The organism is Kitasatospora sp. NPDC057595 (assembly GCF_042800875.1).
Lineage (GTDB): Bacteria > Actinomycetota > Actinomycetes > Streptomycetales > Streptomycetaceae > Kitasatospora.
Genome location: NZ_JBHVGL010000007.1, coordinates 97,295 through 141,041 on the forward strand (window position 1 = coordinate 97,295; position 43,747 = coordinate 141,041).

At 73.7% G+C, this 43,747-nt stretch carries 35 protein-coding genes; 16 read left to right on the forward strand and 19 right to left on the reverse strand.

Annotated elements, in window-relative coordinates:
* The 7 genes from ACFU9E_RS13490 to ACFU9E_RS13520 all read right to left on the reverse strand — a co-directional run.
* Positions 1 to 206 (reverse strand): hypothetical protein (locus tag ACFU9E_RS13490; RefSeq protein ID WP_380715007.1); only part of this gene is annotated, 206 nt, incomplete at its 3' end.
* Positions 207 to 392: 186 nt separating this feature from the next.
* A complete protein-coding gene (locus ACFU9E_RS13495) occupies positions 393 to 1,514 on the reverse strand; it encodes a PucR family transcriptional regulator (RefSeq protein ID WP_380690309.1) in 1,122 nt (373 codons plus the stop codon).
* A gap of 136 nt (positions 1,515 to 1,650) precedes the next feature.
* Positions 1,651 to 2,706, reverse strand: a complete 1,056-nt coding sequence (locus tag ACFU9E_RS13500) for an ABC transporter ATP-binding protein (RefSeq protein ID WP_380685008.1) — start codon at positions 2,704 to 2,706, stop codon at positions 1,651 to 1,653.
* Entirely contained in the window at positions 2,703 to 3,722 is a 1,020-nt protein-coding gene (locus ACFU9E_RS13505) for an ABC transporter ATP-binding protein (protein ID WP_380685007.1), read from the reverse strand. The genes ACFU9E_RS13500 and ACFU9E_RS13505 overlap by 4 nt, the downstream gene beginning before the upstream one ends.
* Entirely contained in the window at positions 3,719 to 4,600 is an 882-nt protein-coding gene (locus ACFU9E_RS13510) for an ABC transporter permease (protein ID WP_380685006.1), read from the reverse strand. Before ACFU9E_RS13510 ends, ACFU9E_RS13505 begins: the two co-directional genes overlap by 4 nt.
* Positions 4,587 to 5,558 carry an ABC transporter permease gene (locus ACFU9E_RS13515; RefSeq protein ID WP_380685005.1) on the reverse strand — a complete coding sequence of 324 codons (972 nt, stop codon included), beginning with the start codon at positions 5,556 to 5,558 and terminating at the stop codon, positions 4,587 to 4,589. The genes ACFU9E_RS13510 and ACFU9E_RS13515 overlap by 14 nt, the downstream gene beginning before the upstream one ends.
* Complete coding sequence (locus ACFU9E_RS13520; protein WP_380685004.1) at positions 5,555 to 7,129, reverse strand: ABC transporter substrate-binding protein; 1,575 nt, start codon at positions 7,127 to 7,129, stop codon at positions 5,555 to 5,557. The genes ACFU9E_RS13515 and ACFU9E_RS13520 overlap by 4 nt, the downstream gene beginning before the upstream one ends.
* Positions 7,130 to 7,363: 234 nt before the next feature.
* Here ACFU9E_RS13520 and ACFU9E_RS13525 point away from each other — a divergent pair, with 234 nt between their 5' ends.
* Entirely contained in the window at positions 7,364 to 8,008 is a 645-nt protein-coding gene (locus tag ACFU9E_RS13525) for a TetR family transcriptional regulator (RefSeq protein WP_380685003.1), read from the forward strand.
* 4 nt (positions 8,009 to 8,012) lie between these two features.
* Here ACFU9E_RS13525 and ACFU9E_RS13530 read toward each other — a convergent pair whose 3' ends face one another.
* Positions 8,013 to 8,810, reverse strand: coding sequence for a GntR family transcriptional regulator (locus ACFU9E_RS13530; RefSeq protein WP_380685002.1), 798 nt, complete (start codon positions 8,808 to 8,810; stop codon positions 8,013 to 8,015).
* A 185-nt stretch (positions 8,811 to 8,995) separates the two neighbouring features.
* Between ACFU9E_RS13530 and ACFU9E_RS13535 the strand changes: the two genes are divergently transcribed.
* From ACFU9E_RS13535 to ACFU9E_RS13555, 5 genes are all read left to right on the forward strand, one after another.
* Complete coding sequence (locus ACFU9E_RS13535; protein WP_380685001.1) at positions 8,996 to 9,754, forward strand: tyrosine-protein phosphatase; 759 nt, start codon at positions 8,996 to 8,998, stop codon at positions 9,752 to 9,754.
* Positions 9,751 to 11,535 carry a glycoside hydrolase family 3 protein gene (locus ACFU9E_RS13540; protein WP_380685000.1) on the forward strand — a complete coding sequence of 595 codons (1,785 nt, stop codon included), beginning with the start codon at positions 9,751 to 9,753 and terminating at the stop codon, positions 11,533 to 11,535. The genes ACFU9E_RS13535 and ACFU9E_RS13540 overlap by 4 nt, the downstream gene beginning before the upstream one ends.
* Positions 11,532 to 12,725 carry a glycoside hydrolase family 1 protein gene (locus tag ACFU9E_RS13545; protein WP_380684999.1) on the forward strand — a complete coding sequence of 398 codons (1,194 nt, stop codon included), beginning with the start codon at positions 11,532 to 11,534 and terminating at the stop codon, positions 12,723 to 12,725. Before ACFU9E_RS13540 ends, ACFU9E_RS13545 begins: the two co-directional genes overlap by 4 nt.
* 130 nt (positions 12,726 to 12,855) lie before the next feature.
* Complete coding sequence (locus ACFU9E_RS13550; RefSeq protein ID WP_380684937.1) at positions 12,856 to 13,416, forward strand: DUF4291 domain-containing protein; 561 nt, start codon at positions 12,856 to 12,858, stop codon at positions 13,414 to 13,416.
* Positions 13,417 to 13,683: 267 nt separating this feature from the next.
* On the forward strand, positions 13,684 to 15,735 hold the full coding sequence (locus ACFU9E_RS13555) for a glycoside hydrolase domain-containing protein (protein WP_380684938.1): 2,052 nt from the start codon (positions 13,684 to 13,686) through the stop codon (positions 15,733 to 15,735).
* A gap of 79 nt (positions 15,736 to 15,814) precedes the next feature.
* Here ACFU9E_RS13555 and ACFU9E_RS13560 read toward each other — a convergent pair whose 3' ends face one another.
* The 9 genes from ACFU9E_RS13560 to ACFU9E_RS13600 all read right to left on the reverse strand — a co-directional run bounded on the left by ACFU9E_RS13560 (position 15,815) and on the right by ACFU9E_RS13600 (position 25,665).
* Positions 15,815 to 16,393 (reverse strand): hypothetical protein, encoded by a 579-nt coding sequence (locus tag ACFU9E_RS13560; RefSeq protein ID WP_380684939.1) that lies wholly within the window; start codon positions 16,391 to 16,393, stop codon positions 15,815 to 15,817.
* A gap of 165 nt (positions 16,394 to 16,558) precedes the next feature.
* Entirely contained in the window at positions 16,559 to 17,578 is a 1,020-nt protein-coding gene (locus ACFU9E_RS13565; protein WP_380684940.1) for an N-acetylglucosamine kinase, read from the reverse strand.
* A 150-nt stretch (positions 17,579 to 17,728) separates the two neighbouring features.
* The gene (locus ACFU9E_RS13570) at positions 17,729 to 19,024 is read right to left on the reverse strand and encodes a 6-phospho-beta-glucosidase (RefSeq protein WP_380684941.1); all 1,296 of its coding nucleotides are present in this window, start codon (positions 19,022 to 19,024) and stop codon (positions 17,729 to 17,731) included.
* On the reverse strand, positions 19,024 to 19,947 hold the full coding sequence (locus tag ACFU9E_RS13575) for a carbohydrate ABC transporter permease (RefSeq protein WP_380684942.1): 924 nt from the start codon (positions 19,945 to 19,947) through the stop codon (positions 19,024 to 19,026). The genes ACFU9E_RS13570 and ACFU9E_RS13575 overlap by 1 nt, the downstream gene beginning before the upstream one ends.
* A 16-nt stretch (positions 19,948 to 19,963) precedes the next feature.
* Complete coding sequence (locus ACFU9E_RS13580) at positions 19,964 to 20,962, reverse strand: carbohydrate ABC transporter permease (protein WP_380684943.1); 999 nt, start codon at positions 20,960 to 20,962, stop codon at positions 19,964 to 19,966.
* 39 nt (positions 20,963 to 21,001) lie between these two features.
* Positions 21,002 to 22,363 (reverse strand): ABC transporter substrate-binding protein, encoded by a 1,362-nt coding sequence (locus ACFU9E_RS13585; protein ID WP_380684944.1) that lies wholly within the window; start codon positions 22,361 to 22,363, stop codon positions 21,002 to 21,004.
* A gap of 153 nt (positions 22,364 to 22,516) precedes the next feature.
* Positions 22,517 to 23,707: an ROK family protein gene (locus ACFU9E_RS13590; protein WP_380684945.1), complete on the reverse strand. Its 1,191-nt coding sequence runs from the start codon at positions 23,705 to 23,707 to the stop codon at positions 22,517 to 22,519.
* 852 nt (positions 23,708 to 24,559) lie between these two features.
* Positions 24,560 to 24,796, reverse strand: a complete 237-nt coding sequence (locus ACFU9E_RS13595; protein WP_380685578.1) for a DUF397 domain-containing protein — start codon at positions 24,794 to 24,796, stop codon at positions 24,560 to 24,562.
* Positions 24,793 to 25,665 carry a helix-turn-helix domain-containing protein gene (locus tag ACFU9E_RS13600; RefSeq protein WP_380685580.1) on the reverse strand — a complete coding sequence of 291 codons (873 nt, stop codon included), beginning with the start codon at positions 25,663 to 25,665 and terminating at the stop codon, positions 24,793 to 24,795. The genes ACFU9E_RS13595 and ACFU9E_RS13600 overlap by 4 nt, the downstream gene beginning before the upstream one ends.
* A gap of 220 nt (positions 25,666 to 25,885) precedes the next feature.
* Here ACFU9E_RS13600 and ACFU9E_RS13605 point away from each other — a divergent pair, with 220 nt between their 5' ends.
* The 7 genes from ACFU9E_RS13605 to ACFU9E_RS13635 all read left to right on the forward strand — a co-directional run bounded on the left by ACFU9E_RS13605 (position 25,886) and on the right by ACFU9E_RS13635 (position 34,187).
* Entirely contained in the window at positions 25,886 to 26,320 is a 435-nt protein-coding gene (locus ACFU9E_RS13605) for an ATP-binding protein (protein WP_380685582.1), read from the forward strand.
* Positions 26,321 to 26,428: 108 nt separating this feature from the next.
* Complete coding sequence (gene fxlM / locus ACFU9E_RS13610) at positions 26,429 to 27,646, forward strand: methyltransferase, FxLD system (protein ID WP_380685584.1); 1,218 nt, start codon at positions 26,429 to 26,431, stop codon at positions 27,644 to 27,646.
* A gap of 48 nt (positions 27,647 to 27,694) precedes the next feature.
* Positions 27,695 to 27,868 carry an FxLD family lanthipeptide gene (locus tag ACFU9E_RS13615; RefSeq protein ID WP_380685586.1) on the forward strand — a complete coding sequence of 58 codons (174 nt, stop codon included), beginning with the start codon at positions 27,695 to 27,697 and terminating at the stop codon, positions 27,866 to 27,868.
* Between the two features lie 197 nt (positions 27,869 to 28,065).
* The gene (locus ACFU9E_RS13620) at positions 28,066 to 31,026 is read left to right on the forward strand and encodes a lantibiotic dehydratase (protein WP_380685588.1); all 2,961 of its coding nucleotides are present in this window, start codon (positions 28,066 to 28,068) and stop codon (positions 31,024 to 31,026) included.
* Positions 31,023 to 32,219 (forward strand): lanthionine synthetase C family protein, encoded by a 1,197-nt coding sequence (locus ACFU9E_RS13625; protein ID WP_380685590.1) that lies wholly within the window; start codon positions 31,023 to 31,025, stop codon positions 32,217 to 32,219. Before ACFU9E_RS13620 ends, ACFU9E_RS13625 begins: the two co-directional genes overlap by 4 nt.
* A 16-nt stretch (positions 32,220 to 32,235) precedes the next feature.
* The gene (locus tag ACFU9E_RS13630) at positions 32,236 to 33,075 is read left to right on the forward strand and encodes a thiopeptide-type bacteriocin biosynthesis protein (RefSeq protein ID WP_380685592.1); all 840 of its coding nucleotides are present in this window, start codon (positions 32,236 to 32,238) and stop codon (positions 33,073 to 33,075) included.
* Positions 33,072 to 34,187: a hypothetical protein gene (locus tag ACFU9E_RS13635; RefSeq protein WP_380685594.1), complete on the forward strand. Its 1,116-nt coding sequence runs from the start codon at positions 33,072 to 33,074 to the stop codon at positions 34,185 to 34,187. The genes ACFU9E_RS13630 and ACFU9E_RS13635 overlap by 4 nt, the downstream gene beginning before the upstream one ends.
* A 227-nt stretch (positions 34,188 to 34,414) precedes the next feature.
* On the opposite strand, the gene ACFU9E_RS13640 is transcribed toward ACFU9E_RS13635, so the two are convergent.
* A complete protein-coding gene (locus ACFU9E_RS13640; protein ID WP_380685896.1) occupies positions 34,415 to 35,626 on the reverse strand; it encodes a mechanosensitive ion channel family protein in 1,212 nt (403 codons plus the stop codon).
* A 437-nt stretch (positions 35,627 to 36,063) separates the two neighbouring features.
* On the opposite strand from ACFU9E_RS13640, the gene ACFU9E_RS13645 reads away from it, so the two are divergent.
* Positions 36,064 to 36,708, forward strand: a complete 645-nt coding sequence (locus tag ACFU9E_RS13645; protein WP_355368362.1) for an HNH endonuclease — start codon at positions 36,064 to 36,066, stop codon at positions 36,706 to 36,708.
* A 102-nt stretch (positions 36,709 to 36,810) separates the two neighbouring features.
* On the opposite strand, the gene ACFU9E_RS13650 is transcribed toward ACFU9E_RS13645, so the two are convergent.
* The gene (locus ACFU9E_RS13650; protein ID WP_380685893.1) at positions 36,811 to 40,893 is read right to left on the reverse strand and encodes a beta-N-acetylglucosaminidase domain-containing protein; all 4,083 of its coding nucleotides are present in this window, start codon (positions 40,891 to 40,893) and stop codon (positions 36,811 to 36,813) included.
* 313 nt (positions 40,894 to 41,206) lie between these two features.
* Between ACFU9E_RS13650 and malQ the strand changes: the two genes are divergently transcribed.
* A complete protein-coding gene (gene malQ, locus ACFU9E_RS13655; protein ID WP_380685898.1) occupies positions 41,207 to 43,360 on the forward strand; it encodes a 4-alpha-glucanotransferase in 2,154 nt (717 codons plus the stop codon).
* Positions 43,361 to 43,369: 9 nt separating this feature from the next.
* Complete coding sequence (locus tag ACFU9E_RS13660) at positions 43,370 to 43,600, forward strand: hypothetical protein (RefSeq protein ID WP_355368356.1); 231 nt, start codon at positions 43,370 to 43,372, stop codon at positions 43,598 to 43,600.
* Positions 43,601 to 43,747 lie beyond the last annotated feature (147 nt).

A 43,747-nucleotide genomic window follows, 5' to 3' on the forward strand; every position in this document is an offset into this window, starting at 1 on the left:
GGCTGTTCGTCGGCATGGCCCCCGCTCCCGGGGGCGACGGGGGTACGGGGCCCGCCCCCCCCGCTCGGGGGGCGGGGGGGGCGCCCGACGCCGTGCCCCCCGGGCACGGCGTCGGCCGCGAGGCCGCTGAGCAGGGCCAGCATCCAGTACTCGGCGGTCACCACCAGGGTCGGAAAGCCCGGCGCGGCCTTGAAGTCCCCCCGCATCCGCCCGTTCCCTCCGACTTTCCGATCGGCGCCGGACCCCCCGAGCGCCGTGGTGATCCTGTCAGGAGGAAAGCGTCCGCACACTGCCAGGACCTGGCAATCTTGTCGGTGTTTTGACACCGGAAAACATCCGGAAACCAGACGCAACGCGGGGCCCGCTGAAACGTTCAAGATGAACGGCCGCGGTCACAGCGACCGGTTCGGCCAGTCGAGCAGACGCGCGCCCATCACGGCGGTCTCCAGGGTGTAGCGGTGCAGCGCGTCGGCCGGGTCGTAGCCGGTGAGGTCGCGGATGCGCTCCAGCCGGTAGCCGAGCGCGCGCACGCTCAGGCCGAGCCGCCGGGCGGTCTCGGCGTTCACGTACCCGGCCTCCGCCTGGACGGTGATGGTCTCCAGCAGCGGGCGGGCGCCGCCGCGCGCGGAGGTGAGCGGGCCGAGCACGGTGCGCACCAGGTCGGCCATCGCGGAGCGGTCCCGCATCAGCACCGGGAAGACCAGCAGCTCCTCGGCGCGCAGCCGCTGCGCCGGCAACTCCAGCCGCTGCGCGTACTCCAGCGCGCCGAGCGCCTCCTCGTAGCTGCGGACGATGCCGCCGGTGCCGGCGTGCCGGCGGCCGGTCGCCACCCGCTGCGCGGGCGGGTACCCGGCACCGGGCCGCAGGGCCAGCTCGGTGAACGCGGTGAGGACGGCCTGCTCGCCGTCGGAGGCGATGCAGACCAGCCGCCCGTCGCGGGCGGCCAGCAGCAGGGTGCGGTCGTCGTAACGGCCGGTCAGTTCCCGCAGCACCCGGTGCGCGGCGGGCGCGCCCTCCAGGTAGGGCTCGTCGGCGACGGCGACCGCGACGGTGTAGCCGGCGGCCAGCCGCAGCCCGAACCGCTCGGCGCGCTCGGCGAGCGCCCCGAGGTCGGAGCGGCCGTGCAGCAGGTCGTTGACCAGCTCGCGCCGGTTGGTCTCCTCCTGGCGCACGGCCATCCGCTGCGCGCGCTCATGGCCCTCGGCGAGGGCGCCCAGCGCGGCCTGGGTGGCGGCGAGCACGGCGTCGCCGGTGCGCCGCAGCTCGGCGGCGGTGGCGGCGGTGAGGCCGGGGAGGGTCTGCCAGGCCGCGCGGGTGGCGCCCAGACAGGCGCCGACGAGGTCGCGCAGGCCGTGGCCGGCCTCGGCGCCGCGCTCGCCGAGTTCGCGCAGCCGCTCCAGTTCGGAGCGGCGCAGCAGGCGGCCGGTGCGGGAGACGTCGGTGAGCAGGTCCAGGCAGTGCGGAGCCAGCTCGCTGGGGATGTCGGGTGTGCCGGTTCCGTTGGCCACCGTCATGTCGTCGTGTCCCGCCCCGGTCCGTGGGTGTGGTCCGGCCGCCCGGCGTGCCCGCCGGTCGGCCGATCGGCTTCTGGGCTGGTCAGCCGGTGCGCCGAGCCGTCGGCGGACCCGTCGGCCGCCCAGCCCGGGCATGTTATCCGGTCGGCGTTCCGGCCGCCTTGCCAACCGCCTCGCCGACCTCCTCGCCGACTGCCAGGCCGACCGCCGGCACCAGCGGCCGGTGGCAGGCGACGGTCCGTCCGGGCGCGACCTCGCGCCGCGCCGGCACCTCGCTCGCGCACCGCTCGTCGGCGAACGGGCAGCGGGTGCGGAACCGGCAGCCGGACGGCGGGTCGAGCGGGGACGGCGGGTCGGCGGGCAGCAGCCCGGAGTCGCCGAGCGGGCGGCCGGGCTCGGGGACGGCGGCGAGCAGGGCCGCGGTGTACGGGTGGGCGGGGGCGGCGAGCACCTCCTCGGTGGGGCCCTGCTCGCAGAGCCGGCCGAGGTGGAGCACCGCGACGTCGTCACTGACGGCGCGGACCACGCCGAGGTCGTGCGAGATGAACAGGCTCGCCAGGCCGCGCTCCTCGGTGAGCCGGCGCAGCAGGTTGAGCACGGTGGCCTGGGCGGAGACGTCGAGGGCCGAGACGGCCTCGTCGGCGATCAGCACCCGCGGCTCGGCGGCGAGCGCGCGGGCGATGGCGACCCGCTGCGCCTGGCCGCCGGAGAGCTGGGCGGGCCGGCGGTCGCCGAACAGCGCGACCGGCAGGCCGACGGCCTCCAGCTGCCGCTCGACCACCGCGGTGCGGTCGACCGACGGGTCCGGGTGGGCGTCCAGCGGTTCGGCGACCAGGTCGCGCACGGTGCGGCGCGGGTTGAGCGAGGAGACCGGGTCCTGGAACACCATCTGCATCCGGGGACGCAGGGCCCGGAGCGCCCGCGGGGTGAGGGCGGCGAGGTCGGTGCCGTCCAGGGTGACGGTGCCGGCGGTGGGCGGGGGCAGTCGCAGCAGGGCCTTGGCGATGCTGCTCTTGCCGGAGCCGGACTCGCCGACCAGGGCGAGGGTGCGGCGTTCGCGCAGCTCCACGTCGACGCCGCTGACGGCGTGCAGCGGGCCGGAGCGGGTGCGGTGGACCACGGACAGCCCGGTGGCGCGCAGCACCACGGGCGTGTCCGCGTCGGCGGAACCTGAGACGGGGGTGGCGGTCATGCGGCGGTCTCCTCGGCCGTCGCCGGCAGCGCGGCCGACGGCGTGAGCGGGAAGTGGCAGGCGGCCGTGTGTCCGGCTCCGGCCCGGTGGAGCGGCGGCGCGTCCGTCGAGCAGACCGCCTGGGCGCGCTCGCAGCGCGGGGCGAACGGGCAGCCGGGGACGGGCTTGGAGAGGTCCGGCGGCGAGCCGGCCACGGCGGGCAGGGTGCGGCGCAGCGGTCCGGTGACCCGGGGCACCGAGCGCAGCAGCGCGGCGGTGTACGGGTGGGCGGGGTTCTCGGTGACGTCCTCGGTGGGGCCGGTCTCGACGACCCGTCCGCCGTACATGACGGCGATCCGCCGGGCGCGGCCGTAGAGCAGGCCGATGTCGTGGGTGATCAGCAGGGTGGCCAGGCCGCGGGTCTCGCGGTGCCGGTCGAGCAGGTCGAGCACGGTGCGCTGGACGGTGACGTCCAGGGCGGTGGTGGGCTCGTCGGCGAGCAGCAGGGCGGGGGAGCCGGCCAGCGCGGCGGCGATGCCGACGCGCTGGCGCAGGCCGCCGGAGAGCTCGTGCGGGTAGGCGCGGGCGCGCCGGGCCGGGTCGGGGACGTCGACGGCGGCGAGCAGTTCGGCGGCGGTGCGCAGCCGCTCGCGGCGCGGCATCCGGCGCCGGTTGGTGAGCGACTCGGTGACCTGGTCGGCGATCCGCACGACCGGGTTGAGCGAGGTCATCGGGTCCTGGTGGACCATCGCGACGCCGGTGCCGAGCAGTTCGGCGCGCCGGGCGGCGGTGGCGGTGAGCAGGTCCTCGCCGTTCAGCCGCACCGAGCCGGTGGCGGTGGTCCGGGTGGTGCGCGGGTGGACGCCGAGCACGGTACGGGCCAGCACGGACTTGCCGGAGCCGGACTCGCCGACCACGCCGAGGCACTCGCCGGCGTCGATGGTGAGGTCGATGCCGTGCAGCACGTGCAGCGTCCGGCCGTCGGGGGTGTGCAGGGTGGTGTCGAGCGAACGGACCTCCAGAACCGGGCTGGTCATCCTCGCCCTCCCTTCGAACGGAGCTTGTCGCCCAGGTAGTTGAGGGCGAGGACGGTCAGGCAGAGCACCGCCGCCGGGGCGAGCGAGATCCACGGGGCGCTGCCGAGCGTCGTCCGGCCCTCGGCGATGATGCCGCCCCAGGACGGCTCCGGCGGGCGGAGCCCGAAGCCGAGGAAGCTGAGCGAGCCCTCGGCGACGATGGCGACGGTGGTGGCGGTGAACGCGAAGGTGAGCGCGATCGGCGCGACGTGCGGGACCACCTCGCGCACCAGGATGCGCAGCGGAGCGGTGCCGATCATCCGGGCGGCCTGGACGAAGCCCCGCTCGCTGAGCGACATCACGACGGCGCGCACCACCCGGGTGAAGTGCGGCACGGTGAACAGGCCGATCAGCGTGCCGATCAGGGCCAGGCTGGGGCCGCGCAGCGAGACCGCGATCATCACCAGGATCAGGGTGGGCACGGACAGCAGCAGGTCGGTGGCGAAGCCGATCACCTTGTCGACCGGCCCGCGGAACCAGCCGGCCGCCACGCCGAGCGCCCCGCCGCAGAGCAGGCCGACGGCGATGGTCAGCGCGGCGACGGTGAAGGAGGCGCGGGCGCCGGCCACGGTGCGCTCCAGGACATCGCGTCCGGCGGCGTCGGTGCCCAGCCAGTGGCCGGGGCCGGGGGCGGCGGCGGGGTTGGCGAAGTCGCCGTGCAGCGGGTCGAAGCCGGGCAGCAGCGGGAGCAGCACGGCGGCGAGCGCGACGACGGCCAGCCAGCCGCCGGCGACCAGCACCCCGGCGGAGGGGAGGCGGCGCGCCGCCCGCTCGCGCGGGGCGGCGGCGGGTGTGGCGGGGGCGGGGGCGGGGGCGGGGACGGTCTCAGCGGCGCTCATCGGCGATCCTCGGGTCGACGGTGCGGTACAGCAGGTCCACGGCGAAGGTGGCCGCCACCACGGCGACGGCGCTGACCACCACCACCCCCTGCACCACCGGGAAGTCACGGCCGTTGATCGCGCCGGAGACCCAGGTGCCGACGCCGGGCACCGCGAACAGCGACTCGACCAGCACCGAGCCGCCGAGCGAGGTGCCGACGCCGATGCCGATCAGGGTGACCAGCGGCAGCGAGGAGGGCCGCAGCGCGCGGCGCAGCAGTAGCCGCGCGGTGCCCATGCCGCGGCTGCGGGCGGCGGAGACGTAGGTCTGGTCGAGGGTGTCGAGCAGCTGGCTGCGCAGGGTGCGGGTGAAGACCGCGGCCTCGGTGAGGCCGAGGGTGAGCGCGGGCAGCACCAGGTGGCGCAGGTTCTCCAGCGGGTCCTCGGTGAACGGGGTCCAGCCGGTGGCCGGCAGGAGCCGCAGCTGGACGGCGGTGATCCAGATCAGCAGCAGGCCGAGCACGAAGCCGGGCACGGCGAGCCAGACGAAGGCGCCGGCGGTGGCGATCCGGTCGACCGCGCCGCCCGGCCGCCAGGCCGACCAGAGCGCGACCGGCAGGGCCAGGCCGAGCGCCACCACCTGGGCGGCGACGAAGAGTTCGAGGGTGACCGGGATCCGGTCGGCGAGCTCGGTGGTGACGGCGACGCCGGTGGAGAGCGAGTGGCCGAGGTCGCCGTGCAGGGCGTCGCCGAGCCAGCGCCAGGTGGCGGCGAGCACGTTCTCGTCCAGGCCGAGCTTGGCCTCGTAGGCGGCGACCTGCTCCGGCGTGGCGGTGGGGCCGAGGGCGGCGAGGGCGGGGGAGCCGGGCATCAGGTGCGGCAGGGAGAGCGCCGCGACGGTGACCAGCAGGAGCACCGCGGCGGCCCGTGCGAGCCGTCCGGCGGTGCGTCCCGCCGTGCGCAGGGCGGTGGGCGTCACTTCTTCACCCACAGCGAGGCGGGGGAGACGTTGACGACGGTCCGCTTGGAGACGTCGGGCAGGCCTCCGATCCTGGTGGTGGCCAGCAGGCCGGTCTTGTTCTCGGTCAGGAACAGCATCGGGGCGTCGTTGACGACCTCCTGCGCGGCCTCCTGGTAGGAGCGGGCGCGCTGGGCCGGGTCGACGGTGGCGCGCCCGGCGGCGATCGCCTGGCCGGCCTTCGGGTTGTTCCAGCCGGTGAAGTTGTAGGGGGCGTCGGGAACGTAGAGGCTGGCCAGGGCGGTGTCGGTGTCGCCGAACATGCTCGTGACGAAGTCCATCACCTGGAACTTGCGCTGGAACATCGCGGTGCCCAGGCCCGCCGGGTCCAGCGGCTTGATGGTCATCTTCACGCCGGCCTCGGCGAACATCTGCTGGAGCACGGTGGCCCGCTGCTGGCCCTCGGGGCGGCTGTCGACGAGGTACTCGAAGGAGAGGTCGGAGTGGCCCGCCTCGGCGAGCAGGGCGCGCGCCTTGGCCGGGTCGTGCGCGGGGTACCCGGAGGCGTCGCCGGCGGCGCGGTAGGGGGAGGCGGAGCCGATCGGGCCGTCCGAGACCTTGCCCTGGTCGAGGTAGACGACCTTCTCGACGGCCGAGCGGTCCACCGCGTACTGCAGCGCCTTGCGCACCTTCGGGTCGTCGAAGGGCGCGACCTTGGTGTTGAACAGCACGGTGGTGGTGGAGCCGGGGCCGGCGGCCACCCGCAGGCCGTCGGTGGCGGCCTGCTTGAGCTGGGAGGGGGTCTCGGCCCAGACCACGTCGGCGTCGCCGGAGCGCAGCGACTGGTAGCGGCTGTCGGTGTCCGGCAGGACCTTGTAGACGAGCTTGTCGGCGTGGCCCTTCCCGCCCCAGTAGGAGGGGTTGCGGACGAGGGTGGCGGAGACGCCCGGCTGCACGCTCTCCACCGTGTACGGGCCGGAGCCGACGGCGGGGGTGTCGGCGCCGGCCGGTGCCTCGGAGACGTAGCCGAGGGAGCGGGTGAACAGGCTGGGGAAGGCGGCGTTGGGGGACTTCAGGGTGAAGCCGACGGAGGTCGGGGAGTTCACCGTCATGGCACCGATGGTGGCGGCGTCGGCGGCACAGCCGCACTTGGCCTCGGGCTTGGCGAGCCGGTTGACGTGGTCGACCACGGCCTGCGCGTCGAGCGGCTTGCCGTCGCTGAAGGTGACGCCCTCGCGCAGCTCCAGCGTCCAGGCGGTGGCGTCGGCGTTGGCGGCGGTGAAGGCCTTGGCCAGGTAGGGCTGCACGGCGCCGTTGTCGCCGTTGACCATCAGCGGGTCGTAGAGCGCGTTGGCCAGGATCATCATCGGCATCGAGGTGAGGCTGGTCTCGGCCGGATCGAGCTTGGTGAACGGTCGGTCGAGGCCGATTCTCAGAGTGCCGCCGTCGACGGCGGGGCCGTCGTCCTTGGCGGCGGAGGCACCCGCGCCGCCGCCGGAGACCGTGTCGTCGGACGCGGAGCAGGCGGAGGCGGTGAGGGCGAGGGCCGCCGTGCAGACCGTGGACGCCAGGACGAGCGTGTGCCGCTTCATGATTCCTCGGGGGGATTCGGGGGCTGAGGGAGGGGGGAGACCGGCGGACGCTGCCGGACCGGCGGCCGCCGGACCCCACTCTTTGGAGGTGGCACAACTGCCAATTGGCACTTGTGCAAACTTCGCATGACGAAATGACGACGACTTGGCGCTCGGCTTGAGCGGGCCGCGCCGGGCGTGATTCGGTACGACTACGGCCGCGTGCGGCACAGCAGTTGACGAGGAGCGAGCAGGATGCAGGGGCAGGGGACGGACACCGTGGCGGAGCCCGGGCTGCGCGACCGCAAGCGGGCGCGGACCAGGCAGGCCATCCGCACAGCGGGGCTCGACCTCTTCGAGGAGCAGGGTTTCGAGGGCACCACGGTGGACCAGATCTGCCGCCGGGCCGACGTCGCCCACCGCACCTTCTTCCGCTACTACGAGTGCAAGGAGGCGCTGCTCTTCGGCATGGACTTCGGCGCCGCCTTCCTGGACGCCTTCGCCACCGCCCCCGCCGGGCTGGAGCTCTGGGCCGCCTTCGAGTACGCCGCCGACACCACGGGCGGGCAGCTGGAGGAGCCGGCCGAGCACACCGTGCGGCGGCGGGCGCTGCGGCGCCGGTGCATCGGGATCCGCAGTGTGCACGGCTTCGCGCTGGTGATGATCGACGCCTTCGCGCAGCGGTTGACGGCGATCGCGGCCGAACGGCTGGACGTCGACCCGGTGGTCGACCTGCGGCCGCAGGCGTTCGCGGCGCTGATGGCGGGCATGACCCGGCGGCAGGTCCTCGACGGCTACGAGATGGGCTCGCTCCAGGAGTGGGCGGCGGCGTTCCGGCTGCTGCTCGCGAAGTTCGACGCGCCGGCCCCGGCACCGCGCCCGGCGGGAGCCGTCCGGTGACCGCCTACCGCACCGGCCCCGACCCGCCGCCCGGCTCGCGGTAGTGCAGCACGAACCGCGCGCTGCTGCCGTCGATCCGCCGCCGCAGGTACAGCGCGGGCGCGCCGTCCGGCGTGCAGCTGACGCCCTCGCGGACCAGCAGCGCGGTGCCCGGGGGCACCCCGAGCAGCTCCGCGTCGGCGAGGTCCGCGCCGACCGCGCCGAACGCCCGCCAGTCGTACTCCAGCTCCACCCCGGCCGCCCGCGCCAGGTCGAGCACCATGTTGCCGGGACGGCCCGGCCGCACCAGCCCGTCCGGCAGCGGTCCGGACGGCACCCAGTAGCTGCTCACCACCCGGGGCCGGCCGCCCAGCCGGATCACCGTGTCCACCCGGGACAGCTCCTCGGGGGCGCGTCCCAGCTGGCGGGCCGCCTCGTGGTCCTCGGCGGAGCCGGTCACCGGCGGCGCGGCCACCACGAACTCGCCGTCCTGCGCCGCCCCGGGCGCGTCCGTGCCTAGCGGCAGCCCGGTGTGCACACTGCCGAGGTCGAACCGCTGGCTGCGCGGGTCGACCGCGATCGACACCCGTACCGCGGGCGGGCGGACGAAGGTCCCCACGCCCCGGCGGATCTCCAGCACCGCGGCCCGTTCCAGCTCGGCCACCGCCTGTCGGACGGTCAGCCGGTTGACGCCGAACTCGGCGCTCAGCTCCGGCTCGCTGGGCAGCCGGGAGCCCGCCGGGTACGTCCCGGCGTCGATGCGCTCCTGGAGCTGCCGGGCGAGCCGGCGGTACAGCGGGGTTTCGGTCCGGTGCGTTGCCACGCGCCAGATCCTACGGAGCCGGGTGGCGGCTTCTGTCCCCGGTTGTCCGGAAGTTCACCTCCTCGTCGCTTGCCCGGTGCCCCACTTGCCGGGTAGACATCTAGACGTCTAGATGTCTCGCCGCCTTCTCCACACCATCCCGAGTCATCACCCCCACCCCGCCCGCACCACCGAAAGGCCCCGCCATGACCCTCGTCAACTTCCGTGACCCCGCCGCCCTCGCCGACCCCGAGGGCCGCTGGGTCCGCCACGGTGTGCTGCACCGCTCCGCCCAGCCGTTCCCGGCCGACGACGCCTCGATCGTCGAGCAGCTGAACGCCGCCGGCGTGCGCACGATCATCGACCTGCGCGGCGGCGCCGAGGCGGACGACGCCGACTGGGCGCAGTCCCGGGCCGCCGGCATCGAGGTGGTTGCCGCCCGGGTCCAGCCCACCGACGGGAAGCTGGAGGCGGCGATGATGAAGATGACCACCGACGCCGACCTCGGCCACTTCTACCTGCTGATGGTCGAGTCCGCCCCCGAGGCGGTCAAGCTCGCCGTCGAGGCCGCCACCCGCCCCGGCGGCCTGCTGGTGCACTGCGCCGCCGGCAAGGACCGCACCGGCTGGCTGACCGCCCTGCTGCTCGACCTGCTCGGCGTCCCCGCCGAGGAGATCGTCGCCGACTACCACCGCACCACCGCGGCGCTGCCGCAGATCTTCGAGGGCCTGGCCGAGCGCAACCGCAACGCCCTGAACGACTACCACGCGGGCTCGCTGACCATCCCGCGCCAGCTGCTGGAGGCCCCGGCCGACTCGATGGCCGCCTTCCTCGACCTCGTCCGGGCCCGCTACGGCGGCACGGAGGGCCTGCTCGCCCACTGCGGCGTGGACGCCGCGACCATCGAGGCCTTCCGCGCCAAGGCCGGCGCCGGCACCGTCGAGACCGCCGAGGTGACGGCATGAGGCCCCTGCTGCACCACACCGACGGCACGCCGTTCCGCGACCTCAACCACAACGGCACCATGGAGCCCTACGAGGACCCGCGGCTGTCCGTCGAGGAGCGCGTCGAGGACCTCCTCTCCCGGATGACCCTGGAGGAGAAGGCCGCGCAGATGTTCTGCGGCCGGATGCTCGCCGGCAACCAGGGCCCCTTCCCCTCCGGCGACCACCTGATCACCGAACGCGGCCTCACCGCCTTCGGCATGACGATGGTCCCCGACGCCCGCAGCATGGCCGAGTGGAACAACCACGTCCAGGACCTCGCCGCCGCGAGCCGTCTCGGCATCCCGGTCACCCTCGCCTCCGACCCCCGGCACGGCTTCACCACCAACCCGGCCACCGCCTTCGCCGGCGGCGGCTTCTCGGTCGGCCCCGAGCCGATCGGCCTCGGCGCCACCGACGACCCGGAGCTGGTCGGGGAGTACACCGCGCTGATCGGCCGCGAGCTGCGCGCCGTCGGCATCCGGGTCGCCATCCACCCGATGGCCGACCTCGCCACCGAGCCGCGCTGGGCCCGGATCAGCGGCACCTTCGGCGAGGACCCCGAGCGGGTCTCCCGGATCATCGCCGCCTACATCCGCGGCCTGCAGGGCGAGCGGATCGGGCCGGACAGCGTCGCCTGCATGACCAAGCACTTCCCCGGCGGCGGCCCGCAGCACAAGGGCGAGGACTCGCACTTCGCGGCCGGCCGCAGCCTGGCCTACCCGGGCGGCGCCTTCGAGCAGCACCTGCGCCCGTTCGAGGCCGCCTTCGAGGCCGGTACCGCGCAGATCATGCCCGCCTACGCGATCCCGGCCGGCTCCGGGCTCACCGAGGTCGGCGCCAACTTCAACCATGACGTCATCACCGGCCTGCTGCGCGGCAAGTACGGCTTCGACGGCGTGATCTGCACCGACTTCAACGCCATCACCGGCATGGAGATCCCGGGCGTCGTCAGCCTGCCGCCGCGGCACTGGGGCGTCGAGGAGCTGTCGGTGCCCGAGCAGGTCGCGATGACCCTGCACGCGGGGGCCGACCAGCTCGGCGGTGAGACCGACCCCGAGCTGATCCTCGGCGTGGTCCGCTCCGGCGCCGTCACCGAGGCCCGGCTCGACGAGTCCGTCCGCCGCATCCTGCGCGACAAGTTCCGGCTCGGCCTGTTCGACGACCCGTACGTGGACGTCGAGGCCGCCGTCGCGCTGGTCGGCGCCCCGGCGGGTCGCGCGCTCGGCCGCAAGGTCCAGGCCGCCTCGCTGGTCCGCCTCGCCGGACAGCCGCTGACCGGCGAGCGGATCTACGTCGAGGGCGTGGACGCCGAGGTGGCGGCCCGCTACGGGACGGTCGTCGAGCGCCCCGAGGACGCCGACGTCGCCGTCGTCCGCCTGGCCACGCCGTACGAGAAGCGCGAGGGGCTGCTGGAGCAGCACTTCCACACCGGGACCCTGGAGTTCGAGCCCGCCGAGGCCGCCAGGATCGTCGCGCTGGCCGGGACCGTCCCCACCGCCGTCGTCGCGCTGCTGGAGCGCCCCGCCGTGCTGACCCCGCTGGCGCCGCACGCGGCGCTGCTGGTCGGCGAGTTCGGCGCCGCCGACGAGGTCGTGCTGGACGCGGTGTTCGGCCGTGCCCCGATGACCGGCTCGCTGCCCTTCGACCTGCCGCGCTCGGACGCCGCCGTCGAGGCCTCCCGCGAGGACGTGCCCTTCGATACGAAGGACCCGCTCTTCCTCGCCGGCCACCCGACCGCCCCGCGCGAGGTGACCCGATGACCACCGACGCTCTGCCGGACGGCTTCCTGTTCGGCGCCTCCACCGCCGCCCACCAGATCGAGGGCAACAACACCACCAGCGACTGGTGGGCCCTCGAACAGCGCCCCGGCGGCTTCCTGCCCGAGCCCAGCGGCGACGCCGCGGACAGCTTCCACCGCTGGCCCGAGGACATGGACCTGCTCGCGGCGCTCGGCTTCAACGCCTACCGGTTCAGCATCGAGTGGGCCCGCATCGAGCCGGTGCGCGGCCGGTACTCGTGGGCCGCACTGGCCCACTACCGGGCGATGGTGGAGGGCGCGCTGGCCCGCGGCCTCACCCCGGTGGTGACGCTCCACCACTTCACCCTGCCGCAGTGGTTCGCTGGGGCGGGCGGCTGGCTCGCCCCGGACGCCGCCGAGCTGTTCGCGCGGTACGCCGCCACCGCCGCCGCCGAGGTGCTCGACGGCGTCCGGTACGTGGCCACCATCAACGAGCCGAACGTGCTCGCCCGGATGCACACCCTGATGGGGAAGCTCGCCGAGGGCCCGGCCGGGGTGGACCTCGACCGGGTCGACCCCGGCGAGGACATCACCGAGGCGCTGGTGCGGGCCCACCGCGCCGCGAGCGCGGCGCTGCGCGAGGCCGACTCCCGGCTGCTGGTCGGCTGGACGGTCGCCGGCCTCGGCCTCTACCCCGTGGAGCCCGGTGCCGAGGCCACCGTCGCGGCCGTCTCCCGGCGGCGGGAGGACGTGTTCGTGGAGGCCGCCCGCGGCGACGACTGGATCGGCGTGCAGGCCTACACCCGCACCCCGGTCGGCGTCGACGGTCCGGTCCCGGTCGCCGAGGGCGTCCGCACCACGATCAAGGGCTGGGAGTACTACCCGCGGGCGCTCGGCGAGGCGGTCCGGCGCACGGCCGCGCTGGTCGGTCCGGACGTGCCGCTGCTGGTGACCGAGAACGGCATCGCCACCGCCGACGACAGCGAGCGGATCGCCTACACCACGGAGGCGCTGGCCGGCCTCGCCGACGCCCTGCGCGACGGCGTCGACGTGCGCGGCTACCTGCACTGGAGCCTGCTGGACAACTACGAGTGGGGCTCCTACCGGCCGACCTTCGGCTTGGTGGCGGTCGACCCGCGGACCTTCGAGCGCAGCCCGAAGCCCTCCGCGCACTGGCTCGGCGCCCTCGCCCGGGAGGGCCGGCTGGGCTGAGCCGCAGCCGCCCGCGGGGAGCAGGACGTCGGCCGGTCCGACGTCCTGCTCCCCGTTTCCGTTTTCGCGTCCTGTCCCCACGTCAAAAACCGTTCGCGCCCGCGGTGGCGGGCTGGCAGAGTCCGCTCCCATGGAGCAGCTGTACGGGATCCGGGCCGACCACGACGCCTCCACCCTCGTCGTCTACCAGGCGTACGCCCCCGCCGTGGCCGACGCGGCGCTCGCCGCGGGGCGGTTCGTCCCGCCGTTCTCCTTCGGGCGGATGACCTGGATCAAGCCCTCGTTCCGCTGGCTGATGCACCGCAGCAACTGGGCCCGCAAGCCCGGGCAGGAGCGCGTGCTCGCCGTCCGGATCACCCGGGCCGGCTGGGAGGAGGCGCTCGGCCGGGCCGTGCCGACCACCGGCGACCCCGCGTTGCTCGCCCGCGCCGAGGTGCACGTCCAGTGGGACCCGGAGCGCTCCCTGCGCGGCGCGGCGCTCAACCACTACAGCATCCAGGTGGGCGTGGGCCGCACCCTGATCCGGACCTTCGCCGAGGAGTGGATCACCGGCATCACCGATCTCACCCCGCAGGTGCGGCGGATCGCCGAGCTGGTCCAGCAGGGCCGCACCGCCCAGGCCCAGCGCCTGCTGCCACCGGAGCGCCCGTACCCGCTGCCGCCGTCCCTCGCCCATCTGGCCCGGGTGTGACGAAGCCCGGGCCGGGCGAAGGGTGGGGCCGCCTCCCCGGCACGATCACTGGAATCGGGAGACGGCCCCGGTCCGGGGCCGGTCGGGGCCCACGCCGCGGATCGGGCATCGACCGCGTGGACCCGACCGGACCTCCATCAGACGACCTCAACCCCGGTTGAGGTCAAGTCCTCGTGGCGACGGCTGTTCGTCAGGGCGGGCCGCTAGCATGTGCGGTTCGTCCACAGTGTGACGTGAGACGCGCAATCCTGCCGAAGACAAAGGATGATGACGATCAGTATTCGACGCATACTCCTGACCGCGGGCAGCTGCCTCGCGCTCGGAGCGATCACCGTGGGGACCGCCGTCGCGGCGCCCGCCCCGGCACCGACCGCATCGTCCGGCACCAAGCCGGTCACGTACCTGGGACACCGGTTCACCGTCCCCGCCGATTGGCCGGTGGTCGACCTCGCCGCCGACCCGACGACCTGCGTCGGCTTCAACCGCCACGTGGTCTACCTCGGCACCCCGGGCGACGGCGCGAGCTGTCCGCCCGGTGCCGTGGGCCGCACCGAGGCGCTGCTCGTCGAGCCCGCCGCCGCCGGCACCGCCGCGGGCTTCACGGCCGACCCGGTGGACCACCAGCTCACCGCCACCGCCCCGGGCCTGCGGGTCACCGCCACCTACGACCTCGACGAGCGGCTGGTCCGGGGCATCATCGCCTCCGCCGGCCTGCCGACCGCCGGGTCGACGGCCGCCCGCAGCCCGAAGTCCGTGGCCGGCCAGGCGCCCGCCGCCACGCCGGGCGTGGCCGCCGCCCCGCAGGCCGCGGCCGCGCCCGTCGCCCTGCCGCCCGAGGTCACCAACTTCACCGGCCGCGGTTTCGACGCCTGCGCCGCGCCGAGCTCCGACCTCATGCAGGCCTGGAAGACGGGTTCCCCGTACGGCGCGATCGGCATCTACATCGGCGGCAGCGCCATGTACTGCCAGCAGCCGAACCTCACCCCCGAGTGGATGCAGAAGCAGACCGCCGACGGCTGGCGCTTCCTGCCGATCTTCGTCGGCCGGCAGGCCTCGCGGATCACCGGCCCGGCCGACGGTGTCACCGAGGCGGACAACGCCATCGCGAAGGCGGCCGCGCTCGGGCTCAGCCCGGGCAGCGTCCTCTACTACGACATGGAGGCGTACAGCACCCCGCAGTACACCACCACGGTCCTGGGCTTCCTCTCCGCGTGGACCAACCGGCTGCACGAGCGCGGCTACAAGTCGGGCGTCTACAGCAGCGGCGCCAGCGGCATCAACGACATCGTCAAGAACCTGGGCAGCGGCTACGCCATCCCGGACGTGCTGTTCTGCGCCAACTGGAACGGCAAGGAGACCACCAGCGACCCGTACATTCCGGACAGCGTGTGGGTCAACCACGAGCGCGTCCGCCAGTACCGCGGTGACGTCCAGGAGACCTACGCCGGGTACACGCTGAAGATCGACCAGGACCTCCTCGACGTGGCCGTCTCCCCGCCGCCGGGCCCGGGCGCCCGGGTGCGGGTGGACTTCAACGGTGACGGGAACGAGGACGTCGCGGGCAAGCTGTCCGACGGCTCCCTGCTGCTGTGGACCGGCAACGGCAACGGCACCCTCAACACCCAGAGCGGCTACGCCATGTGGCCGGGCACCGGCTTCGGCCAGGTCAGCGAGCTGGTCGCGGCCGACTTCAACGGCGACGGCCGCACGGACGTCGCGGGCAAGCTGTCCGACGGCTCCCTGCTGCTGTGGACCGGCAACGGCAACGGCACCCTCAACACCCAGAGCGGCTACTCCATGTGGCCGGGCACCGGCTTCAAGGACGTCCACGACCTGCTGGCCGGCGACTTCAACGGCGACGGCAGGATCGACCTGGTCGGCAAGGCCGCGGACGGCACCCTGATGCTCTGGACGGGCAACGGCAACGGCACGCTCAACACCAGCAGCGGCTACGCCATGTGGCCGGACACCGGCTTCAAGAACGTCCACGACCTGGTCGCGGCCGACTTCAACGGGGACGGCTGGACGGACGTCGCGGGCAAGCTGTCCGACGGCTCCCTGCTGCTGTGGACGGGCAACGGCTCCGGCCGGCTGAACACCTACAGCGGCTACGCGATGTGGCCGGACAACGGCTTCGGCCAGGTCCACGAGCTGGTGGCGGGCGACTTCAACAACGACGGCCGCGCCGACGTCGCGGGCAAGCTGTCCGACGGCTCCCTGCTGCTGTGGGCGGGCAACGGCAACGGCACCCTCAACACCCAGAGCGGCTACGCCATGTGGCCCGACAACGGGTTCTGGCAGGTCTCCGAGCTGCTGTAGTCCCGGGCTCCCGCAGCCCCGGGGCGGACACCACGGACCGGGCTCCCACCGCACGGCGGCGGGGGTCCGGTCCGGCGTTTCAGGGGGTCGGCAGCTCCCGGATCCGGGTGATCCGGCCGCGCGCGTCCAGCGTCAGGTCGTAGCCGTTCCCGTAGCAGGCGTAAGGGAGTTCGGGCTCGGCGCCGGTGAGGCAGGTGTCCAGATGGTCGAGCAGGACCGGCAGCTGGACCTCCTTGGCGGGCTCGTCGTGCGGGAGGTCGACGAGGGTGGCGGTGGCATGGGCCGCGAGGGCGTGGGTGACCACGGCGGCGCCGGGCGGGCAGGAGGGCCGGACGGTCAGCCGGCCGTCGGCGACCGCGAGGACCTGGACGACCCGGCGGCCGGCGTGGGTGGTACAGGGGGCGGGGGAGAGGGGGGCCGGGGGGAGGGGGGTGGGGGCGAAGAAGTCCGGGGTGGCCGCGAGGGTGTCCTCCCCGTCGTCGCCGGGGGCCGCGAGGTCCGCAGGGTCGTCCAGGTCCTCGGCATCCTCCGGGTCCCCGAGGTCGTCCGAGGCCACCGCGAGCGTCGGGTCCTCGTCGATCGGGGTGCAGGCGGCGAGCCCGGCGGTGACGGTGCAACAGAGCAGCACGGCGAGGAGGAGGCGACGGGGCGCGGTCATGGGGTGAGTCTCCCAGGAACGGGGCCGGACGAGACATCCACCTGGACGCGGAATCCGAGTGACCGGTTCCGGACACGACCGTCCCCGCCGGGCGTGCGGACCCGGCGGGGACGGAAGCGGGGGCGGGGCGGACGCGGGGGCGGGGCGGACGCGTAGGGCGGGGTGCTACGCCGCGACCGGGTGCGTCGGGTCGTAGGCCCGGCGGACCCGCTCCTGGGCCTCCGGCCCGGCCCCCAGGTGGTCGAGCCCGAGCAGCGCCGCGCCGAGGACCGGCGGGGCGACCACGATCCGCGGCTCGGCGAGCGGCGCCGCGGCCGTCAGCCGGGCCGTCAGGTTGTCGAGCAGCAGCGGCTGGCGGGAGGCGAGCACCCCGCCGCCGAGCACCAGCGGGGTGGGCGTGTCCAGCAGCTCCAGCCGCCGCAGGGCGACGACGGCGAGCCGGGTGATCTCGTCGGCCTGCCGGTCTATCAGCGACAGGGCCGTGGCGTCCCCGGTCCCGGCGACGGCGAACAGCACCCGGACCACCTCGTGCAGCCGGACGGACGGCAGGTGCCCGAGGTGGACGGCCTCGGCGACGGCGCCGGTGGTGGGCAGACCGAAGTGCTCGGCGATGGCGGCGGCCAGACCGGTCGGCCCGCCGCGCCCGTCCTCCGCCCGCACCGCGTGCCACATGGCGTCGCCGGCCAGGCCCCAGCCGCCGCCCCAGTCACCGGTGAGCTTGCCGAGGGCCGGGAAGCGCGCGGTGCGGCCGTCGGGCAGCAGCCCGACGCAGTTGATGCCCGCGCCGCAGACGACCGCGACGCCGCGCGGGCCGTCGGTGCCGGCCCGCAGCAGTCCGAAGGTGTCGTTGACGACGGTGTTGCCGGCGCCCCAGGGGTGGCTCTCCAGAGCGACGCGCAGCGCCTCCTCCTCGACCGGCAGGTCGGCGTTGGCGAGGCAGGCACTGACGTGGCCGGTCAGCGGGCCGGTCCAGGCGGTGACCCCGGCGGCCGCGGCGGCCTCCTCGACCAGCGGGGCGAGGCCGGCGACGGCGACGTCGGCGCCGACGGTCGCCGGGTGGAAACCGCCGCCCCGGGCGGAGCCGAGGACGGAGCCGTCGGTGCCGATGAGGGCGACGTCGGTCTTGGAGTTGCCGGCGTCGATGGCGAGGACGCCGGGCAGGTGCGGTTCGGGCTGGTGGGTCATTGGGGTTCCCGCGGCTCGTCGAACGTGGCCCGGCCGGGGGTCTTTCCCGGTCGGGGGTGGCGTGACTCCGCCCGCGATCCGGCCCGCACTCCCCCACGGAGCGCGGGCCGGGGACCGGGGATCGGGCGGCTCAGGCCCGGGGCGTGTCCGTCAGGCACGCGCCCATGCGAGGTGCTCGCGGTTGTGGGCGAGCAGCCGGTCCGTCAGCTGGTCGGCGAGTTCGATCTGGCCGACCAGCGGGTGGGCGAGCAGGGCGTCGAAGACCCGGTCGCGCCCGCCGCGCAGGGCGGCGTCCAGGGCGAGGTGCTCGTACGCGGTGACGGCGGCGACCAAGCCGGCGTACAGCGGCTCCAGCGGGCGCTGCGGCAGCGGGCGCACGCCCGCCGCGTCGACCTCGGCCGGTACCTCGATCACGGCGTCGTCCGGCAGGAAGGGCAGCACGCCGTCGTTGCGGGTGTTGACCACCTGCACCGAGGTGCCGCCGCCGGTGCCGAGCAGCGCCGCGATCAGCTGCACCGCCGCCTCGGAGTAGAACGCGCCGCCGCGCTTGGCGAGCAGCTCCGGCTTGGTGTCGAGCGCCGGGTCGGCGTACATCTCCAGCAGCCGCCGCTCGATCTCGGCGACCTCGGCGGCCCGCGAGCCCTTGGACCTCAGCTCCTCCACCACCACGTCGTGCTGGTAGAAGTACCGCAGGTAGTAGGAGGGCACGACGCCGAGCCGCTCGATCACCGGCTGCGGCAGGTGCAGGTCCTCGGCGATCTCCTTGCCGAAGCCGGAGAGCAGCTCGGGCAGCACCTCGCGGCCGCCGGCCGCGCCGGGGGCGTCGAGCAGGGTGACCCCGCGCTCCCAGGTGAGGTGGTTGAGGCCGACGTGGTCGAGCCGGATCAGCTCCGGATCGACGCCCAGGTGCTTGGCGAAGCGCCGCTGGAAGCCGATGGCGACGTTGCACAGGCCGACGGCCTTGTGACCGGCGGTCTGCAGGGCTCGGGTGACGATGCCGACCGGGTTGGTGAAGTCGACGATCCAGGCGTCGGGGTTGGCGCGCCGGACCGTCTCGGCGATGTCGAGCACCACCGGCACGGTGCGCAGCGCCTTGGCGAGGCCGCCGGCGCCGGTGGTCTCCTGGCCGACGCAGCCGCACTCCAGCGGCCAGGTCTCGTCCTGGTTGCGGGCCGCCTGTCCGCCGACCCGCAGCTGCAGCAGCACCGCGTCGGCGTCGGCGACGCCCGCCGCGACGTCGGTGGTGGTGGTGACGAGCGCGCCGTGGCCCTGCTTGGCGAAGATCCGCCGGGCCAGCCCGCCGATCAGCTCCAGCCGCTCGGCGGCCGGGTCGATCAGGACGAGCTCGGCGATCGGCAGGGTGTCGCGCAGCCGGGCGAAGCCGTCGATCAGCTCCGGGGTGTACGTCGAACCGCCGCCAACGATGGCCAGCTTGAGTGCGGACATCAGCCCTTGACCCCTGTCAGTGTCACGCCTTCGATGAAGGCCTTCTGTGCGAAGAAGAAGAGGACGATCACCGGGGCCATCACGAGGAGGGTGGCGGCCATGGTGAGGTTCCAGTTGGTGTGGTGGGCGCCCTTGAAGGACTCCAGGCCGTAGGAGAGGGTCCAGGCGTCGTGGTTGTTGCTGGCGTAGATCTGCGGGCCGAAGTAGTCGTTCCAGCAGTAGAAGAACTGGAACAGCGCGACGGCGGCGATGGCCGGCTTGGCCATCGGCAGCACCACCCGCAGCAGGGTGCGCAGGTCGCCGCAGCCGTCGATCCGGGCCGCCTCGATGTACTCCTTGGGGATGGTCATCAGGAACTGCCGCAGCAGGAAGATCGAGAAGGCGTCACCGAAGGCCATCGGGATGATCAGCGGCCAGAGCGAGCCGCCCAGGCCCAGCTGCTTGGCCCAGAACAGGTACATCGGGATGATGGTGACCTGCGGCGGCAGCATCATCATCGCGATGACCGCCATCAGGGCCAGGTTGCGACCGCGGAAGCGGAACTTGGCGAGCGCGTAGGCGACCGGCAGGCTGGAGACGACGGTCAGCACGGTGCCGAGGCCCGCGTACAGCAGGGTGTTGCGCCACCAGGTGAGGAAGCCGGGGGTGTTCCAGACCTTGCCGTAGTTGCCCCAGTTCCAGGAGGTGGGCCAGTAGTCGGTGGTGAGCGCCTGGCTGTCCGACATCACCGAGGTCAGGAAGGCGAAGACGAACGGCAGCAGGAAGAACAGGCCGGCGGCGACGGCCAGCGAGTGCACGGCCACCCAGTTGAGCAGGGCGCGGCGGCGGGCGGTGCGGGCGGCGGCGGTGGCCGGGCCGCGCGAGGGGCCCCGGCCGGTCCGCTTGCCGGGCGCCTCGGCGGGGAGGGTCGAGCTGAGAGTCATGGTTTTCGTGTCCCCGCTAGTCGTCGTTGGCCATGAAGCCGGACCGGCGGCGCAGCAGCACCGAGGTGACGGCCATCGAGATGACGAACAGCACCAGGGCGACGACGCACGCCGCACCGTAGTTGAAGCGCTGGAAGCCGAGGTTGTAGACCATCTGCGGCAGCGTCCAGGTGGAGCCGGACGGATAGCCGGGCTCGAACTGCTGGCCGGAGCCGGCCGCGTTGCCGCTGGCGACCTTCGCGGCGACGATCGCCTGCGTGTAGTACTGCATGGTCTGGATGACCCCGGTGACCACCGCGAACATGATGATCGGCGAGATGTTCGGCAGGGTGACGTACCGGAACCGCTGGAACGGGCCGGCGCCGTCGAGTTCGGCGGCCTCGTACTGCTCCCGCGGGACGTCCAGCAGGGACGCCATGAAGATCACCATCAGGTCGCCGACGCCCCACATGGCGAGCAGGGTGAGCGCGGGCTTGGACCAGTTCGGGTCGGCGAACCAGCCGGGCTGCGGCAGCCCGATCTCGCCCAGGAAGTGGTTGACCGGGCCGGTGCCGGGGTTGAGCAGGAAGGCGAAGGCGACCGTGGCGGCCACCGGCGGGGCCAGGTAGGGCAGGTAGAAGGCGGTGCGGAAGAAGCCCACGCCGCTCTTGATCTTGGTGATCAGCATCCCGATGCCGAGGCCGAACGCCACCCGCAGGCTCACCATGATGACGACCAGCCACAGGGTGTTGCGCAGGCCCTGCCAGAACGCCGGGAGGTCGTTGAAGACGTAGTCCCAGTTCTTCAGGCCGCTGAAGGAGGGCGAGCCGAAGCCGTTGTACTTGGTGAACGAGAAGTAGATGGTCGAGATCAGCGGGTACAGGAAGAAGACGCTGAAGCCGATCAGCCAGGGGGAGAGGAAGGCCAGGTTGCGGGCCGCCGCCCGGCGGCGCTTCCGGCGCAGCTGCTGCTGCACGGGAGGCGCCGCCGGGGCGGTCGCTCCGGCCCCCTTGCGGGTGGCGGACGCGAGTGACATGGGTGCTCCGTGGACGGGCCGGACGCGCGGGGGAGGCCGCTACTTGGCCTGGGCGATGGCGGCGTCGATCTCCTTGGCGGTGGCGGCGAGGCCGGCCGCGAGGTCGCCCTGCTTGCCCGACTCGTAGTCGTAGCCGAGGTTCTGCAGCGAGACGATGTAGCCGCCGCCGTTGACGACCGCCGGCGTGGTGCCGGAGTGCGCGTTCTTCGCGATGTTCACGAAGGTCTTGAAGTTCTCGTCGGCGATCAGCTTCGGCGACTCCAGCGCGGCGAGGGTGCTCGGCACGTTGTGGATCGCGTTGGCGAAGGAGACCACCGCGTCGGTGTCGGTGGTCAGGAACTTGACGAACTCCCAGGCGGCGGCCTGCTTCTTGCTGGTGCTGGCGATGCCGACGATGGTGCCGGTCTGGTAGCCGCGGCCGTAGGTGTCGGCCTGGTCGTCCGGCACCGGGAACGGCGCGGTGGCCCAGTCGATGTCCGGCTTGTCGGTGGCGAGCGAGGCGGTGCGCCACTCGCCGTCGATGGCCATCGCGACCTGGCCGGTGTTGAACGGGTTCTTGGCGCTGAACTCCTCGCCGAAGGTGGAGCGGAACTTGTCCAGCTTGTCGTAGCCGCCGAGCTGGTCGACCAGGCCCTTCTGCCACTTCATCATCGCGGCGACCTTCGGGTCGGTGGCGATGGTGGACTTGCCGGAGCCGTCGAAGTACGTCGGGCCGTACTGGCCGAGGAAGTGCTCGGTGGTCGACTCGTAGCCGTGGTAGAGCGGCATGAAGCCGAGCTGCTTGTAGCCGTCGCCCTCGGCGATGGTGAGCTTCTTGGCGGCCTCGGCGAACTCGCTGAAGGTCTTCGGCGCGGAGGTGATGCCGGCGGCGGCGAAGGCCTTCTTGTTGTAGTACAGGCCGAACGCGTCGCCGAGCAGCGGCAGCGAGCACTGGTTGCCCTGGAACTGCGTGTAGTCGAGCATCGCGGCCGGGAAGGTCTTGGCGGCGTCGATGCCGTCCTTGGCCAGCAGCGGCTTGAGGTCGACGAACGCCTTGGTCGAGCAGAACATGCCGACGTTGTTGGTGGTGAACGAGGAGACCACGTCGGGGGCGTCGTCACCGCCCGCCCGCAGCGACTGGTTGACCTTGTCGTCGGCGATGTTGCCGACGGCCTTCACCTTGATGTTGGGGTGGGCCTTCTCGAAGGCGGCGATGTTGTCGTTGATCGCCTTCACCTCGGAGTCCTGGCTCCAGCCGTGCCAGAAGGTGATGGTGACGTCCTTGCCACTGGCCGAGTCGTCGCTGCCGGAGCCGTCGCTGCTGCCGGTGCAGGCGGTGGCGAGCAGGGCGAGGACGGCGCTGCCGGCCACGGCGGCGATGGTGCGGCGGCCTCTGCGGGAGTGGGAGGTGGTGGAGTGCACTTCGAGGTCCTCCTGGGGCTGCGCGGGCAGGCGTCATTGCCTCGGGTCCCGCGTTCGGGGGTAGGGGAGAGGTGGGTGCAGGGCGTGCGGTGGAGCGTCGGGCTGCGGGGGGAGCGCGGTGCGGTGCGGTCGGTGCTGTTTGTCCGTCGGGCGTCAGTGTGTGGAGAAGACCGCCTCACGGGCGGCCGTCAGCGCGCGTTCCAGCGCGCCGAGCAGGACGGGCGAGCCGGTCAGCGCGCTGCCGCGGACCTCGGGCCGGGCAGCCGCGATCCGGGCCAGTTCCTCGGCGACCAGGGCCCGCAGCCGTTCGCCGCCCGCGTTCGGCACCCCGCCGGAGACCACCACGAGCCGGGGGTCGACGACGGCGACGATCACGGCCAGTCCGACGGCCAGCCGGGCGGCCAGTTCGGCGAGGAACGCGTCGCCCGCGCCCGGGGTGTCCAGCGCCCTGGCGACCGACTCCTCGGCGGTCGGCGCGCCGAGCCCGTGCTCCTTGGCCAGGGCCCGGACGGCGGGGGCGCCGACCAGTTCCTGGAACCCGCCGGAGTTGCGGCGGCGGACGTCCTTGACCACCGGAGCGCCGGGCACCGGCATGTAGCCGACCTCCCCGGCGCCGCCGGTGAAGCCGCGGTGCAGCCGGCCGGCGATCACGATCGCCGCGCCGATGCCCTCACCGGCCCAGAGCAGCACGAAGTCCTCGAACCCGCGGGCCGCGCCGGAGGACTGCTCGGCGACGGCGGCGAGGTTCACGTCGTTCTCGATCGTCACCGGCGCACCGATCGCCGCGGCGAGGCCCTCGGCCAGCCGCGGGGCGTGCCAGCCGGGCAGGTGGGAGGCGTAGCGCAGCTTGCCGGTGACCGGGTCCGGCGCGCCGCCGACGCCGATCACCACGGTGTGCAGGGCGCCCTCGGCGAGGCCGGCGGCGCGCGCCGTCCCGGCGACCGCCGCGGCGACCCGGGGCACCGTCTCGGCCGCCGCCCAGCCCTTGGTGGGCACGACGTGCTCGGCGAGCGTGGTGCCGGTGATGTCGGCGACCGCGACCCGGACGTGGCTGTTGGTGACGTCCAGTCCGGCGACGTAGCCGGCGGCCGGGTTCACCTGGTACAGCTGCGCGTTGGGGCCCGGCCCGCCGGCCGTGGTGCCCACCGGCAGCACCAGCCCGGCCGCCTCCAGGCGGGCCAGCAGCTGGGAGGCGGTGGGCTTGGAGAGCCCGGTCAGGGTGCCGATCTGGGTGCGGGACAGCGGCCCGTTCTCCAGCAGGAGTTCCAGCGCGGCGCGGTCGTTGATGGCACGCAGCAAGCTGGGGGTGCCGGCGAGGGGAGACTTGGCGGTGTTCCTGGTCACGCGAAGATCCTCCCTCCCCTGGTCGGCCGACGGCTCGTGGCGAACTGTTAGGAAACTTTCCAGTCGCTCGGGACAGGACCGTACGGTCCCCGTCAGCGGGGTGTCAATGGTCCTTCCACCGGAGGATGCCGACTCGTTACCGGCCCGCAGGCGGCCCCGCACCGGCCGACCTCGAAAAGAGAACTTCATGAGAAATGAGAGAAGGCGGATTTGTGAGGCGGCGGCCTCCTGCGGCGAGGAGGCCGCCGCCCAGAGAAGGGTCGCGGGAGAGGGGAAGGCCAGGGTCAAGGGTGTGACGTACTGCTGGCTCTCACTGTCCCGCCGCGATCGTGATCGCGGCGGGACGGGGAATGAACCACAGGGCAACTGGAACGGATCAACAAGGCGGGCCCGCGTCATTGGACGCGGGCCCGCTCAGGCTCGTCGCCGCGTACCTGGCCATCACCCAGTTGGCGGCCCTTCACCGGAGGACGCCGACTCGCTACGGGCCGGACCGCGGCCCTGTACCGGCCGGCCTCGAAGAAGAGACTCATGAGGATCGGGAGAGGGCGATTTGTGATGGGGCCCTCGATTCATCGAGGGGCCCCCATCACAAGCTGAAGGAGTGGCGGCACCCTCGGTTGAGGGGGCCGCCACTCCGAAGAAGGGACAGCCCTTGTCGCAGAGGCTGGTACCCGTCGCCGCTTCGGCTGGGCCGAAGCGGCGACGGAATCTCTGCGGCTGCGTAGGAAGTCGGCTGGGCCGACTTCCTACGCAGCCGAGAAGACCTAAGGCCGGGGTGCGTGATCAAAGTACGAAGCCCCGCCGCCCGAGTTGCTCGGGCGGCGGGGCTCAAGTGCACCCGCGATGAGGTCAGGCGGCCGGGAAGTTCGGGTCGCCGTTCTTGATGGACTTCACGAACGCGGCCCACTCGTCCGGACGGAATGCGAGGTGGGGCCGGTCGAGGTGCTTGTCGTCACCGAGCCAGACATCGCCGTTGTTGAAGTGCGCCACCCGGACGCAGGATCCGCTGTTGTCCGCCGAGTACTGGGAGATTGCCCAGAAGGCGGTCTCGGGGTCGTGGGCGTACGGGTCGTGCGGAATGGTCACGAGATCTCTTCCAGCTTCTTCTGCAACGCGGCGATGGTGTCCTGGGATGAGAGAGCGAGCCGGTCCAGGCGCTCGAACGCGCGCTCCGCCCGGCGCACTTCGCGCCCTGACCCGCGGTTGAGCATACCGCCGACGGCTTCGAGGAATACGTGCTGCGCCGCAGGCTCCGTGAACCGCATGAGTACAAGCCCAGAGGCCAGGACGCCCCGCCGTCCCGCGTCCAGCGGCACCATCCGCAAGGTGACGTGATCGAAATCCGCCACGTTGACGGCATGGCGGATCTGGTCGGCGAGGATGTCGAGGTCGCCCTTCAACAGAAGGGCGACCTCGCTGAAATAGGCCGTGTGCTTCAGCGGCGGTTCGTCGGTGAGGCGCCGCTGGCGCAGGGTCCGGACCTTGGCGCCGGATTCGATCTGGTCGTCACCAGGACCGTCGATTCCCGCGCCGATCGCCTCGGCGGCGTAGCGGCCAGTCTGGACCAGGCCTGGAAAGGTGCTGCCCGCCGTGTACTCCAGGGTCTCGGAAGCCTCTGCCTCCAGGCTCAGGAACTCGGCGAAAGCCGGCGTGATGACCGGCGCGAACTCGGGGTCACGCCACCACTTCACGCTCGGACCGTCTGTGAGGAGGTCCAACAGTTCAACGCGATCCTCGCCTTGAACCTCGTAATGGTCGAGCAGGCGCTCCAGATCCGCCTTGCCGATGGGGAGTTTGGCGCGCTCGATCTTGCTGAGTCTCGACGTGTCCCACCGTGCTCCCAGCGCGCCCGCGACATGGTGCAGGGTCTCGTTGGCCTCGATCCGCAGAGCGCGCAACTCGGATCCGAGACGCAGCAGTTTGTGCGATGGCGGGTCGCTTCGCATGGTCGCCATGGGACATGTCCCCTCTCGGTTGGCTCGCGCCAGTCTTGCCGCTGGACGGTGGCACACTCAAGTCCGTTTCAAGATCAAACAATTGGTTTGCCTATCTGGCTTGCAAGTGGACTGCGCTCTGCGTCACACTCGACGAGCACGGGACGTGACCGTGGCGTGGCGGAAGGTAGCCATGACTGCTTGCGCGGAGCCGCTTCCTGCCTGCTCAGAGAGGGCGTCCATGTCCGTTGAGCATCACCCCCATGACCGCGATGAGATCGATGACTTCGCCATGTGTGCGGCTTTCAGTTGCACACCGCGATCCGTCGGCGCGGCCCGGCGTTTCGTCGAGAAGGCGTGCTTCTTCTTCGGCGTCAGCGCCGAAGACTTCTCCCTGTTGACCAGCGAGGTCGCGACGAACTGCGTCACGCACGCCGGCAGCGGCTTCCTCGTCTCGTGCATCGGCGACGGGGCGGCCGGGATATGGGTGCAGGTGTTCGATGACTCGCGCTCGCTTCCCGTCGAGCGCCGCAGCGGGGTCGACCTCATGGATCAGAGCGGCCGGGGGCTGTGGTTGCTCTCCGAGCTGAGCGAATGGCACGTCACCCCGCTCAAGGGCGGCAAGGTCGTCTGCTTCCGCCCCCTGAACCAGGTCCGGCCCGGGGTGGCGGCGTAGCCCGCACTCCCGGGGGCCGGTTCGCTTGGCGCGGCCGGTCGTTGTATCTCTGGGGCTGATCTGTCCGCGTTGCGCTCAACGCGGCTTCTAGAAAGAGGAGTTGCCGCAATGTCCACCTTGCCGAAGACCGTCGATCCCGATGTGCAGCTGCGCTCGGCCATGGTCGAGGCCCTGCGAGCCGACGGGACGATCCGCACGGACCGCGTGGCCGACGCCCTGCGGGTCGTACCCCGGCACGTCTTCGCCCCCGAAGTGTCGCTGACCGAGGCCTACGAGCCGGTGAACGCCCTGGTGACCAAGCGCGACGAGCACGGCATCGCGGTGAGTTCGGTCTCGGCGGCGCAGATCCAGGCCCTGATGCTGGAACAGGCCGACGTCCGCCCGGGGATGCGCGTGGAGGAGATCGGATCCGGCGGATTCAACGCCGCCCTGCTCGCCGAACTCGTCGGACCGGCAGGGGAGGTGACGACGGTCGACATCGACCCGTTCGTCACGGACCGCGCATCCCGCTTCCTCGACGAGGCCGGCTACAGCCGGGTGAAGGTGGTGCTGGCCGACGGCTCCGAGCCCGTGGACGGGGGACCGTTCGACCGGATCCTCGTCACGGCTGGCGCATGGGACCTGCCGCCCGCCTGGATCGACGGCCTTGCCGAGGGGGGGACGATCACCGTGCCGCTGCGGATGCGCGGCCTGACCCGCTCGATCAGCTTCCGCCGCGACGGCGGGCGCCTGGTCAGCGTGAGCGCCGAGGTGTGCGGCTTCGTCAAGATGCAGGGCGCCGGCGCGCACGACGAACACCTGGTCCTGCCGCGCGGCACCAAGGAGGTCGGGCTGCGCTTCGACGAGCTCGACCGGCCCGACGTCAGCCGCCTCACGGGCGTCCTGGAGACACCGCGTGTCGAGCGATGGACGCAGGTGACGGTCGGCAGCCAGGAGCCGTTCGACTCGCTGTACCTGTGGCTGGCCAGTGTGCTGCCGGGCTTCGGCCTGATCTCCGTCGACCCCGAGTTGGACACCAAGACCGTCGCCCCGGCGAACAGGATGGCCTGCCCGCTCGTGGTGGACGGCGACAGCCTCGCCTACCTCGCGCTCCGCAAGATCGGCGACGACCCGGCGGTGTTCGAGTTCGGCGCGCACGGCTTCGGCCCCGACGGAGACCGCCTCGCGGACCTGATCGCCGAACAGGTCGGCGTCTGGACCCGCTACCACCACACCGGACCCGGCCCGGTCTTCACCGCGTACCCCGTCGGAACCCCCGACGACCAGCTCCCGGACGGGCCGGTCATCGACAAGCGGCACGTCCGGCTCACGATCACCTGGCCGTGACCCGCGACCAGGCAGCCAAGCACCACCGACGAAACCGGAGGAACCACCGTGATCGGCACCCTTGAGACCCCGTCCGTGCCCGTGCCGGGCAGCGACTTCGACCTGGACCTGCGAATCGTGGAGGGCGCCGACCCTGTCGCCGCCCTTCTGCGCTCCACCGACGACAACTGCGGCAGCACCTGCAGCGGCTCGGCCTGTGCCAGCGGCGGCGGCAACGTCTGATCCTTCCTGCCGCTCATGACCAGAGGCCCGGCGTGCGGCTCCTCCACAGCCCGCCGCACCCGGGCCTCGCGCTTCCCGGATCCCGGAGGTGAACCACCTTGTACCGCCTTGTCGGACCGGCGCTGATTCGCGCCTCGGCACGCCCCGCCGATGCCACGCCGCGATGGCCCGACCTCGCCGACCGCACCCCCGCCGGAATGGCGGCCTGGCGATCCTGGCTCCGCTCGGCCTGGGCCGACCCTCAGCTGGAGGCTGCGATCGAGGCTGCGGCAGGGGTCCAGCTGACCGGCCGTGTGCGCGAAGTGATCGCGGGAGGCCCGATCGGCACCTCGCGGCTGCGTCGGTTGACGGCCACGGTGATGCACTACACCCTCCGGGCCGAGGGCAGGGCGACCCCGTTCGGCCTGTTCGCCGGGGTGACGGCCTGCCCGATCGGGGACGAGGCGACGGCCCCGGTGTGGGACGCGGGGCGGGCGGTGGCCCGGGTCGACGCGCGGTGGCTGGCCGGTGTTATCGACCAACTGGAAGAGTTGCTGGCCGACCGGCTGCCTGTGGTGGCCAACGGCCTTCGCGTGATGCACGGGGAGCGGATCGTGCTGCCGGTCCAGTCGCACCCGGCGGGCAGCGCGCCGGTCGAGGTTTCGGTGCGTGCCACTCGGGCGGTTCTGGCCGCCTTGGAAGGCGCCTGTGAGCCGGTGCCGCTCGGCGCGCTCGCCGACCGTCTGCGGCGGCAGTTCCGCGACGCGCACCCCAGGCGGGTCCGGCTGCTGCTGGGCGAGCTGGTCCGGCAGCGCGTGCTGCTGAGCGGCTTGCGTCCTCCCATGACCGCCACCGATCCGCTCAGTGCCCTGCTCACAGCCTTTGAACAGGCCGGAGCGGACGACGTCCCCGAGGCCACCGGGATCACCGCCGACCTCCGCAGCCTCCACACCGCGCTGGAGCGCCACAACCGCCTCGACGACCCCGGGGAACAACGGTCGGCACGGTCGGCCATCACGGCATCGATGGTCGACGGTACGGAGGCCGGCCCGCCGCTGATGGTCGACCTGCGGCTGGACGCCGGGCCGCTGACGCTGCCCGAGCGGGTCGTGCGGGAAGTCACCGGCGCCGTCGCGCTGCTGACCCGGCTCAGCCCGCACCCCGGAGGCAGCCCGGTCTGGCTCGACTACCACGCCCGCTTCACCGAGCGGTATGGGCCCGGGGCCGTGGTGCCCGTCACCGAGCTGTTGAACCCCGACACCGGACTCGGCTTCCCCGCCCGCTACCGGGACTCCCTGCTTGCCGAGACGCCGGCCAGGCTCGGGCGCCGCGACGCCCGCCTGCTCGCGCTCGCCCAGAAGGCCGCGATCGAAGGCGGCATCGAACGCGTCCTGGACGACCGCCTGCTCGAACAGCTGGCTCCCGTGGCCCCGGTGACGGTCCAGCCACACGCGGAACTCACCGTCCACCTGGCCGCCGCCGACAACGAGGCGCTGAACGCGGGCGCCTTCACCCTGACGGTGGTGGCCGCCCCCCGAGCCGCAGGAACCACCACGGGCCGCTTCCTCCACCTCCTGGACCAGGCTGACCGGGATGCCCTGGTGGCGGCGATCTCCGCAGCACCGACGCTCCGCACCGACGCGCGGCCGGTGCAGGTCTCCGTGCCGCCGCTGTTCACCCGTGTCGAGAACGTCGCCCGCACACCCGCGCTCCTTCCGGTGCTGCCGCTCGGCGAGTACCCGGGCTCCGACACGGGCCCGTTGCTCCTGGACGGCCTCGGCGTGTGTGCGGACGAACGGCGGATGTGGCTGGTTTCCCTGGCCGACCGCCGCCCCGTCGAGCCGCGTGTGCTGAACGCGGTCGAGTTCCGGGCACACACCCAGCCTCTCGCCCGGTTCCTGTGCGAGATCACCGGGGCGTTCACGCCCGTGTACACCGGCTTCGACTGGGGAGCCGCCGGGAAGCTGCCCTTCCTGCCGCGGCTGCGCCGAGGCCGAGTCGTCCTCTCCCCGGCCCGCTGGAACCTCCCGGCCGGCGACCTGCCGCCCCAGGAAGCCCTTTGGGCCGAGTGGGAGCACGCCGCGCGCTCGTGGCTGAAGCTCTACCGCACCCCGGCCAGGGTCCATCTGACCCAGCGCGACCTGAAGCTGCCCCTCGACCTGGACCTGCCCGAGCACCTGGTCCTGCTGCGCGACCACCTCACCCAGCAGACCACCGCCGTCCTCACCGAGGCTCCAGCGTCCGGGGCGAACGGCTGGTGCGAAGGCCGGGCGCACGAGATCACCTTCCAACTGCACTCCACCCGGACCCCGCTGCCGCCCACCCGCCTCCGGCCCGTCCACGCCACCAGCGACCGGGATGGGCATCTGCCCGGGGCGTCGCACTGGGTGTACGCCCGCCTGTACGGCAACCCGGCCAGGGCGGACGACGTCCTGACCCGCGTGCCCGCCCTGCTGGGCCGCTGGGGCGACGACCCGACCTGGTGGTTCCTGCGCCACACCAACCCCGAACCGCACCTGCGCCTGCGGATCGCGCTGCCGGCCCCGGAAGCGTTCGCCGTGGCCGCCGAGAGGATCGGAGCATGGGCCGCCGACCTTCGTGCAGCCGGCCTGCTGACCCGTCTCCAACTGGACACCTACCAACCGGAGAACGGCCGTTACGGCCGGAGCGCGGTGATGCACCAGGCCGAGGAGGTATTCGCCGCCGACTCCCGCGCCGTCCTCGCCCAGCTTGCCCACATCGAGCAGACGAAGGCCGACCGGACGGCCGTGACCGCGGCGAGCATGCTGCTCCTGGCCGGCGGGCTGCTCGGAACCGATGCCGGACCGCGCTGGCTCCTGGAACACATTCCTCGCCACATCGAGCAGGCCCTTCCCCGCGCCGTCCACCGGCAGGCAATCGCCCTCACCGGGCAACCGGGCACCCGGCCCGCACTGGAGACCACCGCCTCCGGCCAGGCCCTGGCCGGGGCCTGGCACGAACGCACTGAAGCCCTCGCCGACTACCGCCACCTGCTCGACCAGCACAAGGACCCGGAGGCGGACGAGGTGGCCGGCGCGCTGCTGCACCTGCACCACGCGCGGGCGATCGGCATCGATCCCGACCACGAGCGGGCCTGCCACCGGCTCGCCCGAGCCGCCGCCCTGACCCGCATCCGGACCTCGGAGAAGCCCCGATGACCACCACCACCGACCGTGACCTGCTCGCCGCGCTCACCGAACCGCTCCTCACCCCGCCCGACAGCACCTCCGCCAAGTGGGGGCAGTCCCTGGCCAAGGGCGCCCCGGGCGTCACCCTGCTCCACATCACGCGCACCGCCACCGGCGCCGGCGACTGGAAGACGGCGCACGCCTGGATCGCGGCCTGCCTGCGTCAACCGGTGTTCTCCACTCCCGGAACCGGCCTGTTCTTCGGCGCCCCCGCCGTCGCTCACGTCCTGCGTCAGGCCTCCACCGGGCCCCGCAGCTTCGAGCGGCAGATCACCGCGCTGGATGCCACTGTCGACCGGATGACCGAACGGCGCCTGGCCGCTGCCCACCGGCGCATCACCCGGCTCGAACGGCCGATCTTCGCCGAGTACGACCTCGTCTACGGCATGACCGGACTCGGCGTCACCCTGCGTTCCCGGGGCGACAGCCACCTGCTGCGCGACGTGCTGACCTACCTGGTCCGCCTCACCGAACCGCTGCACGGCCTGCCCGGCTGGTGGACCGACATCGCGCCTTCCGGTGACAACTCGCCCCACTACCCGGGAGGGCACGGCAACCTCGGGTTGGCCCACGGCATCACAGGCCCGCTCGCCCTCCTCGCCCTGACGTGGACCGACGGCATCCGGGTCCCCGGCCACCAGGAGGCGATCGGCCGGATCACCCACTGGCTCGACGCCTGGCAGCAGGAAACCGGTACCGGACCGTGGTGGCCCGAAGCCGTCACGCCCGCCGAAGAGCGCGAAGGCCGAAGCCTCCAGAAAGGCCCGCTCCGCCCGTCCTGGTGCTATGGCACGCCCGGCATCGCCCACGCCCAGCACCTGGCCGCCCTCGCCACCGGAGATCACCATCGGCAGAGTCTCGCCGAACGCGCCCTCCTCGGCTGCCTGACCGACCCGCAGCAGCTGACCGGGCTCACCGGAAACACGCTGTGCCACGGCACCGCCGGTACGCGGCTCCTCACCCACCGCTTCGCCGCCCGCACCACCGACCCCGTCACGGCGGACCGGATCCGCACGGCAGCTGACGCGATCACCACCCTCAGCGAACCGCCCACCGAGGCGGGCCTGCTCGAAGGCACGGCCGGAACCGCCCTCGCCCTCCTTGCCCTGACCCCCGGCCAGCCCGCCACCACCAGGTGGGACAGCTGTCTGCTCCTCACCTGACCGGAGAACCCCCGTGATGAGCGAAGTGAAGAAGCCCTCACCCCCGGTGCTCCAAGTCCATCTCCATCTGGTCGAGCCCGCCGCGACCGGGCTCGCCGCCCGGCATCTCGGCCCCGGACTCACGGCGCTCACGCGCGCGGGAGCCATCACCGGCTGGCACTTCTTACGCAAGGGCGACCGATGGCGGCTGCGCTACCAGCCGGCCACCGCCGACAGCGCCGACGCCGCCACGACCGCCGTGGGCATGCTGCTGGAGGACTTCCGCTCCACTGGCGCGATCGCCCGCTGGACCCCGGTGATCTACGAGCCCGAGACGATCGCTTTCGGTGGCGGCGATGCCATGGAGTTCGCACACCGGCTGTTCTACCGCGACAGCCACCACACCCTCGCCTACCTGCGGGCCGTCCACGCTTCCGAGGTGGACGACCAACGCCGTGAGCTGTCCGTGCTTCTCGGCACCGCGATGATGCGCGGCGCGGGCCTGGACTGGTACGAGATCGGCGACACCTGGGCGAGGATCGCGCACCACCGCCCGACCGCACCGGGAACCGACATCGGGCGCCGACTCCTGCCGAGCGTCGCCGTGCTGCTCCAAGCCGACACCGGCCCCACCTCTGCGCTTCTCACGGCCGGGCATCTCGCCTTCGCCGCACCCTGGTTCGCCGCCTTCACCGCATGCGGTCGAGACCTGCGGACCCTCGCCGACAGCGGTCGGCTCCGGCGCGGCCTGCGCGCGGTCCTCGCCCACCACCAGCTGTTCCACGCCAACCGGCTCGGCCTCAGCCACGACCACCAGGCGCTGCTGGCCCACGCCGCCGCCACCACCATCCTCGAACCCACCCAGGAACCCTCATGACGGCCCTCCTACCGCCCGGCCCGCTCGCCGACGCGCTCCGCCGCTTTCCCCTGGTTCCGCGCAAACGGACCCTCGCCGTGCCGCTGGAGATCCGGGTCGCCCGGCTCACCGAACTCGCCTCGTCGGCCGACGCCCACGGCAACCTCGTAGACGCCGCGGGTGTGCACAATCTCACTGCGCTCCTGGCCGCCGACCGAGGTCTGCCCGACCTGGCCCGAAGCCTGTGCCACAACCACGCCAACCTCTACCTCGCCGCCCGCCCGCTGCCGCCGGCAAAGGCCTGCCTCGCCCTGGAGCCCCTGGTCAACCTCGCCCTGCTGCGGATCCGGGAGGCCGACGGCAACGCCGCCTTCGCTCTCCTCGAACAACTGGCCCACGCCGTCGCCACCGACTGCGACGCCGTCCTCGACGGGACACTGGTACCCCTCGCCGACCTGACCGCCCCCGGCCCCGACCGGAGCGAGGTCATCGAGTGGCTGGACAACCCCCTCGTCCACGACGGTGCCCGCGCCCTCGCGCGGGCCGGCCGGTGGGTTGACGCCTATGGGCGCTTGAAGCAGGCCGGGGGCATCTCCCCCCGCATGTTCGACGGCCGCCAGATCGCCGCTATCGCCATGGCCGCTGACGGCCACTTCGAACCGGCGCAGAGCCTGCTCGCCGAGAGCCCGGTGGAAGAGCCCTGGGAAGACGCCGTAGCCGCCGCGCTGACCGTGGCCTGCTCGCTCGTCGTCGGGGGATCGCACCCCGAGCAGGTCGACGCCATGATCAGCGCCTACCGTGCCGTCGTGCCCGGCGACAAAGCGGTGGTATTCGACACCCGACTGGCCCTGACGGTCGCCGATCTCGCCACGGCGGCCGGAGCCTCCGAACAGGGGTGGCGGATCTACGCGGACGCGGTCGAGCGGGTACGCGCTGTCCGGGAGGGGTACAGCGCGCGGGACCTGCTCGCACACCCGCACGCCGCATGCCTCCCGGGCGCCCACCGGAGACAGCTCGCGACCGCCATGGCCGCCGCAGGACTGGGAGCACGCAGTCTGCCGACCGACCTCGACAACCGCATCAGAGCCGCGCTCGCCCTGGCGACCGCCGTCATCATGCGGCCGGTCCGATGACTGCACAGGCGCTCGGCCGGGAACTCCCGGCCGGCCCCTGCAGAGGTCTCAGGGCACCTTGGTGGGGCCGGTGTCAGCGTGGCGGCCTTGTTGCCAGCAGGGGTGGGGTCGGCCAGGCCGGCCGGCGGGGCCGAAGCGGCGACGGGTGCCAGGCCCTACGGCGAGCGGCGGCCTCCTCGCCCGAGGAGGCCGCCGCTCGGCGGAGGGCAGATTCGGGGCCCGGGGGGTCAGGGGGCCTTGGTGGCGTCGTCGGGCGGGCGGACCGGGGACGGTATCGGGGTGGCCGCCTTGTAGCCCGCCGAGGAGGGGTCGGACAGCGCGGACGGCGGGGCCGGGTCGGTGCCCGGGACGGCGGCGGTGGCCAGCACGGTCGCCGCGGCGGTGGTCCCGGTGCCGGCACCCACGGCGGCGGCGAGCGGGACCTCCTCCTTGACCTTGATGCCGGCCTCGTCGAGCACCCGCTTGACCCGCTGGCGCAGCGCCCGCGCCACGCTCAGCGACTTGCCGGGGGCGGTCCGGGCCTCGATCCGCAGCACCACCGAGTCCGCCGCGACCGACTCCACGCCGAGGATCTTGAACGGCGCCCAGACCAGCTCGTCGTACGGCGCCTCCTTGGCCATCGCCTCGGCGGTCTCCGTGATCAGCGCCTCGACCCGCTCCAGGTCCTCCTTGTAGCCGACCTGGACGTCCACCGAGGCCGTCGACCAGCCCTGGCTCATGTTGGCGATCCGCTTCACCTCGCCGTTGCGGATGTACCAGATCTCGCCGCCCGCGCCGCGCAGCTTGGTCACCCGCAGGCCGACCTCCAGCACCGTGCCGGTGGCCACCCCGGTGTCGATCTCGTCGCCGACGCCGTACTGGTCCTCCATGATCATGAAGACCCCGGAGAGGAAGTCGGTGACCAGGTTGCGGGCGCCGAAACCGATCGCCACACCGGCCACACCGGCGCTCGCCAGCAGCGGCGCCAGGTTCATCCCGAGCGCCGACAGCACCATCAGCGCCGCCGTGCCCAGGATGGTGAACGAGGCGACGCTGCGCAGCACCGAGCCGATCGCCTCCGCGCGCTGCCGGCGCCGCTCGGGGTTGACCACCCCGGTGTTGGCCAGCAGTCCGCCGAGGCGGCTCGGCTCCTCCTCGCCCTCGTCCGGGAGCATCCGCGTGATCAGCTGGGTGATCACCTTGCGCACCATCGCCCGCAGCACCAGTGCCAGCACGATGATGAAGACGATCCGGATCCCGCTCGCGAGCCAGTCCTGCCAGTGCTCGTCGAACCAGCCGGCGGCCTGCCGGGTGGTGTCGGAGACCTCCTGCGCGCTCGTCGGGATTCTCAGGTCGAGCGGCGACTGCGGGGCCGTGGGAGTCGGGGACGGGACGGGCGTCGAGGCCGGCGTCGTGGCGGACGCGTCGGCGAGGAGGCCGGCGGCACCGGACCGGAACACGTGCGGGACCTTCCTGCTGGGGTCGTGGCACGGCCCGCCGACACCGGGCACACCCGGGTGGCACGCCCCCTGGCCTGCGGGACCGTCCGCACTACCCTAGCCGCCGCCCGGCCCGCACCTTGACACGCCGATCGGCTGTCCGAAGGGCGTGCGGATCCGCGTGAACGCCCCGTCCGAGCGCCCGCGCGCCGTTTTCCGCACTGCTCCGACCGGCCCAGCGCCACCCCGCCGGGGCACCGGCGTGCAACCCGCTCCGCCCCCGGGCATACCGGGTATGACAGATGCCACACCCGGAGTTCACGTCAGGTCCGTTACACAGGAGTGGTGGCGCCGTACGAAGGCGTAAGGCGACACTGGGGGAGATCACGCACCCGTTGCGCGATCCAACCGCTCGTCCCGGCGCGAGCCACGCGCCGCAGGCGTCCAAGGAGGCATCCGTGCCGCATGTCCTGGTCCTCAACGCGTCGTACGAGCCACTCGGCGTCGTATCGATGCGCCGCGCGCTCATCCTCGTCCTCAATCACAAGGCGGTCAGCCTGGAGGACTCGGGTGTCACTCTGCACAGCGCAACCAGCGCCCTTCCGGCGCCGTCCGTCGTCCGTCTGACCCGCTTCGTTCGGGTCCCGTTCTGCGGGCCCGTCCCGCTCACCCGGCGGGCGCTGTTCGCCCGCGACCACGGCCGATGCGTCTACTGCGGGGCCGCCGCCACCAGCGTCGACCACGTCATCCCGCGCAGCCGGGGAGGCCAGCACCGGTGGGACAACGTGGTGGCGGCCTGCCGCCGCTGCAACCACACCAAGGCCGACCGCCACCTCACCGAACTCGGCTGGCGGATGAAGCGGCCGCCGGCCCCGCCCACCGGACTGGCCTGGCGGATCATCGGCACCGGCATCAAGGACCCGCGCTGGCGGCCCTACCTGGAGCCGTACGGCGGCGGGGACCAGCTGCGCGCCCCGCAGTGGGGCGAGTACGAACACCACGACCATACCGACGCCGTCCACCCCGTGCCGCTCGGCCGGGCGCACGCCGGCCACCCCGCACCCGTCCGCCGCGGCGAGCAGCCCGAACCGCTCTCCGCCTGACCTCCGCACCACAAGGGCTTGCCCGTCAAACCATCGGTACGCCTCATGGGCCGCCGCGCACCCCCCAGCCGGGGAGCGCGGCGGCCCGCCGTTCAGGGCGTGTTACGGCTGCTTGGACGGGGTGCCGCTCGGGCCGGGCGTCGGGAAGGACGGGGTGCCGCTCGGGGTGGCGGAGGGCGTCGGCACGGCCGGCGGGGCGGTCGGCGCCGGGCCGCCGGCCTGGCCGCCCGACTGCTGGCCGCCGCCCGGCGTCCCGGTCGGCGGCGTCACCGGGACGGTCGGCAACGGCACGACCGGCAGGGGCACGGACGGCGCCGCCGTCCCGCCCGCGCCGGCGACGGCGTACAGCTCGATGCCCCACAGCGAGTAGCCGTACTTGGTGCCCCGGGCCACGCCCTGCATCCGCAGGAACTTGGCGCCCGGCGCGTCGAACCGCACCGTCTCGTTGCCGCCCGTGCCGTTGTCCACCGTCGCGACCGTGGTCCAGGACCGGCCGTCCGACGAGGCCTGGAGCTTGTACGACGCGGCGTACGCGGTCTGCCAGTGCAGCACCGCCGAGCCCAGGTGGGTGGCCTGCGGCAGCTCCAGCTGCACCCAGGCGTCGTCGGCGGGCGGCGAGGACCAGCGGCTCTTCGGGTCCTGGTCGGCCACCGCCGCGGCCGGGAAGCCCGCCGTCTCGTCGGCCGACGAGGTGGCCTGCGCGGTGATCGCCAGGTCCGGCCCGCCGGTCGGCGGCACCACGTGCACCTGGAGCACCTGGCGGACGGTGGTCTGCCCGGCCACGAACACCACCGGCACCTGGTACGTCCCCGTCGGTGTCTCCGGCCCGGCGGTGACCATCAGCGGCACGCCGACCTTCCCGCCCCGCGGCACGCTCACCCCGGTGACCGGTGCCACGGTCAGCCCCTTGGCGACCGCCGGCACCTCGGTGCGCAGCTCCCCGGTGACACCCTCCGGCCGCCCGGCCTCGACGACCGCCCGCGCCTGCACCGGCTCGGCCTCCCCGGTCACCGCGTCCACCGAGGCGTCGGTCAGGCTCAGCCGGGCCGCCGGGGCGTCCGCGTACCAGGGGATCACCTGGTTGACCACGGGCGGCTCCCCGCCGGGCTTCCAGGCCAGCCGGAACGCGTCGGCGGGCAGACCGCCGGCCGACAGCTCGTTCCAGCCCGGCTGCACCGTGCCGATCTCCGTCCAGGAGCCGTCCGGGTGGCGCACCGAGACGGTGGCCGAGGCCCGGACGCCGGGATCGGTGAGGATGGTGAGCCGGTCCAGCGGCCGGGCGGCGCCCAGCTCGACGGTGAGCGGCTCGTCCAGCGCGGTCGGCGCGGTGGCCGCCCGGTAGGCGGTGTCCGGGTTGCCGTCCAGCACCGCGGCGGCCGACGAGCCGGGCAGCGCGGCCGGACCGCCGCTGACACTGGCCGGCAGCTCGTCCGGCGCGGTCACCGAGAACTCGCGGACCGCGACCGCGGTCTTCTGCGCGGCGGTGGCCCGCAGCCGGACCGCCCGGACGACCGTCCCGGCCGGCAGCTGCGCCGAGACCGACTTCTGGTTCTTCACCGAGGCCAGCTTCTTCCAGCCGCCCTCGCCGGTGGAGTACTCCAGCACGCCGTCGCGGATGTAGTCGTCGAGCGCGCTCGGGCCGTCCGGACCACTTCCCCAGGAGCCCATCAGCACGGTCACGCTGCCCACCGGGCGCCCGCCGCCGAGGTCCAGGCCCACCGAGTCGCCCGCCTGCGGCGGCGCCGAACTCCAGTAGAAGGTGTCCGCGAGGCCGTCGGCCATCAGCGCCGGCAGATGGTCGCTCGCGCTGCCCAGCGTGGTGGTCGCGGTGATGCCGCCGCCCTGCACACCGGCCCAGGTGTCGGCGGCGCGCAGCGCGCGCTCCAGGAACGGGCCGAGCACGCCCGCGCCGACCGTCGCCGGGCTCTGGCCCAGCTGCTCGCGCAGCTTGGTCAGCTCCACCCGGGCCTTCCAGGCGGCCCCGCCGTCCCCGCCGCGCTGCGCCAGCAGCATGTCCAGGGCGGCGTTCCCGCCGAGGCCGTAGTCGCGCAGCGGCGCCAGCCAGGACGCGGCCTCGGTGGCCAGCTGGGCGGTCGCCGGGGCGGCGGCCAGGGTCTGCTGGGCACCCGCCATCGCGGTGAACGCCTCCCGCAGCGGGACGGCCGCCTCGATCAGCTTGGCGAGGTCGGGCGCGGTGCCCGAGGTCGGCTCGGCGGTGGCCCAGAACCGGTCCAGCAGCGGCAGCAGGTAGCCGGACTCCTGCTTGGCCAGCGGCGAGGAGACGCTGTTCCCGGCCAGCGCGGTGACCGCCGGCAGGGTCTCCCCGGTGGGCGTCGCCGTCGCGCCGGTCGGGCCGGCCAGCGACCGCAGCGCCGCCCGCCAGGAGTCCTCCGGCTTGTAGGCGACCGGGTTCCAGGCGAAGTCCCCGGCCGTGGCGAGCGCGATCCGGGAGGCGACCGGCTGCTGCATCGCGCCGGTCAGCATGACGGCCGAGCGGGTGGCCACCTCGGAGTCGCGGCCGGTGTAGGCGCCGAGGAAGAGCCGGTCCGGGGTGGCGTCGTTGACCGGGTAGTTGTCCATCGTGACCAGCGGGTGCCGGTACAGCTCCGCGGTGTCGCCGACCTGCGTGCCGGTGATCCGCTCCGGGATCACCCCGACCCCGCTCCAGGCCACCTGGACGGCCGTCGGCAGCGCGTCGGCCAGCGCCGTGCGGTACGGGGTGGCGCCCTGCTGGTGGTACTCGGTGGGGACCACCGACAGCGGCGCCAGGCCCGGGTTCGCGGTGATCAGCCGGTCCTGCACCTTGGCGACCAGCTCGGCCTGCGCCTTGGCGGCGGCGGCCGGGCCGGTGCCGTACCTGGCCCGGTCGTCGGAGCAGTGCCACTCGTCGTAGGAGACGTCCAGGAACTGCAGCTGGAACGCGGTGAAGCCGAGCCCGCGCAGCCCGTCCAGCTTGGCGACCAGCGCGTCCGCGTCCTTGCCGGAGCTGTAGCAGAAGGACTGCCCCGGGTCGATCGCGTAGCCGAGCGCGACGTGGTTGCGCGTGGCGCGGTCCGCCAGCGCGCGCAGGTCGTCGGCCTTCGCGCGCGGGTAGGCGTCCCGCCAGCGGGAGGTGCGGTACGGGTCGTCGCCCGGGGCGTAGAGGTAGAGGTTCTGCTTGGAGCGGCCGAGGAAGTCCAGCTGGTCCAACCGCTGCTGCTGGGTCCACGGGGTGCCGTAGAACGCCTCGGCGGTGCCGCGCACCGGGGAGCCCGAGGGCCAGTCGCGCAGCGTGATCCCGGGCAGGCCGAGACCGGCGGCGCCCGGCGCCTGGCCCTGCTCGGCCGGGACGGCGGCCAGCAGCTGGCGCAGCGACTGCGCCGCGTAGAAGGTGCCGGTCGCGTCGGCGCCGGCCAGGACGACCGCGCCGTAGCTGCCGCCGGACGCCACCGGCAGCTGACCGGCCGCCAGTGCGTAGCCGCCGGACGGCATTCCGGCCGTGCTCGGCGCCGTGCCCTCCTTGCCGCCGGCCGCCGCCGTGAGCTCGCGCAGGATCCGGTCGGTCTCGCCGCCCGCGCCCTCACCGGCGCCGCCGACGTACACCACCAGCGAGCCGGCGACCGGCGCCGCGGGCGGCGGCAGCGGGGTCACGGCGGCCGCCCCGGCGACGCCCAGCACCTCGTGCACCGCGGCGACCGCGCCGCGGTCCGCCCGGGGCGCGGCGACCAGGATGACGGAGCCCGGCACGGTGACCGGCTTGCCGGCCACCCGCTGCTCCTGCGGGCGGGGGAAGACCTGGGGGTCGCTCACGCTGCCGAGCGGGGTCTGCGGGGCGCTGCTCACCACGTCCGGCCCGGGGGCGAACCCGGGAGCCTGCGCGTACGCGGCCGGTCCGCTCACCAGCAGGCCGCCGACCACGGCCGCCGCCGACAGGGTGGCCGCCACCTGGAGGGTGCGCCGGCTCGGCGCCCCGGGACGGGCGGCCAGCTCGCGCTCGACCCGCACGGAGCGGAGCAGCGGTTCGGTGCCCTTGAGGTCCGCGATCAGCCGGTCCGCCGTCCTGGGCGCGAGTTGACGGCACGTCCGCGCGGTGGCCCGTCGTGCCGCGAGGGCGGCGGGGTGCTGGAGCACCTCGCGCAGCGACGGGCTCTGCTCCAGTTGCTGACGGAGCCGCCGCCCGGCCACCTCGGACACTCGGGCTTGCACAGGAGCCTCCTCGCCAGGCCGGAACCACATCGCGCCAAAGCCCACCAGCTACGTTTCCCGGTGTCAACGCCGTCGACGGGTATGCCGATTTTGTCCGATTTACGCCGGACTTAAGACCCCTTTAAAGAGGACTCTCCGCCCTCCCGGGCCGCTCCCCTCCGCCGTGTCCCACCCCTTCGGCCGCGTGTGTCCACCGGGTCACCGGGCCGTCACCCGGGTAGGACTGTGGCTGTCCTGACTGGGCGTTGCCGAGACATCGCAGGAGCCGCGAGTGGCCGCTTATCTCGACCGTGACGGAGCCGACGGCCTGGACGTGCCGGCGCAGGACGCGCCGCCGCCCCCGCCCGAACTGGTGGCCCTGGCGCGGGCCCACGGGGTGGACACCCGCTGCGGCCCCGGCGGCGTGCCGGCCGGCGCCCGCACCCTGGTCGCCGTGCTCGCCGCGCTCGGTGTGGACGCCGCCGCCCCCGAGGCCGCCCGCGCGGCGCTCGCCCGGCACCGGGCCGAGCAGCGCGCCCGGCTGCTGCCCCCCACCGTGGTGGCCCGGGCCGGCCGCCGCACCGCGCTCGACCTGCCCGCCGACACCCGGCTCGCCGTCGCCCTGGAGCAGGGCGGCCGCTGGGAGCTGCCGCGCGGCCACGCCCACTGGCTGCCCGCCGACCTCCCGCCCGGCCGGCACACCCTGCACGCCGACCTCCCCGGCCGCCCCGCCGCCACCGCCCACCTGATCGTCGCCCCCGAGCGCCTGCCCGCCCTCCCCGGCCGGAGCTGGGGCTTCCTCGCCCAGCTCTACTCCGTCCTCTCCGACCGCTCCTGGGGCATGGGCGACCTCGCCGACCTCGCCGACCTCGCCACCTGGGCGGGCTCGCTGGGCGCCGGCTTCCTCCAGATCAACCCGCTGCACGCCGCCCTGCCCGCCGTCCCCTCCGACCCGTCCCCGTACCGCCCCTCCTCCCGCCGCTTCGCCGACCCGGTCCACCTGCGGGTCGAGGAGGTCCCCGAGTACGCCTACCTGACCGGCGCCGCGCGCGAGGAGGCGGACGAGCTGCTGGCCCGCGCCGCCCGGCTGCGCTCCGAGGTGCTGGAGCACGACGGCCTGATCGACCGCGACGAGGTGTGGGCCCTCAAGCGCCGCGCCCTGGAGCTGCTGCACGCCGAGTACCGGCGCCACGCGGCCCGGCACGGCGCCGTCCGCACCGCCGCGTTCGACGCCTACCGGGAGCGCGAGGGCGAGTGGCTGGAGCGGTACGCGGTCTGGAACGCGCTGGCCGAACGGCACGGCGCCGACCACCACCACTGGCCGAAGGGCCTGCGCCACCCCGGCTCCCCGCACGTGCGGCAGCAGGCCGCCGAGCTCGCCGACCGGGTCGACCTGCACCGCTGGCTGGCCTGGCAGACCGACCGCCAGCTCGACCGGGCCCAGCGGGCCGCCCGCACCGCCGGGATGCCGCTCGGCCTGGTGCACGACCTCGCGGTCGGCGTCCACCCGGACGGCGCCGACGCCTGGGCGCTGCAGGACGTCCTGGCCACCGGCATCTCGGTCGGCGCGCCCCCGGACGCCTTCAACGCGCACGGCCAGGACTGGGGCCTGCCGCCCTGGCGCCCGGACGCGCTGGCCGCCGCCGGCTACGCGCCGTTCGCCGAGCTGATCCGCTCGGCCGCCCGGCACGCCGGCGCGCTGCGGATCGACCACGTGATGGGCCTCTTCCGGCTCTGGTGGGTGCCGGCCGGGCACGCCCCGACCGAGGGCGTGTACGTCCGCTACGACGCCGAGGCGATGCTCGCCGTGCTCGCCCTGGAGGCGCACCGGGCCGGCGCCGCGGTGATCGGCGAGGACCTCGGCACCGTGGAGCCCGGCGTCCGCGAGGAGCTGGCGGAACGCGGCGTGCTCGGCACCTCGGTGCTCTGGTTCGAGCGGGACTGGCAGGCCGGGGGCGGGATCCTGCCGCCCCCGCGGTGGCGCGCGGGCAGCCTCGCCACCCTGACCACCCACGACCTGCCGTCCACCGCCGCCCGGCTCTCCGGCGAGCACGTGGAGCTGCGCCACCGGCTGGGCCTGCTGGCCCGCCCGCTGGGCGAGGAGCAGGCGCAGGCCGCCGCCGAGCTGGCCGACTGGCGGGCCGAGCTGGTCCGGCTGGGCCTGCTGGGCGCGGAGGAGCCGCTGTCGGCCCTCGCGCTGCACCGATTCCTGGCCGCCACCCCGGCCGGACTGGTCGGCGTCTGGCTGCCGGACGTGGTCGGGGACCCGCGCCCGCAGAACCTCCCGGGCACCTGGGACCAGTACCCGAACTGGCGCCTGCCGGTCGCCGACGGCTCCGGGACGCCGGTCACCCTGGACGCCCTGGCCGCGGCCCCGGACGTCCGCGTCCTCGCGGACCTGCTGCGCCCGCTGGGCGCCGGGCGGGGAATCGTCGGACATGCCCCAAAGGCCGACCCCGCCGAGCGGCCCGGCGTAAGTGACGGGTAAGTTGGCATCGTGGACAAGAGGAACGCTTTGCGAGCCGGCGCGGTCACCGCAACGGTCACGCTGATGATGCTGCTGTCGTCGCCCGCCATGGCCCTCACCCGGGACGACGGCGACGACCCGGGTAGCGGCCTGAGCGTCGCCCAGACCCTCGGCCTTTACGTGCTGATCCCGATCGCGGCCTTCGTGATCATCGGCGGCCTGGCCGCGCTGCCGTTCGGCGACAAGGACAAGAAGAAGTAGCCGGGCGGCTCCTTCCTCCACCCACGAGCGCACAGACCCCGAGGGGGGGGGGGGGCGCGGGGCGCCGGGCTGGGGGCGCCGGGCGTCTATTAAGTGGCGGCGGGAACGCCCACGACGGTCCGGCTGCCCAGCAGCGCGGTCGTGCAG

What these genes read in the sequence shown, in the direction of transcription:
- ACFU9E_RS13495 (WP_380690309.1), bottom strand. Translation starts at nt 1,514, where the DNA reads ATGACGGTGGCCAACGGAACCGGCACACCCGACATCCCCAGCGAGCTG.
- ACFU9E_RS13500 (WP_380685008.1), bottom strand. Translation starts at nt 2,706, where the DNA reads ATGACCGCCACCCCCGTCTCAGGTTCCGCCGACGCGGACACGCCCGTG.
- ACFU9E_RS13505 (WP_380685007.1), bottom strand. Translation starts at nt 3,722, where the DNA reads ATGACCAGCCCGGTTCTGGAGGTCCGTTCGCTCGACACCACCCTGCAC.
- ACFU9E_RS13510 (WP_380685006.1), bottom strand. Translation starts at nt 4,600, where the DNA reads ATGAGCGCCGCTGAGACCGTCCCCGCCCCCGCCCCCGCCCCCGCCACA.
- ACFU9E_RS13520 (WP_380685004.1), bottom strand. Translation starts at nt 7,129, where the DNA reads ATGAAGCGGCACACGCTCGTCCTGGCGTCCACGGTCTGCACGGCGGCC.
- ACFU9E_RS13525 (WP_380685003.1), top strand. Translation starts at nt 7,364, where the DNA reads ATGCAGGGGCAGGGGACGGACACCGTGGCGGAGCCCGGGCTGCGCGAC.
- ACFU9E_RS13535 (WP_380685001.1), top strand. Translation starts at nt 8,996, where the DNA reads ATGACCCTCGTCAACTTCCGTGACCCCGCCGCCCTCGCCGACCCCGAG.
- ACFU9E_RS13540 (WP_380685000.1), top strand. Translation starts at nt 9,751, where the DNA reads ATGAGGCCCCTGCTGCACCACACCGACGGCACGCCGTTCCGCGACCTC.
- ACFU9E_RS13545 (WP_380684999.1), top strand. Translation starts at nt 11,532, where the DNA reads ATGACCACCGACGCTCTGCCGGACGGCTTCCTGTTCGGCGCCTCCACC.
- ACFU9E_RS13550 (WP_380684937.1), top strand. Translation starts at nt 12,856, where the DNA reads ATGGAGCAGCTGTACGGGATCCGGGCCGACCACGACGCCTCCACCCTC.
- ACFU9E_RS13555 (WP_380684938.1), top strand. Translation starts at nt 13,684, where the DNA reads ATGACGATCAGTATTCGACGCATACTCCTGACCGCGGGCAGCTGCCTC.
- ACFU9E_RS13560 (WP_380684939.1), bottom strand. Translation starts at nt 16,393, where the DNA reads ATGACCGCGCCCCGTCGCCTCCTCCTCGCCGTGCTGCTCTGTTGCACC.
- ACFU9E_RS13565 (WP_380684940.1), bottom strand. Translation starts at nt 17,578, where the DNA reads ATGACCCACCAGCCCGAACCGCACCTGCCCGGCGTCCTCGCCATCGAC.
- ACFU9E_RS13570 (WP_380684941.1), bottom strand. Translation starts at nt 19,024, where the DNA reads ATGTCCGCACTCAAGCTGGCCATCGTTGGCGGCGGTTCGACGTACACC.
- ACFU9E_RS13575 (WP_380684942.1), bottom strand. Translation starts at nt 19,947, where the DNA reads ATGACTCTCAGCTCGACCCTCCCCGCCGAGGCGCCCGGCAAGCGGACC.
- ACFU9E_RS13580 (WP_380684943.1), bottom strand. Translation starts at nt 20,962, where the DNA reads ATGTCACTCGCGTCCGCCACCCGCAAGGGGGCCGGAGCGACCGCCCCG.
- ACFU9E_RS13600 (WP_380685580.1), bottom strand. Translation starts at nt 25,665, where the DNA reads ATGGCGACCATGCGAAGCGACCCGCCATCGCACAAACTGCTGCGTCTC.
- ACFU9E_RS13605 (WP_380685582.1), top strand. Translation starts at nt 25,886, where the DNA reads ATGTCCGTTGAGCATCACCCCCATGACCGCGATGAGATCGATGACTTC.
- fxlM (WP_380685584.1), top strand. Translation starts at nt 26,429, where the DNA reads ATGTCCACCTTGCCGAAGACCGTCGATCCCGATGTGCAGCTGCGCTCG.
- ACFU9E_RS13620 (WP_380685588.1), top strand. Translation starts at nt 28,066, where the DNA reads ATGGCGGCCTGGCGATCCTGGCTCCGCTCGGCCTGGGCCGACCCTCAG.
- ACFU9E_RS13625 (WP_380685590.1), top strand. Translation starts at nt 31,023, where the DNA reads ATGACCACCACCACCGACCGTGACCTGCTCGCCGCGCTCACCGAACCG.
- ACFU9E_RS13630 (WP_380685592.1), top strand. Translation starts at nt 32,236, where the DNA reads ATGAGCGAAGTGAAGAAGCCCTCACCCCCGGTGCTCCAAGTCCATCTC.
- ACFU9E_RS13635 (WP_380685594.1), top strand. Translation starts at nt 33,072, where the DNA reads ATGACGGCCCTCCTACCGCCCGGCCCGCTCGCCGACGCGCTCCGCCGC.